Source organism: Synechococcus sp. OH20 (genome assembly GCF_047502685.1).
In the GTDB taxonomy this organism is placed as follows: Bacteria; Cyanobacteriota; Cyanobacteriia; order Thermostichales; family Thermostichaceae; genus Thermostichus.
Map to the genome: position 1 here is coordinate 1 of NZ_JANSIQ010000031.1, position 42,224 is coordinate 42,224.

General features: G+C 60.6%; 42 protein-coding genes, 1 tRNA gene and 1 other RNA gene. 23 read left to right on the forward strand and 21 right to left on the reverse strand.

The genetic code is table 11. The annotated features are described in order from the left end of the window. Window positions 1-237: 237 nt before the first annotated feature. Entirely contained in the window at window positions 238-1,068 is an 831-nt protein-coding gene (locus NW826_RS07170; RefSeq protein ID WP_414337825.1) for a hypothetical protein, read from the forward strand. 5 nt (window positions 1,069-1,073) lie between these two features. Here NW826_RS07170 and NW826_RS07175 read toward each other — a convergent pair whose 3' ends face one another. From NW826_RS07175 to obgE, 4 genes are all read right to left on the reverse strand, one after another. Then, complete coding sequence (locus tag NW826_RS07175; RefSeq protein ID WP_414333155.1) at window positions 1,074-1,679, reverse strand: PAP/fibrillin family protein; 606 nt, start codon at window positions 1,677-1,679, stop codon at window positions 1,074-1,076. Between the two features lie 73 nt (window positions 1,680-1,752). After that, window positions 1,753-2,448 (reverse strand): L-threonylcarbamoyladenylate synthase, encoded by a 696-nt coding sequence (locus NW826_RS07180; protein WP_414509780.1) that lies wholly within the window; start codon window positions 2,446-2,448, stop codon window positions 1,753-1,755. A 21-nt stretch (window positions 2,449-2,469) separates the two neighbouring features. Next, window positions 2,470-2,838 carry a hypothetical protein gene (locus NW826_RS07185; RefSeq protein WP_414333159.1) on the reverse strand — a complete coding sequence of 123 codons (369 nt, stop codon included), beginning with the start codon at window positions 2,836-2,838 and terminating at the stop codon, window positions 2,470-2,472. Between the two features lie 60 nt (window positions 2,839-2,898). Beyond that, window positions 2,899-3,936 carry a GTPase ObgE gene (obgE, locus tag NW826_RS07190; RefSeq protein ID WP_414333215.1) on the reverse strand — a complete coding sequence of 346 codons (1,038 nt, stop codon included), beginning with the start codon at window positions 3,934-3,936 and terminating at the stop codon, window positions 2,899-2,901. A 217-nt stretch (window positions 3,937-4,153) separates the two neighbouring features. Here obgE and NW826_RS07195 point away from each other — a divergent pair, with 217 nt between their 5' ends. Next, complete coding sequence (locus NW826_RS07195) at window positions 4,154-5,122, forward strand: 30S ribosomal protein S1 (protein ID WP_414333161.1); 969 nt, start codon at window positions 4,154-4,156, stop codon at window positions 5,120-5,122. Between the two features lie 13 nt (window positions 5,123-5,135). On the opposite strand, the gene NW826_RS07200 is transcribed toward NW826_RS07195, so the two are convergent. The 3 genes from NW826_RS07200 to NW826_RS07210 form a co-directional block, all read right to left on the reverse strand. After that, window positions 5,136-6,689, reverse strand: a complete 1,554-nt coding sequence (locus tag NW826_RS07200) for an AAA family ATPase (RefSeq protein ID WP_414333217.1) — start codon at window positions 6,687-6,689, stop codon at window positions 5,136-5,138. A 163-nt stretch (window positions 6,690-6,852) separates the two neighbouring features. Further along, window positions 6,853-7,899: a thiamine phosphate synthase gene (locus tag NW826_RS07205; protein ID WP_414509781.1), complete on the reverse strand. Its 1,047-nt coding sequence runs from the start codon at window positions 7,897-7,899 to the stop codon at window positions 6,853-6,855. 48 nt (window positions 7,900-7,947) lie between these two features. Continuing rightward, the gene (locus tag NW826_RS07210; protein ID WP_414333165.1) at window positions 7,948-8,283 is read right to left on the reverse strand and encodes a hypothetical protein; all 336 of its coding nucleotides are present in this window, start codon (window positions 8,281-8,283) and stop codon (window positions 7,948-7,950) included. Window positions 8,284-8,343: 60 nt separating this feature from the next. On the opposite strand from NW826_RS07210, the gene NW826_RS07215 reads away from it, so the two are divergent. The 7 genes from NW826_RS07215 (at window position 8,344) to NW826_RS07245 (ending at window position 16,473) form a co-directional block, all read left to right on the forward strand. Further along, the gene (locus NW826_RS07215) at window positions 8,344-9,561 is read left to right on the forward strand and encodes a lipid-A-disaccharide synthase-related protein (protein ID WP_414333166.1); all 1,218 of its coding nucleotides are present in this window, start codon (window positions 8,344-8,346) and stop codon (window positions 9,559-9,561) included. A 92-nt stretch (window positions 9,562-9,653) separates the two neighbouring features. Then, complete coding sequence (locus NW826_RS07220; protein ID WP_414509782.1) at window positions 9,654-11,489, forward strand: NAD(P)H-quinone oxidoreductase subunit F; 1,836 nt, start codon at window positions 9,654-9,656, stop codon at window positions 11,487-11,489. 13 nt (window positions 11,490-11,502) lie between these two features. Next, complete coding sequence (locus NW826_RS07225) at window positions 11,503-13,020, forward strand: NADH-quinone oxidoreductase subunit M (protein ID WP_414376901.1); 1,518 nt, start codon at window positions 11,503-11,505, stop codon at window positions 13,018-13,020. Window positions 13,021-13,074: 54 nt separating this feature from the next. Next, window positions 13,075-14,241: a CO2 hydration protein gene (locus NW826_RS07230; RefSeq protein WP_414364134.1), complete on the forward strand. Its 1,167-nt coding sequence runs from the start codon at window positions 13,075-13,077 to the stop codon at window positions 14,239-14,241. 157 nt (window positions 14,242-14,398) lie between these two features. Further along, window positions 14,399-14,470 (forward strand) — tRNA-Cys (locus NW826_RS07235). A gap of 30 nt (window positions 14,471-14,500) precedes the next feature. Next, on the forward strand, window positions 14,501-15,661 hold the full coding sequence (locus NW826_RS07240; protein ID WP_414333171.1) for a pyridoxal-phosphate-dependent aminotransferase family protein: 1,161 nt from the start codon (window positions 14,501-14,503) through the stop codon (window positions 15,659-15,661). 143 nt (window positions 15,662-15,804) lie between these two features. Then, window positions 15,805-16,473: a PHP domain-containing protein gene (locus tag NW826_RS07245; protein WP_414509783.1), complete on the forward strand. Its 669-nt coding sequence runs from the start codon at window positions 15,805-15,807 to the stop codon at window positions 16,471-16,473. A 26-nt stretch (window positions 16,474-16,499) separates the two neighbouring features. Here the strand turns inward: NW826_RS07245 and NW826_RS07250 are convergent, their stop codons facing one another. Further along, entirely contained in the window at window positions 16,500-17,546 is a 1,047-nt protein-coding gene (locus tag NW826_RS07250) for a potassium channel family protein (RefSeq protein WP_414509784.1), read from the reverse strand. A gap of 90 nt (window positions 17,547-17,636) precedes the next feature. Between NW826_RS07250 and NW826_RS07255 the strand changes: the two genes are divergently transcribed. Then, a complete protein-coding gene (locus NW826_RS07255) occupies window positions 17,637-17,849 on the forward strand; it encodes a DUF2997 domain-containing protein (protein WP_414333176.1) in 213 nt (70 codons plus the stop codon). Between the two features lie 39 nt (window positions 17,850-17,888). Here the strand turns inward: NW826_RS07255 and NW826_RS07260 are convergent, their stop codons facing one another. Both NW826_RS07260 and petE read right to left on the reverse strand, forming a co-directional pair. After that, entirely contained in the window at window positions 17,889-18,119 is a 231-nt protein-coding gene (locus tag NW826_RS07260) for a hypothetical protein (protein ID WP_414333177.1), read from the reverse strand. Window positions 18,120-18,318: 199 nt separating this feature from the next. Next, complete coding sequence (gene petE / locus NW826_RS07265) at window positions 18,319-18,711, reverse strand: plastocyanin (protein WP_414333219.1); 393 nt, start codon at window positions 18,709-18,711, stop codon at window positions 18,319-18,321. Between the two features lie 1,589 nt (window positions 18,712-20,300). Between petE and NW826_RS07270 the strand changes: the two genes are divergently transcribed. The 12 genes from NW826_RS07270 (at window position 20,301) to NW826_RS07325 (ending at window position 28,362) form a co-directional block, all read left to right on the forward strand. Beyond that, window positions 20,301-20,705 carry a hypothetical protein gene (locus tag NW826_RS07270; RefSeq protein WP_414333179.1) on the forward strand — a complete coding sequence of 135 codons (405 nt, stop codon included), beginning with the start codon at window positions 20,301-20,303 and terminating at the stop codon, window positions 20,703-20,705. A 94-nt stretch (window positions 20,706-20,799) separates the two neighbouring features. After that, window positions 20,800-21,018 carry an NAD(P)H-quinone oxidoreductase subunit O gene (ndhO, locus tag NW826_RS07275; protein ID WP_414333180.1) on the forward strand — a complete coding sequence of 73 codons (219 nt, stop codon included), beginning with the start codon at window positions 20,800-20,802 and terminating at the stop codon, window positions 21,016-21,018. A 49-nt stretch (window positions 21,019-21,067) separates the two neighbouring features. Then, complete coding sequence (locus NW826_RS07280; RefSeq protein WP_414333181.1) at window positions 21,068-21,913, forward strand: cell division protein FtsQ/DivIB; 846 nt, start codon at window positions 21,068-21,070, stop codon at window positions 21,911-21,913. Window positions 21,914-21,920: 7 nt separating this feature from the next. Beyond that, window positions 21,921-22,646, forward strand: a complete 726-nt coding sequence (locus NW826_RS07285; protein ID WP_414333183.1) for an energy-coupling factor ABC transporter ATP-binding protein — start codon at window positions 21,921-21,923, stop codon at window positions 22,644-22,646. 528 nt (window positions 22,647-23,174) lie between these two features. Continuing rightward, on the forward strand, window positions 23,175-23,483 hold the full coding sequence (locus NW826_RS07290) for a carbon dioxide-concentrating mechanism protein CcmK (RefSeq protein ID WP_011430450.1): 309 nt from the start codon (window positions 23,175-23,177) through the stop codon (window positions 23,481-23,483). Window positions 23,484-23,557: 74 nt separating this feature from the next. Further along, window positions 23,558-23,899, forward strand: coding sequence for a carbon dioxide-concentrating mechanism protein CcmK (locus tag NW826_RS07295; protein ID WP_011433395.1), 342 nt, complete (start codon window positions 23,558-23,560; stop codon window positions 23,897-23,899). After that, window positions 23,899-24,198 (forward strand): EutN/CcmL family microcompartment protein, encoded by a 300-nt coding sequence (locus NW826_RS07300; protein WP_414333186.1) that lies wholly within the window; start codon window positions 23,899-23,901, stop codon window positions 24,196-24,198. Before NW826_RS07295 ends, NW826_RS07300 begins: the two co-directional genes overlap by 1 nt. Window positions 24,199-24,261: 63 nt before the next feature. After that, a complete protein-coding gene (locus tag NW826_RS07305; protein ID WP_414509785.1) occupies window positions 24,262-26,244 on the forward strand; it encodes a ribulose bisphosphate carboxylase small subunit in 1,983 nt (660 codons plus the stop codon). Window positions 26,245-26,307: 63 nt separating this feature from the next. After that, a complete protein-coding gene (locus NW826_RS07310) occupies window positions 26,308-26,949 on the forward strand; it encodes a hypothetical protein (protein WP_414333190.1) in 642 nt (213 codons plus the stop codon). 32 nt (window positions 26,950-26,981) lie between these two features. After that, on the forward strand, window positions 26,982-27,698 hold the full coding sequence (locus NW826_RS07315) for a carbon dioxide-concentrating mechanism protein CcmK (protein ID WP_414333192.1): 717 nt from the start codon (window positions 26,982-26,984) through the stop codon (window positions 27,696-27,698). 72 nt (window positions 27,699-27,770) lie between these two features. Next, window positions 27,771-27,868: signal recognition particle sRNA small type (gene ffs / locus NW826_RS07320), an RNA gene on the forward strand. Between the two features lie 80 nt (window positions 27,869-27,948). Beyond that, window positions 27,949-28,362 (forward strand): hypothetical protein, encoded by a 414-nt coding sequence (locus tag NW826_RS07325; protein ID WP_414347178.1) that lies wholly within the window; start codon window positions 27,949-27,951, stop codon window positions 28,360-28,362. A 19-nt stretch (window positions 28,363-28,381) separates the two neighbouring features. Here NW826_RS07325 and serS read toward each other — a convergent pair whose 3' ends face one another. The 4 genes from serS to NW826_RS07345 all read right to left on the reverse strand — a co-directional run bounded on the left by serS (window position 28,382) and on the right by NW826_RS07345 (window position 32,927). Beyond that, window positions 28,382-29,704 (reverse strand): serine--tRNA ligase, encoded by a 1,323-nt coding sequence (serS, locus tag NW826_RS07330; protein ID WP_414337797.1) that lies wholly within the window; start codon window positions 29,702-29,704, stop codon window positions 28,382-28,384. Window positions 29,705-29,738: 34 nt separating this feature from the next. Further along, window positions 29,739-30,731, reverse strand: coding sequence for a ketol-acid reductoisomerase (ilvC, locus tag NW826_RS07335; RefSeq protein ID WP_414333196.1), 993 nt, complete (start codon window positions 30,729-30,731; stop codon window positions 29,739-29,741). Between the two features lie 90 nt (window positions 30,732-30,821). Beyond that, entirely contained in the window at window positions 30,822-32,279 is a 1,458-nt protein-coding gene (locus NW826_RS07340; protein ID WP_414509786.1) for a glycosyltransferase, read from the reverse strand. Between the two features lie 186 nt (window positions 32,280-32,465). Further along, window positions 32,466-32,927 carry a YlqD family protein gene (locus tag NW826_RS07345; RefSeq protein WP_414509787.1) on the reverse strand — a complete coding sequence of 154 codons (462 nt, stop codon included), beginning with the start codon at window positions 32,925-32,927 and terminating at the stop codon, window positions 32,466-32,468. 270 nt (window positions 32,928-33,197) lie between these two features. Between NW826_RS07345 and hemC the strand changes: the two genes are divergently transcribed. Continuing rightward, window positions 33,198-34,184, forward strand: coding sequence for a hydroxymethylbilane synthase (gene hemC / locus NW826_RS07350; protein ID WP_414333202.1), 987 nt, complete (start codon window positions 33,198-33,200; stop codon window positions 34,182-34,184). A 12-nt stretch (window positions 34,185-34,196) separates the two neighbouring features. Here hemC and NW826_RS07355 read toward each other — a convergent pair whose 3' ends face one another. The 7 genes from NW826_RS07355 to NW826_RS07385 all read right to left on the reverse strand — a co-directional run bounded on the left by NW826_RS07355 (window position 34,197) and on the right by NW826_RS07385 (window position 41,997). Beyond that, complete coding sequence (locus NW826_RS07355; RefSeq protein ID WP_414509788.1) at window positions 34,197-35,621, reverse strand: DUF2157 domain-containing protein; 1,425 nt, start codon at window positions 35,619-35,621, stop codon at window positions 34,197-34,199. 7 nt (window positions 35,622-35,628) lie between these two features. Further along, a complete protein-coding gene (gene purC, locus NW826_RS07360) occupies window positions 35,629-36,426 on the reverse strand; it encodes a phosphoribosylaminoimidazolesuccinocarboxamide synthase (RefSeq protein ID WP_414509789.1) in 798 nt (265 codons plus the stop codon). A 9-nt stretch (window positions 36,427-36,435) separates the two neighbouring features. Beyond that, a complete protein-coding gene (locus NW826_RS07365) occupies window positions 36,436-37,872 on the reverse strand; it encodes a sugar transferase (protein ID WP_414509790.1) in 1,437 nt (478 codons plus the stop codon). Window positions 37,873-38,006: 134 nt separating this feature from the next. Further along, window positions 38,007-38,756, reverse strand: coding sequence for a class I SAM-dependent methyltransferase (locus NW826_RS07370; RefSeq protein WP_414509791.1), 750 nt, complete (start codon window positions 38,754-38,756; stop codon window positions 38,007-38,009). A gap of 158 nt (window positions 38,757-38,914) precedes the next feature. Beyond that, on the reverse strand, window positions 38,915-39,715 hold the full coding sequence (gene thyX / locus NW826_RS07375; protein ID WP_414347198.1) for an FAD-dependent thymidylate synthase: 801 nt from the start codon (window positions 39,713-39,715) through the stop codon (window positions 38,915-38,917). A gap of 45 nt (window positions 39,716-39,760) precedes the next feature. Continuing rightward, window positions 39,761-40,543: a DUF4397 domain-containing protein gene (locus NW826_RS07380; protein WP_414333210.1), complete on the reverse strand. Its 783-nt coding sequence runs from the start codon at window positions 40,541-40,543 to the stop codon at window positions 39,761-39,763. A gap of 185 nt (window positions 40,544-40,728) precedes the next feature. Next, on the reverse strand, window positions 40,729-41,997 hold the full coding sequence (locus NW826_RS07385) for a bifunctional sterol desaturase/short chain dehydrogenase (RefSeq protein ID WP_414509792.1): 1,269 nt from the start codon (window positions 41,995-41,997) through the stop codon (window positions 40,729-40,731). Window positions 41,998-42,224: the final 227 nt, after the last annotated feature.

Here is a 42,224-nt window from a genome sequence, read left to right on the forward strand (position 1 = left end):
CTCGCCGTAAAGCGGATGGGGAAACCCCACCCGCCTGCGCGGTGGGGTAGTTCATGAGAGACAGAGGTTGCCGGTGGGATAAACTGAGATGCAGACAGGTGATTTTTGAACCTGACCTCTGCCCTGGTTCTCCCGCTCTGGTGGTTCTGATAAACAAAAACGATGATGTCCTCCCGCTCCTCTTGGGTCCCAGGTGCCGCTGCCGCGGGGAGCGGGCTCTTTGTCTTCGCATTGGTGGTGGGCCTGCTGGATCAGATCCTGCCGACCCTGCCCAAGGTTTCCCTGTCCTTGGCCGGGATCCCTGGCCTGGTAGCGGCAATTGGGGCCTCCTACGGGGTTTGGCGGCTGGTTCAGATGGGTCTGCAGTCGCATTCCTGGCCTGACTTTCGAGCCTCGCTGCTGGCGGCTGTGTCCCCCTTTGATCCTGCCGATCACGGTGGCAGGCCGCGGCGACCCGAGGTGGATCCGCGTCCTCTGCAAGTGGCTGAGGAGATCCGCCAAACCCAGCTCCGCCACCAAAAGATCCTCGACCGCATCAAGCAGCAAGTGAAAGCCGAAATCCAAACCTGCGAACGCGCCCAAGCGCAACTGCGCAGCGAGCAGCAGCGGTGCCGAGTTCTGCAGGCCCAAGCCCAACAGTTGCAACGGCATCTGCAAAATCTCCAAACATCACCCCCGCCCTCTTCCCCAAACTCCAAACCGGCCAAACCCACACCAGGGCGGGAACTGCACCAAAAGCTCCGCCAGCTTCAATCGCAAGTTACCGCCCTAAAAATAGAGCTGGAACGCCAAGGGATCCAACTGCAGCAGTCGGAAGCCGAGCGGGCCCAGCTCCAGCAGCAGCAGCAAAAGCTCAAGCGCCTCCTGCAGCGTACAAAATGCGAGAATCGGCAGTTGCGCTCTCAACATGACCAATGGGCTCGGCAACTGGAGCAAACTCAACAGGAGCTGCAGGTTTTACGGCAGTCCTACCGTGCCTTGCAGGTTCTCCAAGAAATAGGCGCTACCTTAGCCCAGAAGCCACTCCCTGAGATCCCAGAAAAGGAGCCTTCTGGAACCTCCAGCTAGCAGCCTCAACTCACCCGCTTGAGCACGAACACACTCCCCTCGCTGCCCCGACCCATCCGTAAGTCTTCATCCAAATAGGTAATGTCCAGCCAGCCTGTTGGCTCGCGGCGGCGAAGGTCGATCTTCACCGCCGGGATCCGCTCTGGAGCCCGTTCAAGCAAATGGAGAAAACTCTCGATCTCGTAGCTCATCAACGCTTGGGAGCCGAGCACAAAGCGCTCGAAAATGACCCTGACCCGGCGTTCCGACTCCGGGTAGAAGCGGGCTGCCACCGCCAAAACTCCCCGTGGCAGCCAACCGGATCCCTGGATCTCCGCCACGTTGAAGACCCGTCCAGCTTTGGCCCGAATGCACTGGTAGATCTCGCCGGTGGTCAGAAAGGGCAACTTGGCCAGCCGCAGCAGGTCTGTGCTGGTGGTAAATAGGGTGAGCCAGTTCCCCTCCAACTTTTCAGGGGCAGAGGTTGGCCTGGGGGTGGGGTTGAGCACTTCCAGGGCAGCAATGTGAGACAAGATTTGGGCTTTCTGGTCAGGGGAAACCTTCCGGCCTCGGTCGGCCACCTCCAGCAGGCGCAACAGGGCCAGTTTTTGCTCAGCCAAAGACCCAGGCATGGGCTTACCGCAGCAGCACGACCCTATTTTAGGAGTTGGTGGCAGCCGAGTAGGGAAAGGGGGATCCCGGCCCTCAGCCAGTCAGCTCTTCCACCCGCCTGAGCTCTGCCACCTGCTCGTACCCCAGGCCTGCCCGCACCAACAGGGGCTCCGGCCCCGTGAGATCGATGACCGTCGAGACCTGGGCCCGATAGGGAGCCTCGTCATCCAGCACCAGATCCACCTGTTTCTCCAACTGTCGCATTTCTTCGGCGGTAAAGATTCCCCCCTCTTCCCAATCCCCAACAGAGTCAAAACCCACCTCCAAAGAGCCAACGGGATCCCCGCCCAGCTTGGCCGAGGTGGAGACGATGGGGTTGCCTAACTCGGCCAACAGCGCCTGACAGATGGCCGAATCGGGCACGCGGATGCCAGTGGTTTTCCGCTTGGGATCCATGACTAGCTTGGGCACCAGCTTGGTGGCCGGCAACAGAAACGTAAACGGGCCTGGGATCAGCCGCCGCATCAGTCGATAGGCGGGATCGCTCACCTGGGCGTACTGGGCAATTTGGGAAAGCGAAGGGCACAAAAAGGTGAGGGGCTTGTCGTTGGAAAGCCGCTTGAGACGCCTTACCCGCTCTACCGCCTGCTTGTGGGTCACATCGCAGCCAATGGCATAGACCGTATCAGTGGAGTAGAGCATGACCGCCCCTTCCCGAAGAGCGGCTGCAATCCGTTGGATGGAGCGGGCCTGGGGATGCTGCGGATGGAGCTTAAAGTACTCGGCCATTCGGGAGAAAAAAGCAAAATCTCAAGATTCGGGGCAGCTAGGGCTTTCCGCCACTTCCACAACCCCTGCAGAACGGGGAGTGGGCGGCACCGGCAGGGATCCCTGCGGCCAGTCCTTCAGTTGTTGCATCAGGGCTTGGATATGCAGACGTGGCAGGTAGGGCCAGTCGCCCGCCTCCTCTAGATCCTGCAGCACCCGATACAAAGCTTGACGGGTGTTGGGCAAAGCCTCCCGAAAGGCACCCTCCAGGATTGCGCGGTGCATCTCCTCCAGCAGCCGCAGGAGCAGCAACAGCTCCACACACGCTCCTGCCCTCGCCTGGGCTGCCTGTTCAACAGCCAACATGATCTGACGCAAATCCGGTGGCAGATCCTCCGCCGAGATATACATAGCCACTTATCTCTGGAGCTTGGCAAGGCATGGGCTCTCCCATTCTAGGATGCTTCCGCCTCAGGACTGGATGGATTTTGCCCCCACGAGATCCAGCTCCGCAGGGGATCCCCGACCCAGGCACTGCCACACCCGCTGCAAGAGCGGATCCAGCCCCTGCCTGGCAATCGCAGAAATGGCCACCACCGAAGTGCCGGCGGCAGCCGATAGCCTCTGGGTGCGCTCGGCAACCTGCTGAGGATCCAGAACGTCGATCTTGTTCAAAACCAAAATTTGCGGCTTATCGATCAACCCGTGGCCGTAGGCGCGCAGCTCCTGCTGAATGGTCTGATAATCTCTGACGGGATCCGCCGCTGTGCCATCCACCAAATGGATCAGCACCCTGGTGCGCTCCACATGGCGCAAAAACTCGTGGCCCAGCCCCACCCCCAAGTGGGCCCCCTCGATCAGCCCCGGAATATCGGCAAACACCACCCCATCTCCGGAAGGATGAGGCACTACCCCCAAATTGGGCTGCAGGGTGGTGAAGGGGTAGTCGGCAATCTTAGGCCGGGCAGAAGAGACCACCGAAATCAGGGTGGACTTGCCCGCATTGGGCAGGCCGACAATGCCTACCTCGGCAATCAACTTCAGCTCCAGGCGCAGGCGCACCCGCTCTCCCGGTTCGCCCTTGGTAAATCGGCGGGGGGCACGATTGTGGTTGCTTAAAAAATGGGCGTTGCCCAGGCCGCCTCTGCCCCCGCGGGCCACCAACACTCGATCCCCCTCACACACTAGATCCCCCAGCAGCTCGCCGGTTTGAGCGTTGAACACCATCGTGCCACAGGGCACCCGCACCAGCCGATCCGCACCACCAGCCCCGCTGCGATGGTTGGGCCCCCCTTTGGCCCCATGTTCTGCCTTGATCACCGGCTGAAAGCGAAAATCCAGCAAGGTCTGCAGGCCGGGATCTGCCACCAGGATCACCGAGCCGCCCCGCCCACCATTGCCACCGGATGGCCCCCCAGCCGGCACATACTTTTCGCGGCGGAAGGCCACGATGCCATCTCCGCCATTTCCCCCTTGCACTTCAATTTCGGCTTGGTCAATAAAGTGCAATCGTTCTTCTCCCAAATCTTCTATGCTCTAGCTTGGCAAGATCGCCGGGAAACTTGCCACAAAAGACGCCCCGCTGAGCTACTATGGTATTTCCCCAGCCACATCCGCCGCAGGTGGGAAAGTGGGAGAGTAAACATACTCTCATCTGGGGCTTTGCCAAACTCGACTGGCCTTCTACCCATTGATTCCGCGCAACTGATTCTGTTACTGCACCCCTATGAGTCGATTCACCGCTGCCGATGTAGGTTTTACCACTGAAGACTTTGCCGCTCTCCTGGATAAGTATGACTATCACTTTAGCCCCGGTGAAATTGTGGCGGGTACGGTCTTCTCGGTGGAGCCGCGCGGTGCTTTGATCGATATCGGGGCCAAAACGGCTGCCTTTCTGCCGCTCCAGGAGATGTCGATTAGCCGCCTGGAAGATCCACACGAGATGCTGCAGCCCGGAGAAACCCGCGAATTTTTTATCCTCACCGAAGAGAACGAGGAGGGGCAACTGACCCTCTCTATCCGCCGCATCGAGTACATGCGGGCCTGGGAACGGGTACGACAGCTCCAGAAAGAAGATGCCACCGTCCGCTCAACCATTTTTGCCACCAACCGAGGTGGGGCTCTGGTGCGGATCGAAGGGCTGCGGGGCTTTATTCCCGGATCCCACATCAGCACCCGCAAGCCGAAAGAAGAGCTGGTGGGTGAAGAGCTGCCCCTGAAGTTTCTGGAGGTAGACGAAGACCGCAACCGTTTGGTGCTGAGCCATCGCCGCGCCTTGGTGGAGCGGAAGATGAACAAGCTGGAAGTGGGCGAGGTGGTAGTCGGCACGGTGCGAGGCATCAAGCCCTACGGCGCCTTTATCGATATTGGCGGCGTCTCCGGCCTGCTGCACATTTCCGAGATCTCCCACGATCATGTCGACACGCCCCACAGTGTCTTCAACGTCAACGACGAAGTGAAGGTGATGATCATCGATCTGGATGCGGAGCGGGGGCGGATCTCGCTGTCCACCAAGCAACTGGAGCCCAATCCCGGCGACATGATTCGGGATCCCAAGCTGGTGTACGAGAAAGCCGAGGAAATGGCAGCCAAGTACCGCGAGCAAATGCTGGCTGCCAAGCAAGGACAGGCGGAGAAAGCCCCAGCGGAAGTGGCGGAGGAAGAGCTGGAATACGCAGCGACGGCTGTGGAATAAGGTGGTTTCGGGATCAAGGGCTGGTGGGCAACGGTGAAGCTGGATGCTGGGAAGCAAAGCACTGCTTCATTTCCTGTAGCACCTGGGCATCTTGAGAAGCTGTCCTGGCACCCGCTTGGGCAGCCCAGCACTTGAGGCTTTCGATCTGGTCGCGGGCGATGGCGGCCAGGGGTACAGTTTCCCGGATGGACTGCAGGATGTCTTCTTGGGTGAAATCGCGCCGAGCGCCGCTGCCGCCGCCCCCAAAGGCGTTGTACATCGCATCCACGATCGCCTGCTCGATCTCGGCGCCGCTGAAGTCTTGAGCGGCTGCCGCCAGGGCATCCAGGTCGAACTCCCGCAGGCGGCTGGGGCGCAGCCGCTGCAGGTGCACCCGGAAGATCTCCTTGCGCTCGGCTTGGGTGGGCAGGTTGAGGAAAAAGATCTCGTCAAAGCGGCCCTTGCGCAACAGCTCCGGCGGCAGCAGGGGCACGTTGTTGGCGGTGGCCACGATGAAGACCGGGCTGGTTTTCTCCTGCATCCAGGTAATCAGGCTGCCAAACACCCGGCGGCTGGTGCCCGAATCCCCGTCGGCGCTGCTGGTGATGTTGCCAAAGGCCTTGTCAATTTCGTCGATCCAGAGCACACAGGGGGCCATGGCTTCTGACAGTTGGATCATCTGCCGCACGCGGCTTTCTGATTCCCCCACAATGCCGGCAAAGAGCCGCCCGGCATCCAATCTCAGCAGGGGCAGCCGCCACTCGTTGGCGATGGTTTTGGCGGAGAGGGACTTGCCGGTGCCCTGGATCCCCACCAGCAGCACGCCCTTGGGGTTGGGCAGGCCGTAGCGCCGCGCCTCTTCGGTAAAGGCTTCCTGGCGCACCCGCACCCAGGCCTTGAGGTTGTCCAGCCCGCCCACGCTTTTCAGGGTCTCGCGGGCGGTGAAAAACTCCAGGATGCCCGTCTGGCGGATGGCCTGTTTTTTCTCCTCCAACACCAGGTCGATGTCGGCCTCGTTCACCTCCTGCTTGGCGGCCAAGGCGCGGGCCAAGACGCGGCGGATGCGCTCCCGGCTCAGCCCCTGACAGGCTTTGACCAGTTGCTCGCGGGCCAGGGGGCTGAGCTTGAGTTTTTCCGGGGCCACGTAGAGCTGGATGAGGCGGCTGATCTCTTCGCTGTTGGGCAGAGGAATATCGACGACGGTGATCTCCTCGGCCAGGTCGCTGGGCACCTCCAGAGTGTGGCTGAGCAGGATCAGCATTTTGCGGGTGCGCTTGAGCTCGCGGCTGAGGTTTTTCAGCTCCCGCAGGATGGGGGCATTTTTGTCGCTGCTGGCGTTGCGCAGCACAAAGTGCAGATCCCGCAGCACAAACAGGGTGTCTTCCTGGGGGGCCGAGCGCCACACCCGCCCTAGAGCGGCCATGATGGAGCCACGGTCTTCGCCGGTATCTTGCCAGCCCCGCACCACGTCCCAGAACAGCAGCCGCCGCGGCGGATCGGTTCTCTTGGCTACTTGCACGAGCACGGCGTCCGCCGGCTCCTCTTCGGGGGAAACCAGGTAGAGCAGGGGGTAGCGGGCCCGGATCATCAAGTCCAGCTCCCGCACCAGCTCCCCTTGCACTTCGGTGGCAATCCCGCTCAAGCCGGGATCCCCGCTGCTTTGCCGATCGCGATCGGGGAGCTCTTTGAGATCTTTTGCGGCCTCTGCCATCGGGAGTTAGAAGGGTCTTGAGAAGATTCGGGGTCTATCTTCAGGATAGAGCAGGGATCCCTTGCAGTTCGGCCAACATGGCGCGGGCGGTCTGGGTGGGATCCGCCGCTTCCATCAGGGCCCGCACCACGGCTACGCGGCTGGCGCCTGCCCGCAGCACCTCCGGCAGGTTGTGGGGATCGATGCCGCCGATGGCAAACCAGGGCAGATGGGCCTTTTCGGCGGCCAGGCGCACGTACTCCAAGCCGGCAGGGGGTTTTTCCGCTTTGGTGGGAGTGGCATAGACGGGGCCGACGCCGATATAGTCCACGCCGCTATTGAGGGCTTGGGCCAGCTCTTCAGCGTTGGTGGTCGACAGGCCAATCAGCCGCTGCGCTCCCAGCAGTTGCCGGGCTTGGGCAACCGGCAGATCCGTCTGCCCCAGATGTACCCCATCCGCTTGGCTGACCAAAGCCAAGTCCACCCGGTCGTTGACGATCATCAACGCCTGATAGCGGTCGCACAGTTGCCGCAACTGCCTGAGATCCCAGAGCATCTCTCTGTCGGGAAGGTTTTTGCGGCGGTACTGCACCAGTGTTACCCCCCCGCGTAGGGACTTTTCCACCACTTCCAGCCAGTGGGGCACCGGGCTGGTAACCAAATAAAGATGGGCTGCCAGGAGACGCTGCCGCAGGGATCCCCCCAGCAGCTCACTTTCCAGAACATAGAGCCGATAGCGCATGTCTTTGGCCAGCTTGGCCAGGCCGGGCGCTACCCAATGACTGGACTCGGCCAACTTGCCGTATTCTTCCAGCACCCGCAGCGCTTCTTGCACACGGCTGCAATTGGCCTGCAACAGGTGGCCGAGATCCCGCCGTTGCTCCTCTTGCGGGTGGGAGATCTGGGTGCCTGGGTCGGCAGGGGTATCGCGGGCCAGCCGCAGCGGGTCGCTGTGCCAGCGGGCCAGGGCTTGGCGCATGGCCTTGCATTCCGCAGAGAGCTTTTCCTCTTCCAGGCCGAAACGAAACCACTCCTCCAGCACCCGTAGCCCTTCGCGAGCGCGGTCGAGGTTGGCATCCAGAATACGGGCGACGGCCTGCGGTTTCATGTTCCCTGCACGCGGGAAGAAGAGGGAAGTTTAAGAGAATCTTGATCTCTACTGTAAATCGGAATGGTTTTTCCGCAGCTGTTCTTGGCTTTCGGCAGAAAGGGGTTGATGCCACAAGGCGTTGAGAAAAGCTTGCTGCAGCGTGTGGCCCCAGGCAAACTCCCGCGGGCCGGCCCCTTCCGGCAGGTAGGCCCAAGCGTAGCACTCACAGGCGGGAAAATAACGGATCTCCCACCAAGTTCCGCCTACGGGCACATCTTTCACTGCCCGTAAGAAAGGGCCACGATGGCGGGTGAGGCGCTCTTCTACGAAATAGGGGCCTTCGAGCTGGAGGGCCTCTACTGCCGCAATGAACTCGGCTCGTTGTCGCTCATTTCGCATCATCTCCCGGCTTCCCCTCTCGGATTGGCTCTATTGTAGGAGGAGATTTCTGGAGGATCCCGCTTGATTCAGCCCAGACCGGGAACCCAATTGCGCCTGGCGCCGCCGGTGCTGTGTCTGAGCAATGGACACGGGGAAGATGAGGTGGGCAGCCGCCTTGCCCTGGCCCTGATCCAACTGGGGATCCCGGTGCAAGCCCTGCCAATTGTGGGAGAAGGGACAGCCTACCAACGCCAAGGGATCCCCCTTCTGCCCGTTGCTCAAGTGATGCCGTCGGGGGGGTTTATCTATCAAGATTGGCGGCAGTTGTGGCGGGATCTGCGGGCCGGCCTGTTGGGGCTGACGGGGCGGCAACTGGCTCTGGTGCGGCGGGCGGCGGCTCAGATGAAGCTGGTGCTGGCGGTGGGAGACATTGTGCCCCTGGCGATGGCCTGGTGGAGCGGGATCCCCTATGTTTTCGTGGGCACGGCCAAGTCGGATTATTACTGGCGGGACGAACGGGGGCCGTACCGCCGCGCTTGGATGGGGCAGCCGGTTTCCGATTACCTGCCCTGGGAACGCTGGCTGATGGCCCACCGGCGCTGCCTGGGTTCTTTTTTGCGGGATGAGCTGACGGCAACCGCTTTGCAAAAACGGGGCCTGAGGGCCTTCTACCTGGGCAACCCGATGATGGACGGCCTGGAGCCGCGCGGGGCATTACCTTTAGATCCGCACCGACCGGCCTTGCTGCTCTTGCCGGGATCCCGTCCGCCGGAAGCCTACCGCAACTGGGCCCTGATGATGCAGGTGGTGGAGCGGATCCCAAGGGAGGTTCAAGTTTATGCTGCCCTCAGCCCCAACCTGGAACCAGACCAGCTTCAGGCTCGGATCCCACCTCAGCGCAGCGATGTACTTCTGGTTTGGGGGAACTTCGGCGCCTGTGCCCACCGGGCCACGGTGGTGCTGGCCATGGCGGGAACGGCCACCGAGCAATGTGTGGGCTTGGGAAAGCCGGTGGTCACTTTGCCGGGCGGGGGGCCACAGTTTACGCTCCGCTTTGCCGAAGCCCAAACCCGTCTGCTGGGATCCGCCGTCCACTTGACCTCGGTGGAGCAGGCCCCCGCTGTGGTTAGCCGGATTCTGGAGCGTCTGGCCGTCGATCCCAACTACACGGCTGAGTTGCAGGCCCACGGACGCCGCCGCATGGGATCTCCAGGCGCTGCCCGGCGGATTGCCGCCCAGGTTCGAGATTGGCTCAAGCCACCCGACCCGGTTTTGGAACCGTCCGAGCCGGGTATATAGTGATCTCAAATCCTTAACCAGAGAACGAGTTAAAAATCCTGACTGATCTCCGTTGGTTTTCTGTTCGTTGTCATTGTTCAATTTATTGGGTAATGTCAAACCTTTTGGGGTTGGAGAGCAGTTGGTGGATCCCTTGCTACGGGTGGGCGGGAACGGCGCTGGCTCTCCCTTGGGCCAGTGGCTGGATCAAGCGCAGTGGCCCGCGCCCGGCAGCTTACCTCAATATCCTACTGACCTTTGTGGCCCTTGCTCATGGCCTTTGGCTGTTGCGGCAGGTTTGGGGTCGGGATCCCCAGATCCTGAACTACCTCTGGTTTCGGGTGGCCGATCTGGATTTGACCCTGTCTTTGGAGGTTTCGTCTCTGACGCTGGGAACCGTTGTCTGGTTCAGCGGCTTGAGCCTGCTGGCCCAGATCTATGCCTTGGGGTATTTGGATAAGGACTGGGGCCTGGGTCGCTTTGCCGCCCTGATGGGCTTTTTCGAGGGCGGGATGACGGGGATCGCCCTCAGCGATTCCCTGTTTTTCAGCTACGCGCTGCTGGAGATGCTGACGCTTTCCACCTATCTGTTGGTGGGCTTCTGGTACGCCCAGCCGCTGGTGGTCACTGCAGCGCGGGATGCTTTTCTCACCAAACGGGTGGGAGACCTGTTGCTGTTGATGGGGGTGGTGGCGGTCTCCAATTTCTCCGGCTCTTTGACCTTTTCCGGCCTGCGAGATTGGGCGGCTACGACCAGCTTGGATCCGACTTGGGCGGCCTTGATGGGGTTGGCTTTGATTGCAGGGCCGCTGGGCAAGTGCGCCCAGTTCCCGCTCCACCTGTGGCTGGATGAGGCCATGGAGGGGCCCAACCCGGCTTCGATCCTGCGCAACTCGGCGGTGGTAGCCTGCGGCGCTTTTGTCTTGATCAAGCTGCAGCCCCTTTTGGCTCTCTCTCCCCTCACCGATGGGGTGCTGGTGGCCATCGGCACGATTACGGCTATAGGGGGATCCCTAGTGGCCTTGGCGCAAATCGACCTCAAGCGCACCTTCTCCTACTCCACCAGTGTCTACCTAGGCTTGGTGTTTGTGGCGGTGGGGACGGGGCAGCCGGATTTGGCCCTGGAGCTGCTGCTCATGCACGGCCTGGCCAAGGCGCTGCTGTTTATGGGGGTGGGATCCCTCATCTACACCACTGCTACCCAGGATCTGACGGAGCTGGGGGGCCTAGGGAGCCGCATGCCGGCTACCCTGGCCGCCTTTGCCGTGGGATCCCTGGGGATGGTGGCCCCACTGGGGTGCTTTTGGACTCTCATTCGCCTGGCGCTGGTGTACAGCGAGCCGGCCCTGGTGGGGGTGTTGCTGCTGGTTAACGGGCTGACGGCTTTGAATCTGGCGCGGGTTTTTGGTCTGGTCTTTTTGGGATCCCCGCAGCCCAAGACGCGCCGCGCGCCTGAGGTGGGCTGGCTGATGGCCCTGCCCATGGTTATCCTGACGGTGCAGAACTTGCTCATGCCCTGGCTCTTCTGGCGCTGGGGGCTTTATCCCGCTTGGATCCCGGAGCTGCAGCAGATGGCTGTCTTGCTGGGGACCGCAGGGTTGCTGGGAGCCAGTGTTGGTGCCTGGCTGTACTGGGGAGGCCGGCGGCGGCTGCGCCTGCCCTGGCCGGAGCTGCAGGATCTCTTGGCCCAGGATTTCTACACCGGGCAGCTCTACCAGGCGCTGCTGGTGCAGCCGGTCAGCGCCCTCTCCCGCGGACTGGAATGGCTGGATCGCAACGGGGTGGATGGCCTGGTGAACGGGGTGAGCCTGGCTTTTTGGTTTAGCGGCGAAGCCCTCAAGTACACCCTGTCGGGGCGGATGCAGCTCTACGTGCTGCTCATTGTCATTGGGGTCGTGGTGGTTACCGCTTGGCTGCTGCGTTCGCCCCATTTGGGATTGGCCTATTGAGTGGGAGGAAGCGATGCTCAGCCTTTTGGTCGGGATCCCGTTGTTGGGCAGCATCTTGGTGGGGCTGATCCCCGAGCGAGCGGGGAAGGGCCTGCACCGGACTTTGGCTTTGGGGTTTGGCCTGGCTTTGTTGGGGCTGGGCTTGGGATTGCTGCTGCTTTTGGATCCTCAAGAGCAAGGGATCCAGATGGCCGAACGAGTGGCCTGGATCCCGCAGTTGGGCTTGGTTTATGAGCTGGGGGTGGACGGGATCTCCCTGCCGCTAGTGGTGATGACTGGCTTGCTGGTGTTGATTGCCCTTTGGGCCAGCGGCCAGGTGGAGCGGCCTCGCCTCTACTACAGCTTGGTGTTGCTGCTGGCAGCCGCCATTGCGGGGGCTTTTCTGGCCCAGAACTTGCTGCTATTCTTCCTGTTCTACGAAGTTGAGCTGATCCCGCTTTATCTGCTGATTGCCATCTGGGGCGGGCCGCGGCGCACCTATGCTGCCACCAAGTTTTTGGTCTACACCGCTGTCTCTGGTATTCTGCTGCTGATTGGCTTTTTCGGCCTCAGTTGGCTGAGCGAGGTTCACAGCTTTAGTTACACCGTTCTGCAGGCCCACCCCTTGCCCCTGCTGCAGCAGCTTTTGTTGCTTGTTCCCATCCTGCTGGGGCTGGCCATCAAGATCCCCTTGGTGCCCTTCCACACCTGGCTGCCGGATGCCCACGTGGAGGCTTCCACCCCCATTTCGGTGCTCTTGGCGGGGCTCTTGCTCAAGTTGGGCACCTATGGCCTGGTGCGTTTTGGCCTACAGCTTTTGCCGGCTGCCTGGGAGCAAGCCGGGCCCTGGCTGGCCAGTTGGGCGGTGGCCAATGTGCTGTATGGATCCCTGAACGCCTTGGTGCAGCAAGATATGAAAAAGCTGGTGGCCTACAGCTCCATTGCCCATATGGGCTACATTCTCCTGGCCACGGCGGCGGCCACCCCCCTCTCCTTGGTGGGATCCCTATTCCAGATGGTGAGCCACGGCCTGATTTCCTCGCTGCTGTTTCTGCTGGTGGGTGCCGTCTACGCCAATACCGGCACGCGGGATCTCAGGTTGCTGCGGGGATTGCTCAACCCGGAGCGGGGCTTGCCGCTTATTGGCAGCTTGACGGTGTTGGGGGTGATGGCCAGCGGCGGCACGCCCGGCCTGGTGGGCTTTATTGCCGAGTTCACCCTCTTTCGGGGCAGCTTTCCCGTCTTCCCCCTGCAGACGCTGCTGTGCATGGTGGGGACAGGATTGACGGCGGCCTACTTTCTGCTAATGGTGAACCGTGTCTTTTTCGGGCGCCTCTCGGAAGTGGCCATTGCCATGCAACGACATGCCGCCGGAGAACGCCTGCCTGCTGTAGTTCTAGCAGTGCTGGTGGTGTGGCTCGGCCTCCAGCCTGCCTGGGCAACCCATTGGGTGGAGTCCACCGCCGCTCACTGGGCCAGGCCGGTGGTCCTCAATCTTGCTGAAGCAGGCAGGCCGATCACTGCTTTCGGGCCTGGGTCATCTTCGTTGTGACGATTTGGTGAGATCAACTGGGTTTTTGTTGTTGTCTCAACCGCTGCTTCTCCCATGACTGCTACCCTGGTTCCCGCTCCTTCCTGTTTCTTTCTGGCCGGCTTAGATCCTCTAGAGCAATGGCGACTGGCTCCTATTGTCCAACGCCTAGAGGCAGGGGGAGCCCTTGTGCCGGATTCCCCCAGCAACCGGCTGGAGGTGATCGGCATCCTCCATAGCTACGGCCGGGTGCTGGATGCCTACTCCCAGAATTTAATCTTCATTGCCGACCACCAATTTTTGGAGCTGTTCCCCGCTTTTAAGTACTTTAACGGCGAAATTACGCCGGGCAAATGGCTGCGCTACCTCTGGCACGATCGCATCAACTACGAGTTTGCCGAATACTGCATGAAAGCCATGCTCTGGCATGGGGGAGGCGGTCTGGATCGCTATCTGGATACTCCCGAATTTGTCGAGCGAGCCAAGGTGGCCATTCGGGCCAAGTTCCGCTTCAACCCCCTTCTGCAGGGCCTTAACTTCCTCTGCCCCGACTTTGCGCTGGAACAGGTGCGCATGCTGGCCATGTACAGCGGCCTGGGCCAGTTTTGGCGGGTGATGAGCGATCTCTTCCTGACCCTGGCCAAGCGCCACGAGAGCGAACCCCAGCTCACCCTTGCCGACGTGGTGGCCCACATCCAGCAGGGGTTGGTGGCAGCCGCCAACAAGCCCATCACCTACGCTCCCTGCATCTGGGGCCACCGCTACGAGATCATCCCCCTGTCGGCGGGGCTGACCTTCCTGCCCGACACGGCCCTGCCCTACGTGGAAGCCGTGTTTTTCCGCTCTTTCCCCTTCATGGGCACAGTCTCCTACAACGCCCAGGCGCACCAGATCCCGGTCGAGCAGGCGGACTTCGCCTATGGAGCCCTCTATGCCGATCCGCTGCCGGTGGGGAGCGCCGGGATCCCACCCACCCTCTTGATGCAGGATATGATGCGCCACCTGCCTGAGTCTTTGCGGGAGCACTACCGCCGCCAGCCGCGCGGGGAAGATGACCTCAGGGTGAAAATCTGCCTCAGCTTCCAAAAGGCCATGTTCTGCGTTACCACTGCCGCCCTGCGGGCCCTTGCCCCCTTTCCTCTGGAAACCCAGGATCCAGAGCAGCAGTCGGCTAACCGCGAGTTCCTTGCCCCTTGGCTGCAACGCCTGCTGGGATCCCGTCTGTTAAGTGTGCAAGACTAATGTTGGTTCTGTCGTTTTTCCAGGGACGCTTGGAGCGATATCTGGCTCGCCAGAAGAGCAGGGGCTGCTTTGTAACATCCTACGTCTGTAGCTCCCACGCAGCGGTGGCTAGGGGATCCCATTTTCGGATACAATGTCTTGTCTGATTGAGGAGTAGGGTGGCGTAGCCAAGTGGTAAGGCAGAGGTCTGCAAAACCTCTATGCGCCAGTTCGAATCTGGCCGCCACCTCTCAAACCTGACCTCCCTGGCGGGACACGCATGAAAGACAAGTTGATGTTAATGATCCCCGGCCCCACTCCCGTTCCCGAGAGTGCGCTGCTGGCCATGGCGCGGGGGCCTATCGAGCACCGCAGCAAAGAGTTCACCGCCATTCTGGAAGAGGTGACGGAGGGGCTGCGTTGGCTGCACCAGACTACTTCCGATGTGTTTGTCTTTGCCTCCAGCGGCACCGGGGCCATGGAAGCCGGGATCCTCAACACCCTCAGCCCAGGGGAACGGGTTTTGGTGGGGGTCAACGGCAAGTTTGGCGAGCGCTGGGCCGAGATGTCGGAGCAATTTGGCCTGCAGTGCGAGCGGATAGAAACCCCCTGGGGCGTGCCCTATCCCGTCGAGGTCTTCCAAGAAAAGCTGGCCGCCGACCGGGAGAAGACCATCAAGGCGGTCATTCTCACCCATTCGGAAACCTCTAGCGGCGTGGCCAACGACGTGCAGGCCATTGCGGCTGCCGCCCGCGAGCATGGGGAAGCGCTGGTAATTGTGGATGCGGTCACCAGTTTGGGGGCGATGCCAGTGCCCATGGACGAGTGGGGCTTGGATGTGGTGGCCTCTGGATCCCAGAAGGGCTACATGATCCCGCCGGGGCTGGGGTTTGTGGCCGTCAGCCCGCGGGCCATGGCTGCTGCCGAGCGCTCTCGCTTTCCCAAGTACTACTGGAGCTTCAAGCTGGCCCAAAAAGCCCTGCGCCAGGGCACCACTCCCTTTACCCCGGCAGTAAATCTGTTTTACGCCTTGCAAGTTACCCTGCGCTTGATGCGGGCGGAAGGGTTGGAGGCCATCTACCGCCGCCACGACCGCTTGGCCCAGGCCACCCGCGCCGGTGTCAAGGCGCTGGGGCTGAAGCTTTTGGTGAACCCAGAGTCGGCGGCCAGCCCCTCGGTAACAGCCGTGCTGGCTCCCGAAGGGATCAACGCCGACACTATCCGCAGCACCCTGAAGAAGCATTTCGACATTGCCCTTGCCGCCGGCCAAGACCACCTCAAGGGCAAGATCTTTCGCATCGGCCACCTGGGCTTTGTGAGCGACCGAGACATTCTCACCACGCTGGCTGCTCTCGAGTCAACCCTGCACACACTGGGCTACAGCGACTTCTCTCCTGGAGCAGCCCTCAAGGCTGCTGAAGAGATCTTGACCAACCCTTAGGGATCCCTGGCCACTACTGTAGTTCTCCACACCTGGCACCCCTCCTGCACCCCGGCTAGAATGGGTGGACATCCTTAACAAAACATAAAACTTCGGAGCTTAGCTTCTCTGGAGCAGCGCCTGTTGGGGAGGCAAGGGTAGCCATGCTGGTTGGTTTGCAATGGGATCCCTGTAGAGTGGCTTCTGCGGTGGAGCTGCGGCGGGTGCTGCAAGGGATCGGCCCTCTTTCTTGTCCCTTGCAGTACAACTTTCATCTGCACACCTGCTGCTCCGATGGGCGCATGGATCCGGCAGACTTGGCAGAGCAGGCGCGCCGGCACGGCCTCAAGGGCCTGGCCATCACCGATCACCACACCCTGAAGGGCTACGAACAGGCCCGCGCCCACCTGGATCGCGCCGAGGATCCCATTCTGTGGCCGGGGATCGAGATTACAGCCAACCTGCTGGGCTGCGAGGTGCATATTCTCGGCTACGGGTTTGATCCTGCCGACCCTGTTTTGGATCCCTTTATCCAAGGGGAGCAAGTTCCCGGCCTGGCCGCTGCTGAGGCCATTGGGGCTATTCAAGCGGCTGGGGGCCTGGCAGTGCTGGCCCATCCTTTTCGCTACGGGTTGCCTGCGGAGGAGCTGGTTCCGGCAGCCGTGGAGCTAGGATTGGATGGCCTTGAGGTCTACTACGCCTACAAAAACCCGGAGATCTGGATCCCCTGCCCCGAAGTGACGGGGAAGGCCGAAGAGTTGGCCGAGACCTACGGACTTTTGAAAACCTGCGGCACCGACTCCCACGGCCCCAGCATCCTCAGGCGAATCTAGCTAGGCTATCCCTGATGAGAAACCCTCTAGAGACGGGGATAGAGCAACTGGCCCAGGCGGCGCAACTGCTCGGCCGTGCCCATACACAGCAATAGATCCCCCGGCTGCAGCAGGGTGTCTCCACTGGGGCCACCGATTAGCTGGCCATCTGCCCGCCGAATCGCCACCACCAAAGCGCCGGATCGGGCTCGCAAATTGGCTTTCCCCAAGGTTTGGCCGACATAGGGGCATTCTTGGGCCGCCAGTTCGTACTCCTCCAGGTAAAAAGTGCGATCCCGACCCGACACGATCCCATCGACAAAGTCCACCACGCGGGGGCGCAAGGCAGCCGCCGCCATCCGCTTGCCGCCTGTGATATAGGGAGAAATGGCGTGGGCAACCCCGGCTCGCTGCAGCTTTTGCAAAGCCTCTTCCGTGTTGGCGCGGGCAATGGTGCGGATGCGAGGGTTCAAGGTGCGGGCCGACAGCACCACATAGAGGTTTTCGGCATCGCTGGAGAGGGCGGCGATCAACCCCTCGGCCTGCTGCACCCGCGCTGCCAGCAAGGTGGCATCCAGGGTGCTGTCCCCCTGGAGAGCGATATATCCCAGCTCTTGCGCCACCTGAATTGCCTCGGCAGATTGATCGATCACCAAAAACGGCACTCCCTCTGCCTGAAACTCTTGCGCCACCTGCCGCCCAATGCGTCCAAAACCGCAAACGATGTAGTGGTTGTTCAGCGCTTCCATCTGTTTCTTCCACTTCCGCTGCCGGATCCCTTCCTGAAAATGCCCTTGGATGAGGGCCTCCGTAAAGCGATTCACCATGAACCCAATGCTCAGAACCCCCATCAGGATCAAGGCCACCGTGAACAAACGCCCCCGCTCCCCCAGCGGCCTCACCTCCATGAAGCCCACCGAGGTCAAGGTGATAACGGTCATGTAAAAAGCTTCCACCCAAGGCCACTGCTCCACCCCGTGGTACCAGAGGGTGCCGATCAGGACAACGCCCAGCAGCGCCCCTACCCCCAATCCCAGATCGCGACGGATGCCGGGATCCCCTTTGGCAGCCCGAAAGATACGAGAGGAAGCCATAGAGCCTAGCCAGATCTGGCCAAGGAAGAGGAAGCAGAAACTAAAATGGGAAGAAAGTCAGTTGCTGACTCGGTAGCGAGTGGAGTGCCGATGCCTGAGTACATCAAGGTGGAATATCGGATCGACAAAAACGGACAGGTTACCGAGACCGTACTGAACGGATCTGGCTCCAGTTGTACTCTAGCCACGGCAGAGCTAGAAGCAGCCCTTGGAACTGTGCAAGAACGAAAGCTGTTGCCGGAGTTTCATCAGCCAGCAGAAGCCGAGATAGAATCGCAAGTCTCTTTACCGCAAACCTGCTGACTCCGTCTCCTTGCCCCCAGTTTTCCCCTATCTACCTGCCTACTTTCGCTTCTTGCCCCCCCTGCCAGCAGCGCCGCTGGAGCGCGCCGCCCCAACTGCCGACTGAAACAGCCAAACCGCCAACGGAGCAGCAACAACCAAGATGATACTGGTGGGGCCGACGCCAAAATCCGGCTCGCCAGAAGCCAGCTCGAAAATCGAGCCAACAGCAGCAATGGCGCTGAGGCAGGAAACGGCCAAGAGCAGGTAACCTTTAACGCTGGTGGTCATACAGAACTCGTTTGTGGACTATTTTTGTGGACTGTAGCTGCGCAGCAGCAAGGCAAGCCGGTCGAATGCGTGTCCATTCGCCAAAAAGCCCTCCCACTCCTGAGAGAGCTGTCTTTACATGCTAAAAGCAGGGATCCCTGGCCAGCAAGGCCAAATCAAAATGCGGATCCCTGAGGCTTCTGGGGGCTAGGGTGCCGATCTAGCCGTTTACGATGATCTTGCCGACCATTCCGGCCCCACGGTGGGGCGTGCAGTAGTAGGTGTACTCACCCGGAGGGACATCCACAAAGGCCGATTCTACTGCTTGGTTGGGAGCGGTGAGCAGGGCTTTGTGGGAGAGCTTGGCCGCCAAAGCGGCATCCCCACCGGGCACCTTGTCAAAGACGACGTTGTGGGGATAGACCTTGTTGTTCACCCACCGAACGGTATCCCCTTGGTTGATGGTCAGAGAGGGCGGATCGTAGACCAACTGGGCTTTGTCGGATCCCATCTTGACGGTGTAGGTTTCGGCAGCCGCAGGGCTGGACAAGAACGCTACAGCCACCACCCCAACCACAAGGCTGAGCAGGATGAGCTGCAAACGCTTCACCAGGTTGAAAACTAGAAACATGGATTCCTCTCAAAACGTGACAGCAGTTATCCCAAACTCTGCAGTTTAGTTGCCACTTTCCAAGTTTTGACGTACCTACCCCAACTCTAGCTTGCTTCCGCAAGCGACAGCCGGAGGACTCTTGGAGCTTCAGCGACCGTCGCTGGCAAGCCAGCCCTACACGATCTCCACATCTATCTTGGAGTTGGGCGTTCGGCTTTGCTGGCGCGCGGCGCTTTGCCTCACCGCGACTTTGGGTTGGAAAGCTGGAAACTTAGCTTTTGTTTCCAACTTTAGTTTGGCACAAAGCCGCTATGAACGGTGGGGTTTTAGACCCAGGTTCTTTGATAACTAGGCTCATCGCAAAGTAGAGCATGCCCAACCGGGGGGCAGCAACGTTACCTCCTTGACAGGGAGCGGCAGCAGACCGAACCCGTGAACAGCACAACCCTTCCACAGGTGGATGCCGCGTTGGGTCAGTTGCTTTCCCCGCCGGCGTGGGTTGGGTGCAGGTTCAACAAACGGTTGTTGGGCCGGGGACATCGTGGCCCTGGCTGGCACGGGCGGCGGCTCAAATGGTGGGATTGGGCGGGTTGGGAAGTGCCCCAAGATCTGGGGAAGGGAAACTCCAGATCCCATCTTTAGGCCCCGCAAAGAGCAAGTTTTCCAGGTTGCGCTCACGCCTACTCGAAAACCCTTGGAGATAGAGATTCTTTCTCCGTGGGATCCCTGAAAGCCCAAGGCTACTTTGCTCGATGCAATCAGTGGGGCTGCCGATGCAAAAGAAGGCCAGACCGTCATAGCCTTAAAGAGCAGGTTGTTGAATACTGCTGGTTATATCCCTTCGATATCCTTTGCTGGCCCTCTTAAGATCATCTGAAAGCAGTCGGTTACTGAGTCCTCACCCAATCGCGAGCTTATTAAGATGAATGTACAGCGTTCACCCATAGTTAGCTCAGCCAAGAGCCACCTTATAAAAAGCCTAGAATCGACCGAGCAGCGGCTTAACATTCAAATCTTGGCTCGCTGTATCGGCACTGCCTTGAACCTGGGCGCTCCCCTTAGGGTTGAGGTGCACTACACTCCACAAGCACATGAATAAGCTCTGAATAAGTTTTGCTCAACCCAGTTGTTTCTCTGCTTTGTTGGCTTGCTGAGGGTGGCTTGGCGGGGAAACTCAAACTGCTCGGAGTGGCCACTTGGCCGAGAAAACCGTCTGCCCAGGCAAGCATAACGCTCTAAGTTAGCTTAACATCAATGAAGTAGACAGGCTAAAACCCCTCTGCTTCAGCGAGGGGATACAGCCAACCCAAGGGGCTTTAGCCCCTAGCAAGGTCGAATTAGCAACAATGCTTGGACTAGATCCAAGCATTGTTGGTAGGGGGCTTTTGACTGCTCCCACCCACCTTAATCCGTGGGTGACAGCTCAAAGGGCAAGCAAAGCGATGTGGCTTCAGCCTGTTGCCTAGCGCCCTTTGGGAATCCTCTCTCTTTCAAGGAGGGGAGAAGTCAAGACTGGGCTTGGCCTTACCCGGCCAACTCAGTGCCCAGGGATCCGGATCAACTTCCTTCGCGTTGCAGGCAAAACAACCATGGTAGGCATCTTCAAGCGCTTGTTTGGCTCTCGTGGCCAAGCAGATTCCCCACCCTCAACGAAAACTGTTGCCAAGCCAACCCCCAAGAAAGAGAAGAACGACAATACCTTTTTTCTCGATCCAGACGAGGCCAAAACCCTTGGCAACATCGAGTACATGCGCACCCCCAGGATTGTGAAGCACACCTTCCAGGATTTCGGCAGCAAGGAGAAGGTGGAGGTGGTGGAGCAGGTCTCCTCTCTTGGCAAAGTTAAGCTGTCTACAGAGCCAGCCAAAACTCCTGAAGCCGCTTCTGAGCAGGGATCCGCGACTTCGAGCAGCAGCGAAGCCGGCCCGCGGCGCCAGGGCGGATCAGACATGGATCTGTTCCGCAACATGGCCCGCAGCCTGAAACGAAAATAGGCGAATTCAGATTGATCCCGGTCAAAGCCAATTTGCGGCAGCGACAGGCGTGATACAACTGCTATCGAATCCACACTGAATTGGAGAAGGAGCAATGGCGATTAAGCGAGGCACCCTGGTGCGGGCCATCCGCGAGAAACTGGAGGGCAGCCTAGAAGCCCAGGCAAGCGATTCTTTGATCCCCAACTACGTTTTCGAGACCGCCGGAGAAGTGGTGGATATCAAAGATGACTACCTGCAGATTAAGTTTGGGTCTGTTCCCACTCCTACCATTTGGCTGCGGGCGGATCAGGTTCAGGAGATTGCAGGTTGAATAGAAGCAGGGAATGCTCCACACCCTGTAATGGGGTGAAGAGGGTTCAATGGCACTTTTGGCTGCTCCTACCCGTGAGCAACTTTTGCAGCGCAGGCGACTTTTGCGTCGGCAGCGGCGCAGCCAATTCTGGCAGGGATCCTGGCGCTTGACCAGTTCGATGGCCGTCTTGACGCTGCTGGTGCTGGGCCTGCGGCAGCCCTACTGGCAAATTCGTCGTCCGGAACAAATTCAGGTCGAAGGTGCCCACTGGGTCGATTCCACCTGGATCCGGGCGCAATTGCCCCTGCGGTATCCCCTCAACATTTGGCAGGTGCAGCCGGCTGTTTTGGAGAGAGCCCTGCTGGGATCCCCGGCCCGGCCTTCTCCCATCGAAAGCGTCCAGGTGCGGCGGCGGCTGCTGCCGGTGGGGGTGATCGTCCAAGTGCGGGAACGGCAACCGGTTGCACGCGCGCGATGGGGCGACCGGATGGGCTGGGTGGATCGGCAGGGCAACTGGCTGCCTCCCGATCCGTTTCGGCCCCCTGGCCCCAGCGGATCTCACTCTTCTTGGCCGGAGCTGGAGTTGCTGGGGTGGGAGAACCAGGCCCCGGAGCAATGGGCGCGGTTGCTCCAGGCCCTGCAGCAGTCGGAAATTGAGATCCAGGCAGTGGATTGGCAGTCTGGAGAGGGGATTACCCTCCATACCGAGCTGGGCAAGGTCTACCTGGGGCCGATTTCCGACCGCTTGCCTTTGCAAATTCAAACCCTCAACCAAATGCGGGATCTGCGCCGCTACTGCGAGTGTACACCCGACGACATTCTCCAGATCGACCTGACCAGCCCCAGCGTGCCCACCCTGCAGCTCACCCCTGCCGCCACCCAGGAGCGCTGGAAACACCTGCAGAGGCCCTAGCCTTGCCATGAACCCGGTGCCGGCGGTGGAGGTCAACCAATTGTGGATAGCTTATCCCGGCCATCCGCCGGTGCTGCAAGGGCTGGATCTGCGGGTCGAGGTTGGGCAGCATCTGGGGGTGATCGGCCCCAATGGCGCCGGCAAAACCACTCTGTTCCTCACCCTCTGTGGCCTGTTGCCCCTCTGCTCTGGCCAGGTGAGCTTGTTTGGCCAGCCGCTGCAGCCCGGCCAGTTTCGCCCCGAGGTGGGCTTGGTGTTTCAAGATCCCAATGACCAATTGTTTGCCCCATCGGTGGCCGAAGATGTGGCCTTTGGGCCGCGCAACCTGGGACGTTCTGAGGCGGAGATCGCGACTGCAGTTGAGGCCGCCCTGCAGATGACCGGCACCCTGCACCTGGCCGCTCGCCCACCCCATCATCTCTCCGGTGGGGAAAAGCGCATGGTCGCCATTGCCGGGATCCTGGCGATGCAACCCCGGTTGGTGCTCTACGACGAGCCAACGGCCAACCTCGATTTGCGAGCTCGGCGACGGTTGATGACCTTTTTGCAACAGGCTGCCCACACTTTTCTGCTGGCTTCCCACGATCTGGAGCTGATCCTGGCGGTGTGCGATCAGGTGATTCTCCTAGATCAAGGCCGCATCTGGGCCCAGGGATCCCCGGCCCACCTGATGAGCCAAGCCGACCTCATGGAAGCCCATGGCTTGGAAGTGCCCCCCTCGCTGCGCCGATAACGGCAAAAATTGAACAGATGTCAAGAATTATTTTTGAATTGATAACAATTTTGCCTCTCTTAATCAAAAGCTATCGCGCTAATTAAAAATATTGATTTTCGTCCAGGATTAAATGGGGATATCATTTTGTTAAGTCGGGGGATCCCTTCTCTGGGCCGTCCTCATCGATTTTGTATGATCGATTTTGTGCAAGAAAGATGGGGACTTAGCTTAGAGTTGGCAGCTTTGCCCGCCGGAGTGACAGTTGCGGTTAACGCTGATGGCTCCTACGACCTTTTCTGGCTTCAGTCTGATTGGGTCTGAGGTCGGCGGCTGGGCAGGGCCTTCCCTGTGGGGAGGTCTGTGTCGGCGGGGGTAGGTGTTCTGGGAAAAGCTGTCCATCGAGGTTTGGGCAGAGGATCTCTCAGATGAGTCCGAGGGAGAGTGCAGGATCGAACCCAATAAGCCAAATCAATTTGCAGATCGATTGGCCTTATTGCCGGGTTCGGCAACGTTCAGGAACTGAGTGTTCAAAAGTGGAGAGTTGATATGCCTATTGCAGTTGGAATGATCGAAACCCGTGGGTTCCCGGCAGTGGTGGAAGCTGCCGACGCTATGGTCAAAGCAGCCCGCGTTACCCTGGTGGGTTATGAAAAAATCGGCAGCGGTCGGGTCACCGTGATCGTGCGGGGGGATGTCTCGGAGGTGCAGGCCTCGGTGGCTGCCGGTTTGGAGTCTGCCAAGCGGGTGAGTGGCGGTGAGATTCTCTCCCACCACATCATCGCCCGGCCCCACGAGAACCTGGAGTTTGTGCTGCCCATCCGCTACACCGAGGCGGTGGAGCAGTTCCGCACCTAGTTCCTCTGAAGAGGATTCAGAAGCTGCCCCCGATCCCTAGAGTTCGCACCCCATTTTCAGCGTAAGGAGTACCTATGGCTATTGCAGTTGGAATGATCGAAACCCTGGGCTTCCCGGCAGTGGTGGAAGCTGCCGACGCCATGGTCAAAGCAGCCCGCGTTACCCTGGTGGGCTACGAAAAAATCAGCAGCGGTCGGGTCACCGTGATCGTGCGGGGGGATGTCTCTGAGGTGCAAGCTTCGGTGGCTGCCGGCATTGACTCGGTGAAGCGGGTAAACGGCGGCCAGTTGTTGTCTTGGCACATTATCGCCCGTCCTCACGAAAACCTCGAGTACGTGTTGCCCATTCGCTACACCGAGGATGTGGCCCAGTTCCGCGAAGGGGTGAATGCCATCCGTCCCTTCACCCGTCCCTGATGCGTATCGCCATTGTGCGGGGCACCGTCACCAGCACCCAAAAGGATCCCAGCCTGACGGGCGTGAAGTTTTTGTTGGTGCAGTATGTCGATCTCGAGGGTCAGCCGCAGCCCGACTATGCAGTGGCTGCCGATCCGGTGGGGGCGGGCACCGACGAGTGGGTGCTGATCAGCCAAGGCAGCGCTGCTCGCCAGCCGCAGGGAAACCAGACCCGCCCGCTGGATGCGGTGGTGATGGCGATCATCGATACCGTCAGCGTTGGCGGTCGCTCCCTCTACAACAAGCGCGATCAACGCTAGCTGGGATCCCTTAGCTCTCTTGTTGCCCTTGTCCGCCCTACTGTGTTCTAGAGGCTCACGGTTATGCCTGCTCACACCTATGCTGCACCGCCAACGCCTTGGTCTCGCCGACTGGCGGAGCCCCAGATCGATCCCACCGCCTACGTGCATTCTTTTTCCAACCTCATTGGGGATGTGCGGGTGGAAGCGGAGGTGCTGATCGCTCCGGGAACTTCCATTCGTGCTGACGAGGGATCCCCCTTCCACATTGGCGCCAGATCCAACATTCAGGATGGGGTGGTCATCCACGGTCTGGAACAGGGGCGGGTGATAGGAGAAGACGGCCAGCCCTACTCGGTTTGGATCGGCAGAAACACCTCTATTGCCCACATGGCTTTGATCCACGGGCCTGCCTACGTGGGCAACGATTGCTTTATCGGCTTCCGCTCCACGGTGTTCAATGCTCGGGTGGGGGATGGCTGCATCATCATGTTGCATTGTCTGATCCAGGATGTGGAGATCCCCCCCGGTAAGTATGTGCCTTCTGGATCCATCATCACCACGCAGGCCGAGGCCGACCGGCTGCCGGACGTCCAAGATAGCGACGCCAAGTTTGCCCAGCACGTGATCGGCATCAACCAAGCCCTGCGGGAGGGCTACCAGTGCAGCGAAAACCTCGTCTGTATCGCCCCCATTCGCAACGAACTGCAGTCGCGCGCTTCTAACTCAACGGCTACGGAGACAGCACCCATGACCCATTCCTCCCATCGCGCCAATGGCCGGAACGGCGGCGGATCGGCTCTCAAGCCGGAGGTGGTGGAGCAAATTCGCGCCCTGTTGGCCCAAGGCTATCGCGTGGGCCTGGAATATGCCGATGAGCGTCGCTTCCGCACCTCCTCCTGGCAAAGCGGCAGCCCAATTGCCAGCACCCACGAGGCGGAGGTGGTGCAATCGCTGGGGGCCATCCTGGCGGAGCACCAAGGCGAATATGTGCGCCTGCTGGGGATCGATCCCAAGGCCAAACGGCGGGTGCTGGAGCAGATCATCCAAACCCCTGCTGGGCCGGCGCTGGTCTCTGGGATCCCCGGCCGCGTCTCGGCAGCTGCTGCCCCAGGTTCTGCTACATCTGGCTTTCGCTCTGACGCAGGGCTGGAGGAGGAGATCCGGACGCTCTTGGCGCAGGGGTATCGCGTCGGCCTGGAGGTGGCCGATGTCCGCCGCTACCGCACCTCTTCCTGGCAGACTTTGGGCAATTGGAGCGGCTCGGCCCAAGAGATCCTGGCCGCTGTACAGGCGGCCCTGGCCGAACATAGGGGAGAGTATGTGCGCCTGCTGGGGATCGATCCCAAGGCCAAACAGCGGGTGCTGGAGAAGGTGATTCAAACCCCGCAAGGCCAGGTGAGCGGCAGTCCTGCAGGCGGGGGCGCGATGACAGATACAGTTCCTGCGGCAGGTGGCAGTGCTGGCCTGGATCTGGAGGTGCAGGAGGAGGTGCACCGGCTGCTGGCCCAGGGCTATCGCATCGGCTACGAGTATGCCGACGAGCGTCGCTTCAAAACCTCTTCCTGGCAGAGCGGGCCGGCCATTCGTGCCACCCGCGGGCCGGAGGTGTTGGCCAAGCTGACGGCTGCCCTGGCCGAACATAGGGGAGAGTATGTGCGCCTGCTGGGGATCGATCCCAAGGCCAAACGGCGGGTCTACGAGCGCATCATCCAAACCCCTGGCGGCAGGTCGGCGACGGCTTCCGCCCCCGCAACTCAAGGATCCGCTGCTCCCGGTGCTTCTTTTTCTCCCACCCCTGGCACCCGCCTCAGCAGCGAAGTGGTGGCTCAGGTGCAGCAACTGCTCAGCCAAGGCTACCGCATCGGCACCGAACATGCGGACAAGCGCCGTTTTCGCACGTCTTCTTGGCAAAGCTGCAGCCCCATCGAGGCCACCCAGGTGCCCCAGGTGGTGGCGGCTCTGGAAGCCTGCCTGGAGGAACATCGCGGCGAATACGTTCGCCTGCTGGGGATCGATCCCAAGGCCAAACGGCGGGTGCTGGAGCAGATCATCCAAACTCCTTGAGGGATCTCCATTTTTCTTGACCTCTGTTGGCTCAAGCCCAACCCCCCAGCGATGAGGAGCACCTTGGCCTCGACTTTGCCCGACTCCATGACGCTCCGCGCCTTGCCCGGCCAGAACGACGAAACTCGCTATCTTGTCAGTGGTGAGGTGCAGGTGGAGGCGGGGGCAGGCATTGGGGCAGGGGTGCTGCTGCGGGCCAACCCCGGCTGTCGGATCCAGATTGGGCGAGGCGTCTGTATCGGCATGGGATCTGTTCTGCACGCCTGTGGGGGATCCCTCATCGTGGAGGCGGGAGCAACCTTGGGAATGGGGGTGCTGGTGATCGGGCAGGGCACCATCGGCAAAAATGCCTGCATTGGCTCGGAAACCACGCTGCTCAATTGTTCGGTGCTCAGCCAAGCGGTGATCCCTCCCGGCTCCCTGCTTGGGGATCCCACCTATGGTTTCGCTCTCCAGGACGGCAAGCCCACCCAGGCAGAGCCCTCGCCAGCAACAGGGGAAATGGCTCCAGCAACGCGGCCTGAGCCGGTTCCTCCCAGTTCTCCGGTGGCCAACGTCGAAAAGCAAACCCAAGAAAAATCCGGCTCCCCCAAGACCAAGACGCGCAAGCTCAACGGGATCCCCGGCCATTCGGAATTGGATCGCCTCTTGGGCAAGATCTATCCCTATCGGCAGGTGCTTTCCTCTGGGGATGGCCGGCTCTGACGGCTAAACTGGCATGAGTGGTTAGGAGGCCGATGTCAACCTCTCTGGGCCTGATTCAGACGCGCAGCTTTCCGGTCATTGTGCGCATTGCCGACGCCATGACCAAATCGGCAGGCGTGACCCTGATCGGCTTCGAGAAGATCTCAGGAGGCTACTGTACGGCGATTGTGCGGGGGGGAATTGCCGACGTGCGCATTGCCATTGAGGAGGGAATTGAGCTGGCCCGCCAGTTCGAGCAAGAGGAGATCTCCAGTTTGGTGATCCCGCGCCCCCTGCCCAACTTAGAAGCGGTGCTGCCGATTAGCAGCAAGCTGTCTCAACTGGCCCAAAACCGCGGCTACAGCCGCCTCAGCAACTTGGCCGTGGGCCTGTTGGAAACCCGCGGCTTCCCGGCCATGGTGGGGGCTGCCGACACGATGCTGAAAACGGCGGATGTCCAGTTGGCGGCCTACGAGACCATTGGAGACGGCCTCTGTACGGCCATCATTCGAGGCACGGTGGCCAACGTGGCCATTGCCATCGATGCGGGTATGTACGAGGCGGAACGTATCGGCGAGCTGAACGCGGTGGCCGTGATCCCGCGCCCCCTCGACGAGTTGGAGCAGGCGCTGCCGGTGGCCAGTTGTTTTGTGGCCCAGCCCGTTACCCTGCCGGTAACCCTTCCTCAAGTTCAGGAACAGGAAGTGCGGCGCAGCGATGCGGCTGTGGAGCGGATCCCGGTTTACCTGGAGCCGCCTGAAACTCCCTAGCCCCGCCGACCGATCCATCCTCACCCAAGAAAGCCGAGCAAGGCAGAGGGGAAAAGTGCTAGGCTAATCAAAGACCTGGGTCCGTGCAGCTCCGACGCCCAAACCGTGTCAGGATCGGAAGATAGCAGCACCACGGGATGCTCAGAGCAGGCGCGTCAACCCGGGTCGCCCCTTGCTTCTCCATGTTTCTTTCTGCTGGGTCATTCTCGGTCAAGCTTTTCTTCCTTTTGTCCTGGCAGACCACCACGCTATGTCCGAGACAGATAATCCCCTCGCCAATTGGGCACAGAAGGCTTTCTACTTCGGCATGGGTTTGGCCGCTGTGGCGGCAGACAACGCCGCAAAGGTGGCCGGCAAGGCGGGTAGCCGTCTGCTGGAGCTGCGCAAGCAGGCACAAGCTTTGGTGGACGAACTGGTGGAGCGGGGGGCGATGACTGCTGAAGAGGCGCGGGCCTACATGGATGCCATTGCTGCCAATGCCAATCGCAAGGGGGAGGAAAGGCAAACTGCCGGCCCCCGCAGGATTAACATCGATGACATCAGCGATGCCGAGGTGGCGGCAAGCACTGCCATCGAACTTTCGGAAGCAGCCCGTCTGCGCCAGAAAATTGCCGAATTGCAGGCAGAACTAGACCGCATCAAGAAGGAAGCCAGAAACTCCTGAGCTCGCCATCCCGACTTTGCTAGTGAGGCCAACCGGAGGGAGCAGCCTGGAGGATCCCATCTTGCGAGAGAAAGCGAGAGCTGAGAAAGGGGCGCAGCGCCTGGGGAATGCGAATCGAGCCATCCGGCTGTTGGTGATTTTCCAACAGGGCAGCTAGGGAGCGCCCCACCGCCAAGCCGGAGCCGTTCAGAGTGTGGACGAAGTAGGTGCCTTTTTGCCCGGCCTCTTTGTAGCGCAGGTTGGCGCGGCGCGCCTGAAAGTCCCAGCAGTTGGAGCAACTGGAGATCTCGCGGTACTGATTTTGGGAGGGGAACCACACCTCCAGATCAAAACATCGGGCCGCTGAAAATCCCAGATCGCCGGTACACAGCTCCACCACCCGGTAGGGCAGTTCCAGCATCTGCAAGATGGCCTCGGCATCCTGCACCAGCTTTTCGTGTTCGGCTTCCGATTGATCTGGGCGAGTGACCTTGACCAACTCCACTTTTTGAAACTGGTGCAGCCGGATCAGGCCCTTGGTGTCGCGACCATAGCTGCCGGCCTCGCGGCGAAAACAAGGGGTGTAAGCACAGAAGTAGAGAGGGAGGGCTTCTGCAGGGATCACCTCATCCCGGTACAGGTTGGTGAGGGGTACCTCCGCCGTCGGGATCAGCCACAAGTCATCGTCGGCGCAGCGAAAGCTCTCCTCGGCAAACTTGGGCAACTGCCCCGTCCCCTGCAAAGCGGCGCTGTTGACCAACAAGGGCGGGATCACCTCGGTGTAGCCGGCGGCAAGGTGGCGCTCCAGCATCATGGCGATCAAGGCCCGCTCCAGAGCCGCCCCCGCCCCCACCATGGCTACAAAGCGACTCTGGGCCACCTTGACGGCGCGGCCAATCTCCAAGAGACCCAGGTTCTCGGCAATTTCGTCGTGGGGAAGGACGGGATGGGCGGGTTTCAGCTCATCTCCCCAGCGGCGCACCTCCACGTTGTCGGCCGCATCTCGGCCCACCGGCACGCTGGGCAGGGGCAGGTTGGGGAGGGTGAGCAGCCGGGCGCGCATCTCCTCCTCCAGCTCCCGTTCTTGCTGCTCCAGTTGGGCGATCTCGGCCTTGAGATCTGCCCCCTGCTGCCGCAGAGCCGCCACTGCGGAACCTTGGGGATCCGCTCCCTGACGGATGAGCTCGCCGACTTTCTTGCCGAGGCTGTTGCTTTCTGCCTGCAAGGATCCGCGGCGAGTCTCCAACTGGCGCCGCTCCCGATCCAACTGTAGGATCCCGTCCAGATCGACCGTCGCCCCGCGCTTGTCCAGGGCTTGGCGTACCTGTTCTGGGCGATCCCGCAGCAGCTTCAGATCCAGCACAGAGATTGCCTACCCTCGGCTCCAGATACCCAACCTATTTCTTCAGCCAGCTGAACATGGCCCGCAGCTCCTTGCCCACCTGCTCGAGGGGGTGTTCCGCCTCGCGGCGGCGCATCGCCGTAAACCCTGGCTTGCCGGCTTGGTTTTCCAAGACAAACTCGCGGGCAAATTGACCGCTTTGGATCTCGGCGAGGATCCGTTTCATTTCGGCGCGGGTTTGCTCCGTGATGATGCGGGGGCCACGGGTGTAGTCGCCGTACTCTGCCGTGTTGGAGATGCTGTGGCGCATCTTTTCCAGGCCACCTTCGACGATGAGATCCACGATTAGCTTAACTTCGTGCAGGCACTCGAAGTAGGCCAGTTCCGGTTGGTAGCCCGCTTCCACCAGGGTCTCAAACCCCGCCTTGATCAGAGCCGTGAGGCCGCCACAGAGCACCACCTGCTCCCCAAAGAGATCCGTTTCCGTCTCTTCCCGAAAGCTGGTCTCCAAAATACCGGCCCGCGTGCCGCCGATCCCTTTGGCGTAGGCCATGGCCCGCTCCCGCGCCATCCCGGAGGCATCCTGATGGACGGCAAACAGGCAGGGCACCCCTTGACCTTCTTGGTAGGTGCGCCGCACCAAGTGTCCAGGGCCTTTGGGGGCGACCATGATGACATCCACATCTGCCGGCGGCTGGATCTGCCCAAAGTGGATGTTGAAGCCGTGGGCAAAGAGGAGCACGTTCCCCGGCTGCAAATGCGGGCGGATCTCGCTCTGGAAAACGGCCTTTTGCACCTCATCGGGCAGCAGGATCATCACCCAGTCGGCGGCAGCCGCAGCATCTGCTACGGTCTTGACCGTCAACCCGTCCTGCTCCGCTTTGGGCCAAGAGGGGCTGCCGGGATAGAGGCCGACGAGGACGTTGACACCACTGTCGCGCAGGTTGAGGGCGTGGGCATGGCCTTGGCTGCCATAGCCGATGATGGCAACGGTTTTGTCGGCCAGAAGCTCCAGGTTGGCGTCGGGGTCGTAGTAGAGGCGAGCCATGGTCGAGCAGGGGTACTGGGTGTTTTGTGAGCAGGTGCTTGACTAGGATAGCAGGAACCAAGGGATCCCTGAACACTCCAGTTGCCCAGATCAGACTCCGTGATGAACGGTTTTCACCCACCTCAGGCGCTTGGGCTGCACACACATGCGAGCGGTTGTGGCGATCATCACCGGCAGCCAGTGGAGCATGTAGACCAAGCCAAGGGCAGTGTGCCACCAAAGCTGCCGTCCGCGCAAGCCTTCCACGTGACGCAGCCCCCGGTAAAAGGCCACCGTCAGGCAGCCCATCACCAGGGCGTTCAAAGGCAGCAGCACAGAAGAGTGGCCTGTCAACAGCACCCAGAGGGTATCGGGAACCAAGGCCATCGGCAGCAGATACTGAGAAATAAAAAAGGCCCAGAGATCCACCGTTTTGGCCATGCCCATGCGGCGACCGAGGATCCCCGGCCAGTAGTCGAGATAGCGCTGATAGCCTCCTTCCGCCCAGCGGCAGCGCTGATGCCAGAGACTTTTCCAGGAGGTGACTCCTTCTTCAACAATGGCCGGCTCCGTCAAGAAGGCAATATCTACGCCCGCCAGGTGCAGCTTAAAGGTGAGATCCAGATCATCGGTGAGTGTGGCCTCGTTCCAACCACCGCACTTTTCCAAGACATCTCGCCGCACCAATTGGCCGTTGCCGCGTAGCTCGCCAATACCTCTTACGGCCACCCGCTGCTGCTGCAAGTAGGCATCGGAGGCCATTTCCGCCACCTGGCCCAGCGTCCAGAAGTTGACGTTGGGGTTGCCCAGGGCCTTGCGCACCTGAACGGCGCCCACTGCCCGTCTGCTGAAACGGCTGCGCAAGCGGGATGGAGTCCTTCCCACTTGAACAAACAAGGGCAGAGTGCGGACAAGAAAATCGGAGGGCACCACAGCATCGGCATCGCAGACCAGGATGATCTCTCCTTGGGTCAGGGGCAATACCTCGTTGAGGGCACCAGATTTGCCTCCTCCTTGCCCCGGCTGCCGCCGGTAGACCCGTAGGTGCGGGATCTGCTTCTGGGCTTCCCGCAGAACGTCAGGGGTGGCATCGCTGCTGGCATCGTCAATGGCCCACAGCTCCAGATGGCTGGTGGGGTAGCGGAGCTGGGTCAAGCTGTGCAACAGCCGCGGGAGCACTGCGCTTTCGTTTTTGGCCGGGATCAAAACGGCCACGCGGGGCAGGGCCAGCCCACTCAACTCCGCATCCGGCTGCCTCGGTGAGACGGAGCCCTTATCCGTTGATCCAGGATCCCGGCAGGTCACGTCGCCAGAAGGAAGTCGCAGGGGGGGTGGGGAGGCTGCCGGCTGCAGACGAAATAACCGACTAATGTGGATCACCATGAACGTGGCCAACCCCATGGTGATCCAGCGAGCCGTCGGCAGCACATGCATTAGGCTGACCACTCCCCACACCATGGCCAGAACCAGCAGAGCCTTGAGGCGGCGGCGTTGGGCCGAGGTCAGCAGCCAGTCGGGAAGATGCAGATCCTCAAGGGGCTCCGGCTCTGACCAGACGAACTCAGACACAGGAATCCTCCCACGGGCGCCAATGTTAACCACCCCCGCCAACCTATCGGGACTTTATTCCGAAGGCTGTTAAGAGGCTGTTACTTATTGTCACCTATTGTGCCGGCGAAACAGAGTTCTTGAGTTTCTGCAGGCGAGAAAAGTTGGGGATCCCTAGCTCCGGTTCTCCGGCAAGAGGCGAGGAGCCTAGGGGTTGCCGCGAATCTCCTTGATCACCCCATCTTCCAGGAGGATCTCGACCTGCATTTTCTGGATCAGGTTGTCTCCTTTTTGGACGCGGAAGAAGCTCTCCACGTTGCCCTGCAGCACTTCTTGGTTGAGCTCCAGGGTGGTCAGTTGGTTGATCTGTTGCAACAGTTGATTTTTCTGATCCAAGAGCCGGATCTTCTGCTCATTCACGCGGCTTTTCACCGCTTCCACCTGTTGGAGGACTTGGGGGCTGTTGGGGTTAGAGCTCTGTTTTTCCAGTTCGGCAATGGCCCGCTTGCCCTGAAACTCCAGTTGTTGCATCTGAGCATCGGTGGCTTCGATCTGCCGCTGCAATTGCTCCTGCATTTCCTTTTTCCAAAGGGGGGTGACCACCACCTTGATGGGGATGTTGCGCTTAAGCAGTAGCTGAGTGCCGTTGCTGACGTTGTTTTCTTCCATAGAACCTATCCAGGCAGACGACCAACCAAACTGGGATTGTAGAAATCTCCCCTAAAAGCTCTGGGTTTGGGGAAGAGGAGCTCAACAGAACGAATTTTCCCCCGCCGAGCCGGAGAATCCATCTATTTATCCTACTGGCTGGGATCCCGGCAGTAAAGTCTGGGCTGGGGGGAAATGGCGGTTTTGGTTAAGGATCTTGAAGGCCGCTGCCCTGCGGCGGCGCAGATTCGGCTAGCGTGAAAGACGGTGTTCTCGGATTTTGCAGCAGCCATGAGCGAACTGGCCTCAACTCCCTGGCAACCCTCGGCTGGGGCTGCCCGGCCGGTGCGGATCGCCTCCCGCAAAAGCGAGCTGGCCTTGGCCCAGACCCACTGGGTCATGGAGCAGTTGCAGGCCCACCATCCGGGGTTGCCCCTAGAGCTGCACACCCTTTCCACCCAGGGAGACATCATCCTGGATGTGGCGCTGGCCAAAATCGGCGATAAGGGCCTATTTACCAAGGAGTTGGAGGTTAGCCTGCTCAACGGCAGCAGCGACCTGGCGGTGCACAGCCTCAAGGATTTGCCCACCCGCTTGCCAGAAGGCTTGGTGTTGGGGGCCATCACCCGGCGGGAGGATCCTCTGGACGCTTTGGTGGTGCGGGAGGAGCTGCGCGGCTACCACCTGGCCACCCTACCAGCAGGGACGGTGATCGGCACTTCCTCTTTGCGGCGACTGGCCCAACTGCGCCACGCCTTTCCCCACCTGCAGTTTAAGGACGTGCGGGGCAACCTCAACACTCGCTTGGCCAAGCTGGATCGGGGGGAGTACGACGGCCTGATCTTGGCGGTGGCCGGGCTAAAGCGCCTGGGCCAAGCCCAGCGGATCCACGAGGTGCTAGATCCCAGCGTGTCCTTGTACGCCGTTGGCCAGGGATCCCTCGGCATCGAGTGCCGGCAGGGGGACGAGCGGATCCTGGAGCTCATTCAACCCTTGGCCGATGGGGAGGCCACAGCCCGCTGTTTGGCCGAGCGAGCTTTCTTGCGGGCGCTGGAGGGGGGCTGTCAGGTGCCCATCGGCGTCCACAGCCAAGTGCAGGGGGAAGAGCTGCACCTAACCGGCATGGTGGCCGACCTAGAGGGGCGACGGCTGATCCGCGATACCCAAACGGGATCCACTGCCGCTCCGGAAGCGGTGGGAATCTCCCTGGCGGAAAAGCTGAAGCAACAGGGGGCCGACGAAATCCTGCAGGCCATTTTTGCCCAGGCTCGCCGCTAGACTGCCTGGTTTTCAGGGTCGCGGAGCCGGCGGTAGGGATCGGTTTAGCCGCTGCTCAACCTTCAGCCCCACCCAGATCACGCCGATCCCGCAGGCCACCAACACCGCCGACTTGGCCAAGAGGCCGGTCTCGTACTCGAAAAAGCGGGTCAGCACCACCAGGGTTAGCCCCAATAGCCCCTGCCAGAAGCGCCCCCGCAGCCCCTGCTGCAACCCTTCCCAGCAGAGGATCGCCGACAATCCCACCAGCAGCAGGGTCAGGATCCAGGGGGCCAAGAAGGCCAGGGCCACTCTTGAGGTCAAGTTCCTAGTCACCAGCAAAAGGGCCAGGGTAATCAGGGAGAGGAAAACGACGGCATCCTTGAGCCAGGCGGAAATGGGCTGGGATCTCTTGGCCTGCCACCCCTGCCACCAGCTCCAGCCGGCCAGTAGCAGCAACCCTGCCGCCGACAAGCTTGCCCAGGGATCCATAGCTTGGAACAGAGGTAAGGGGTCGGGATCCCAGTCCCAGAAGTCCCGGAAGCTCCAGACGTAGAGCAAGAAACCCAGCCCCAGCAAAGCCAGGCCCTCCGCCGTCGGGATCAGATCCAAGCCTTGCTCCTGCTCGCCATCCTGGCCATTTTCTCCGGTCAAAATCCGGCTTAGCCGGTAACCATGGCGTTGGTGCCAAAAGCCCAGCCCCCAGACAACGGCAAGACCCAGCAGCAGCCAGAGGGTCAAGCCTTCTCCAGAGCTGTCGCAGCGCTCTGCCAACCTTTGTAGCGCCAGGCCGAAGTCCACCAAAGCCAGGGCAAAGATCCAGCGGGAGCGGCACCCATAGGCAAGGGGCAGCAATAGGCCCAGGGCCAGCCAGGGGTAGAGGGGATCCAGAATCGAGCCGATCCCCCCCTGCCACAGGTCAGTCATCCCGGCCAGGGCGAATAAGAGACAGGCCAAGACGCCACTGGGGGTGTGGAACAAGCTGTAGGCCACGGCCAAGCTGCCCAGCCCCCAGCCCAAGAACAAGCCCGCCGGGGATCCCCCGATTTGAACCCACTGGGCCATCAGGCTAATGGCGGCCCCCAAAGACAGCTCGCCCGCCACCAACAAAGCGCTGCCCAAGCGCGGGGATCCCTGCTGCCAAAGCCGCAAGCCGGCCACCTGCAGTCCCACCATGAGGGCCAGGGATCCCAGGGCTCTGACCGAGCGGGGAATGGCATCCCAGTTGGCGGCCACGAAGGAGATCACCCCCAAGCCCACCAGCGCGGCGCCCAACAGCAGCAGCACCAGGGTAAAGCGGCTAGCAGCTGTTCGCGGCAAGCTATCGAGTTGGTAGTACTCCCACAGGCGATCCCGCTGCGCCGGCTGAATCAGCCCCTGCTCCACCCAGGTGTCCAACAGGTCGGCCAGTTGGCGGCGGAAGCGGTCGTCGGGGCCAGAGGGACGGGGGGAAGTCATGGCACCCTCACCCCCTGCCCCTCTCCCAGCCCTCACCCCCGGCCCCTCTCCCAGAGGGAGAGGGGAGATTGGGATCGGTAGCCTGGAGCACTCGCTGCAGCACCTCTTGGTAGCCGGCTGCCGGATCGCCGAGATCAAAGCGAAAGAGGTCTTTATCCAGCACCCGCGGCTCAGTCCCTTCTAGATCCCACAGGCGGCAGGTGTCAGGGCTGATCTCGTCCGCCAGCCAGATCTCCCCTTGCTCGTCCAGGCCAAACTCCAGCTTAAAGTCCACCAGCTCCAGCCGGCAGCGCCGCCAGAAGTTGCGAAGGTGAGTGTTGACCGCCAAGGCCAGGGATCCCAGCTTCTCCACTTGCTCTGGCGTGGCCAGGTGCAACAGGCGGATGTGGTCGAGGGTTACCAAGGGATCCCCCAAGGCGTCGTTTTTGTAGTAAAACTCCACCAGCGGCGGCTCGATGGGCAGGCCCTGCTCCAGGCCTAGGCGCCGGCAGAGGCTGCCGGCCGTGCGGTTGCGCACCACCACTTCCAAGGGCAGGATCCGCAGGGCGCGCACCTGCATCTCTCGAGGGCCGGTCTGGGCCAAAAAGTGGTTGCGGATGCCCTGCTGCGCCAGGTAGGCAAACACCCGGCTGGAGACGGTGCAGTTGACCTCCCCTTTGCCGGCGATGGATCCCCGCTTTTGGGCGTTGAAGGCCGTGGCGTCGTCTTTGTATTGGCAGAGGTAAACCTGGGGATCGGCGGTGCGGTAGACCCGCTTGGCCTTGCCCTCGTAGAGGAGCTCTGGGGACGTGGGCGAGGAGGACATAGGCAACCCCTAATAGCCGGTCAGCCGTCCGCGGATCCCTTGCCAAAGGGTAATGGCGAGGATGCGCAGATCCAGCCACAGAGACCAGTTTTGCACATAGTAGAGATCATACTGGGTGCGGCGAGCAATGCTGGTGTCTCCCCGCAGGCCGTGGATCTGAGCCCAGCCGGTGAGGCCACTTTTCACCAAATGCCGATCCGGATACTTGGGGATCTCCTGGCTAAATTGCTCCACGAAGTAGGGCCGCTCCGGGCGGGGGCCCACCAGGCTCATTTCCCCCTTCAAGACGTTCCAAAGCTGGGGCAGCTCGTCCAGGTTGGTGCGGCGCAAAAAGGCTCCTATCTTGGTTCGGCGCGGATCCCCGGGGCGCGTCCAGCCCGGCTGGCCGGCTGCCTCGGCATCCACCCGCATGGTGCGGAACTTGGCAATCCAAAAGCGGCGCCCATCCAAGCTCACCCGCTCCTGCCAATACAAGATGGGGCCGGGGCTGCTGCAGGCCACCAGCAGGGCGATGACCAAAAATAAGGGGCTGAGCAACACCAGGCCCAGGGAGGCCCCCAGGATGTCTACCGCTCGCTTGAGGAAACGGTTGTGGGCGTAGCGCAGAGGAGGCTGGCGCAGCGTCAGCAGCGGGATCCCGTCCAGAGAGTGCAACTGCAGGTTAACGGTTAAGAAGCTGAGAATGTCCGGCACCAGCCGTACCTGCACCGACAGGGCCTGCAAGCTGAGCAACAGAGGTGCGTTGGCCAGCTCCGGCTGCCCAAACCACACCTCTTCGATCTCGGGGTGAGCCTGCACATAGGCCACCAGGTGGCTGGGCTCCAGCCGCTCCAGCTTCTGCAAAGGCTCTGGTTCCGGCGCCGAGGGATCCCCGGCCACGGCCCAAGCCTTAATCTCAAACCCCAAGGCTGGGCAGCGCTCCAGCCGCTCCAGCACATCAGCCAAGAGCAGGCCGGATCCCACCCAGATGACCCGTCGCCGCCCCTGGCCGTGGGCATACAGCCAACCCATGCCCAGCCGCAGCAGCGCCCGCATCCCCGTCAAGCCGAGCAGGGCCAGCAGGCTGGCATAGCCCACCACCAAGCGCGACAGCGAGACGGAGCGCACGAAAAAGGCCCCCGCCAACACCAAGCCAAAGGTCACCCCCAGCCCCAGCAGCAAACTGGCCCATTCCTCAAAGCGAGATAAGCGCTTCGATTCGCCGTATCCTCCCAAGCCAGCCTGAACGCCCCAATAGCTAAGGGCAGTCAACAACCCCAGGCCAGCATAAACATCCCAGGGCAAAAGCTGGTGGGGGCGCAAGCTGCGCAGCCAATAAGCCGCCCCGAAGGCCAGCCAAATACAGAGCCCATCCCCCAAACAAGCCAAGGGCACCCACAGGCGATGCGGATCCAAGCTCAGGGTGTAGCCGCGAAAGAAACCCGTCCCGCCAGCGCGATTGGCCAAGAGCTATCTCCTCCAGCAGTTAAGACTGGAAACAATCCTACAGAAAAGGTTATCCATTTGAGGCTGTTCGGCAAGTCAACGGTAATTGAAAAACCAGTCATAACAGCAAGAAGCTGAGGAGAAGATTAAGAGATTCAGTTTCCTAGAGAAGGAGTTTTCATAGGACTAGCTACCGCCAATAAAGACAGGCCAAAGGGTAGGGAGAACTTAGAAATTAAATAGGCTTCTGCAGCAAAAATCTCGGTTAAAAGCCAATTGATCCAAGGCGAGGGCATGTTTAGATCCTGCTTCTCCTTGAGACGAAAGCTCTTTTGGGCTAGGCGGATCCCTGCTGCTAATGGAAAGAGAAAGCTGTTGAAAAAGGTAAAGGTATGAATTTGCAGGCCGGCACTCTTGAGTAAGGAGAGAAGTTGTGCTGCTGTGTAGCGTCTCTTGTGGTGATTGAGCTCGTCATGGGCGCTCCACAGCCAGGGGTAGGCCGGTACCGTGATCACCAGGTAGCCGGATGGCTTTAACCTCTGGATGAGAGCTTCCAGAGCTGCTTTGTCTTCCTCCAAATGTTCTAAAACGTCCAGTAGGGCAATAAGGTCAAATTGCTGGGAGCCAAAAGGGATCCGATGCGGCAATTCACCTTCGGTCACAATTCCGATCCTGCGGGCCCGGGCCAAAGGCAACGCTATTTCGCTTCTTTCCATGGCCCAGACTTGGCCAAATTGAGACAACATTTCTAGGTTGCCGCCACTGCCACAGCCGGCTTCCAAGATACAAGCCGCGGGCGGAAGAGGGATCCCGGCAATAACCTGCCTGAGAATGCGGCGACGGCCCACAAACCACCAATGTCGATCTTCTAAGCCCGCCATTTGTTCATAAGCTCTGGGATCCATACAATAGTCGTTCCAAGTATTGGGAAACAGCTTGTTAGTTGATCCCTTGCTCCCCTCTCCCACTAGGGGAGAGGGGTTGGGGGTGAGGGTCGAAAGATGATCTTATCCTATACTTTTCCGGTGTTAGAGAACTCCGTCCCGCTTACGCGATTTAGGTTTCAAGGAGAAAGCCTGGCCTTGCCCCAGCGATTTTTGCGGTACCAGGCGGCAACATGAGGGCACCAGGCCTCAAAGTGGGGCCAAATCAGTTCACACAGATACTGAATTTCTCGCTGGGCATCTTCTTTAGCTCGTAAATCCAGAAAATGCATCAAGCTGCGGCAATTAAAAGAGACTACAAAATGTTGGCGGATCCCGTAGCCGATGATGTTACGAGCATCTTCATAAGGCAATCCGCACTCTTCGACCAGGCGATAATAGGCAATGGCCTGACTGCGATACTGCTCAAGAATGATGTTCAGGGCCTCGGGAGAGATGGGCTTGAAGCCTTGGCGGGTTTTGGCCTTGCCTTCTTTGACGCTGGCAGGAACGTAAAACAGAGTTTCCAACTCTTGCAAAGATAACGAGGGCTCCGCGCCGGTTTTGTCGGCAAGAGCAGCGGTTTCGTTGGTGCTCCGAGGCGCAGACAAGAGTCTTTTGCCCAAATCGGCAATTTGCCGGCCTGTATATCGAAAAGATTGAACGTCGAAAGAAACTCCCACTCGATGAGTACGGGCCTGTTGCATGACAGCATGGGGAAAATAGCCCACCCCAAACGTGATCTGAGGGTGCTCAAGAGGCCCATAGTGGCCACGATTGCCCTCCAGCAGATGCCGCACCACGGCCTCTCCATACTTTTCCGGGATCCGGCCCTCTGGGGTAACAAAATCGGGGCTGTAATCTTGGTGCATCGCCTGCCAGATCACCCGTTCGGGATCTGGAGTTTGGCTAAGCACCACCACTTGAAATAAGGCATCCACTGTCAGAAAGCCGTACCCTTTCCCCAAAGTATAGAGGGAAGACACCTAGAGAAGGCGGCGGGCCCGCGTCTCCTCTGCCAGCACCATGTTCAAGCCCGGATTGCTGCGCATCAGCCCCGCCACGTAAAGGGTATAGACTTTCCCCGCCTCTAACTGGAGGTCAAACCGTTGCAAGGGAATGCTCCGGCTGGGAGCCGACTGCACACCTGGCGCGGGGGCTGAAGGAGCTATGGCCACCTGAATTTGGGTAAAGCCGGGGCGCATGGCTTGAAAGGTGGATACTTGTCCGAAGGCCAACTGGGGCAGCAGCACCCGCCCTTGCTCCCCTTGCCATTGCAGGGCCGGCGCATCAGGGGCGGCGTGGACAAACCGCACCAGGGCTTGATCAAACGGCGGATGGATGTTGTCTTCCAATACCAGGGCTGTCATGCGATTTGGCTCGTTGGCAGCCACCACCGAGAACACTCCCCCGCCCCTGAGGTTAGCCACAGTTCTGGCCGCAACCGTTCGCGCTAGCGGAACGGAGTCCTGAGAACTTGCGGGCTGGCCGGGGTTCTCAGGTGTTGAAAACAAAACAATGTCGTACTCGCCCGCCGGCATGCGCACGTACTCGCTCACCGCGCCGTAGGCTATGCTCCGAGCAGCCCTTACCCCTCCCACTTCCAAGTCGATCCGAGGGGCATTGGGGGCCACATGCACCAAGCGCACCTGGACCTCAGAAACTCCCGCAGATGCCGAAGGCATCGGGATGGCACAGCCGGACAAAAGCCCCGGCATTAAAGCCCCACCCACCACGCAGAGGACTGCGCTCACCCACTGTCGCACCATAGTTTATGCTCACTCCCACTCCTCACACCCAACGCTCAGTAGGGATCGAGCAGAAGGGCCCTCTCGCTCCCCAAAAGTTCGGTTCGGCGCAAGGGATCCCCTCCACTGACGCCAAAGAACCTGCTCTTGTCTTACCCCAGTTTTGCGCCTGATGCCATAGAGCCGGGCAGGATTTGCCGGCCCCCCTAAATCAAAGGGATCCCGGCGGCAGGATCGAGAAGAACTGGGCGAGAAGAGCGGCGGCTGAACAAGCGGAAATAGGTGCTGACGGCCAACTCTTTCAGCGGGAAAAGCAGGTAGGTGAGGGGGTTGATGGTAACGATGATGTTGCGGCAATCGCGTTTGGCCTGGGCCAGGATCTGGGCGGCCACCCAATCTCCCGACATAACTCCAATGGGATTGAGCTGGCTCTTGAAGGGACCGAGGATGAGTTTGCGCACCACGCAGGGAGCGTCCAGGCGGCGCAGGGTAACCAAATCTCCTAGGGCCCGCTTGGAGAGCTCGTAGAGAGGGCTGAAGGCGGGGCTGACCTCGGCTTCTGAGGTGTTCACCCAAACCTCTTTGGTGGCCATCTCTGGGTTGTTGCGAACTGTCTGGAAGAACAGCTCCATCAGCCGCCAAGCCGAGAAAGTGTTGACGGCGTAGGACTGGCGGACAGACTCGGGATCCCGCTCCCCATGCACGTTGAGGCCGTGGTTGATCACCAAGATATCGACCCGCTCCAGGAGTTCGGCCAGGGATCCCTCCTGCCCCACCTGCCAGCGAACGGTCTCCACCGGCTGGGGCTGGCCGTCCACTTCGATGGCAACCGAATCCGCATGGGAGCTGAGGGCGATGACTTTGGCGCCGTAGCGGTGACAGTGCTGCAAGAGGGCCCGGCCCAGGGTGCCGGAGGCGCCGGTGATGGCCACACGCTTGCCTTTCAGGGAGAGACTGGTGCCCATAATCCGATCCACCAAGGTCAAGGTGCCGCAAAAGTAGGCGTTGGTATCGTCGAAGTGGTGCCGCCAGTGGTAGGCGCGGTTCACATGCCACTGGCTGGGGGGAGCGGGGAAAGGCCCCGGCTGGTGGGTGATATCCGTCTGCAGAGCCAGCCCATAGCCCCGCAACATGCCGGCCACCCAGAAACTGGCCGAATAGAGCACTCCCACTACTGCTGCCAGGCCGTAGAAGAGGGATCCCTGGCCCAACAGCACCACCCAGGGGATCCCGGCTAGAACCATCGTCGCCGCTTCGGGAACATCGTGGTGCCACTGGGATTCTCGGTATAACTTGGGGTCTACCACGCTGAGATCGGGGCGGAACAGGCGGTGGTGCAGGGTGTGCTTGGGCATCAGCCAGGGCCAGAGGTGGGCCAGCCAATGGCGCACATCTCGCACGATCTCCGCCCAAAGGACGGAAGCCAAGGCAATGGCTCCCACCGCTAGCCACTGAGTTACGCTGCTAACATCCATAGGGCTTTGCCGACAGTAGCCGAACCATCCTGGGCTCGCCGTCGCCTCTTGGCATCAACCTCACACAGTTGGCGACCCTCAAAAATCATCGCAAAGATCGTTGATAAAGACCATCCTAGACCGCGAGCAAGACGGCCAACGGCAGCCTTTGGGATCCCTTCCCTCACCCCTGGCCCCTCTCCCTGAGGCCCAAGCGCTCCGCGCCGCTCACGCGACCACCCCCGGCC

Excerpts from the sequence above, each read along its gene's own strand:
- NW826_RS07175 (WP_414333155.1), bottom strand. The coding sequence starts at position 1,679 with ATGCCTGGGTCTTTGGCTGAGCAAAAACTGGCCCTGTTGCGCCTGCTG.
- NW826_RS07180 (WP_414509780.1), bottom strand. The coding sequence starts at position 2,448 with ATGGCCGAGTACTTTAAGCTCCATCCGCAGCATCCCCAGGCCCGCTCC.
- NW826_RS07185 (WP_414333159.1), bottom strand. The coding sequence starts at position 2,838 with ATGTATATCTCGGCGGAGGATCTGCCACCGGATTTGCGTCAGATCATG.
- NW826_RS07195 (WP_414333161.1), top strand. The coding sequence starts at position 4,154 with ATGAGTCGATTCACCGCTGCCGATGTAGGTTTTACCACTGAAGACTTT.
- NW826_RS07200 (WP_414333217.1), bottom strand. The coding sequence starts at position 6,689 with ATGATCCGGGCCCGCTACCCCCTGCTCTACCTGGTTTCCCCCGAAGAG.
- NW826_RS07205 (WP_414509781.1), bottom strand. The coding sequence starts at position 7,899 with ATGAAACCGCAGGCCGTCGCCCGTATTCTGGATGCCAACCTCGACCGC.
- NW826_RS07210 (WP_414333165.1), bottom strand. The coding sequence starts at position 8,283 with ATGATGCGAAATGAGCGACAACGAGCCGAGTTCATTGCGGCAGTAGAG.
- NW826_RS07220 (WP_414509782.1), top strand. The coding sequence starts at position 9,654 with ATGTCAAACCTTTTGGGGTTGGAGAGCAGTTGGTGGATCCCTTGCTAC.
- NW826_RS07225 (WP_414376901.1), top strand. The coding sequence starts at position 11,503 with ATGCTCAGCCTTTTGGTCGGGATCCCGTTGTTGGGCAGCATCTTGGTG.
- NW826_RS07230 (WP_414364134.1), top strand. The coding sequence starts at position 13,075 with ATGACTGCTACCCTGGTTCCCGCTCCTTCCTGTTTCTTTCTGGCCGGC.
- NW826_RS07240 (WP_414333171.1), top strand. The coding sequence starts at position 14,501 with ATGAAAGACAAGTTGATGTTAATGATCCCCGGCCCCACTCCCGTTCCC.
- NW826_RS07245 (WP_414509783.1), top strand. The coding sequence starts at position 15,805 with ATGCTGGTTGGTTTGCAATGGGATCCCTGTAGAGTGGCTTCTGCGGTG.
- NW826_RS07250 (WP_414509784.1), bottom strand. The coding sequence starts at position 17,546 with ATGGCTTCCTCTCGTATCTTTCGGGCTGCCAAAGGGGATCCCGGCATC.
- NW826_RS07255 (WP_414333176.1), top strand. The coding sequence starts at position 17,637 with ATGCCTGAGTACATCAAGGTGGAATATCGGATCGACAAAAACGGACAG.
- NW826_RS07260 (WP_414333177.1), bottom strand. The coding sequence starts at position 18,119 with ATGACCACCAGCGTTAAAGGTTACCTGCTCTTGGCCGTTTCCTGCCTC.
- NW826_RS07270 (WP_414333179.1), top strand. The coding sequence starts at position 20,301 with ATGGTAGGCATCTTCAAGCGCTTGTTTGGCTCTCGTGGCCAAGCAGAT.
- ndhO (WP_414333180.1), top strand. The coding sequence starts at position 20,800 with ATGGCGATTAAGCGAGGCACCCTGGTGCGGGCCATCCGCGAGAAACTG.
- NW826_RS07280 (WP_414333181.1), top strand. The coding sequence starts at position 21,068 with ATGGCACTTTTGGCTGCTCCTACCCGTGAGCAACTTTTGCAGCGCAGG.
- NW826_RS07285 (WP_414333183.1), top strand. The coding sequence starts at position 21,921 with ATGAACCCGGTGCCGGCGGTGGAGGTCAACCAATTGTGGATAGCTTAT.
- NW826_RS07290 (WP_011430450.1), top strand. The coding sequence starts at position 23,175 with ATGCCTATTGCAGTTGGAATGATCGAAACCCGTGGGTTCCCGGCAGTG.
- NW826_RS07295 (WP_011433395.1), top strand. The coding sequence starts at position 23,558 with ATGGCTATTGCAGTTGGAATGATCGAAACCCTGGGCTTCCCGGCAGTG.
- NW826_RS07300 (WP_414333186.1), top strand. The coding sequence starts at position 23,899 with ATGCGTATCGCCATTGTGCGGGGCACCGTCACCAGCACCCAAAAGGAT.
- NW826_RS07305 (WP_414509785.1), top strand. The coding sequence starts at position 24,262 with ATGCCTGCTCACACCTATGCTGCACCGCCAACGCCTTGGTCTCGCCGA.
- NW826_RS07315 (WP_414333192.1), top strand. The coding sequence starts at position 26,982 with ATGTCAACCTCTCTGGGCCTGATTCAGACGCGCAGCTTTCCGGTCATT.
- NW826_RS07325 (WP_414347178.1), top strand. The coding sequence starts at position 27,949 with ATGTCCGAGACAGATAATCCCCTCGCCAATTGGGCACAGAAGGCTTTC.
- ilvC (WP_414333196.1), bottom strand. The coding sequence starts at position 30,731 with ATGGCTCGCCTCTACTACGACCCCGACGCCAACCTGGAGCTTCTGGCC.
- NW826_RS07345 (WP_414509787.1), bottom strand. The coding sequence starts at position 32,927 with ATGGAAGAAAACAACGTCAGCAACGGCACTCAGCTACTGCTTAAGCGC.
- hemC (WP_414333202.1), top strand. The coding sequence starts at position 33,198 with ATGAGCGAACTGGCCTCAACTCCCTGGCAACCCTCGGCTGGGGCTGCC.
- NW826_RS07355 (WP_414509788.1), bottom strand. The coding sequence starts at position 35,621 with ATGACTTCCCCCCGTCCCTCTGGCCCCGACGACCGCTTCCGCCGCCAA.
- purC (WP_414509789.1), bottom strand. The coding sequence starts at position 36,426 with ATGTCCTCCTCGCCCACGTCCCCAGAGCTCCTCTACGAGGGCAAGGCC.
- NW826_RS07370 (WP_414509791.1), bottom strand. The coding sequence starts at position 38,756 with ATGGATCCCAGAGCTTATGAACAAATGGCGGGCTTAGAAGATCGACAT.
- NW826_RS07380 (WP_414333210.1), bottom strand. The coding sequence starts at position 40,543 with ATGGTGCGACAGTGGGTGAGCGCAGTCCTCTGCGTGGTGGGTGGGGCT.
- NW826_RS07385 (WP_414509792.1), bottom strand. The coding sequence starts at position 41,997 with ATGGATGTTAGCAGCGTAACTCAGTGGCTAGCGGTGGGAGCCATTGCC.